Annotated in this window: 52 protein-coding genes, 1 tRNA gene and 1 pseudogene (1 of these 54 running past the window's edge); 23 read left to right on the top strand and 31 right to left on the bottom strand. The window is 40.3% G+C overall.

Annotation, left to right across the window (positions count from 1 at the left end):
* Nucleotides 1-885, top strand: the 3' portion of a protein-coding gene (locus ACFSR3_RS05610; protein ID WP_379820096.1) for a hypothetical protein. Its footprint begins 846 nt before the window's first position; 885 of the gene's 1,731 nt are visible here — the last part of the coding sequence; its start codon lies beyond the left edge, outside the window; it ends in the stop codon at nucleotides 883-885.
* Nucleotides 886-1,419: 534 nt separating this feature from the next.
* Here the strand turns inward: ACFSR3_RS05610 and ACFSR3_RS05605 are convergent.
* The 4 genes from ACFSR3_RS05605 to ACFSR3_RS05590 form a co-directional block, all read right to left on the bottom strand.
* Nucleotides 1,420-2,574 carry a beta-ketoacyl synthase N-terminal-like domain-containing protein gene (locus ACFSR3_RS05605; protein ID WP_379820095.1) on the bottom strand — a complete coding sequence of 385 codons (1,155 nt, stop codon included), beginning with the start codon at nucleotides 2,572-2,574 and terminating at the stop codon, nucleotides 1,420-1,422.
* Between the two features lie 92 nt (nucleotides 2,575-2,666).
* Complete coding sequence (bioA, locus tag ACFSR3_RS05600) at nucleotides 2,667-3,974, bottom strand: adenosylmethionine--8-amino-7-oxononanoate transaminase (RefSeq protein ID WP_379820094.1); 1,308 nt, start codon at nucleotides 3,972-3,974, stop codon at nucleotides 2,667-2,669.
* Nucleotides 3,975-3,976: 2 nt separating this feature from the next.
* The gene (gene bioD, locus ACFSR3_RS05595) at nucleotides 3,977-4,594 is read right to left on the bottom strand and encodes a dethiobiotin synthase (RefSeq protein WP_379820093.1); all 618 of its coding nucleotides are present in this window, start codon (nucleotides 4,592-4,594) and stop codon (nucleotides 3,977-3,979) included.
* Nucleotides 4,591-5,007 carry a DUF2007 domain-containing protein gene (locus tag ACFSR3_RS05590; RefSeq protein WP_379820092.1) on the bottom strand — a complete coding sequence of 139 codons (417 nt, stop codon included), beginning with the start codon at nucleotides 5,005-5,007 and terminating at the stop codon, nucleotides 4,591-4,593. Before ACFSR3_RS05590 ends, bioD begins: the two co-directional genes overlap by 4 nt.
* Nucleotides 5,008-5,143: 136 nt before the next feature.
* On the opposite strand from ACFSR3_RS05590, the gene ACFSR3_RS05585 reads away from it, so the two are divergent.
* Nucleotides 5,144-6,334, top strand: a complete 1,191-nt coding sequence (locus ACFSR3_RS05585; protein WP_379820090.1) for an AI-2E family transporter — start codon at nucleotides 5,144-5,146, stop codon at nucleotides 6,332-6,334.
* On the opposite strand, the gene ACFSR3_RS05580 is transcribed toward ACFSR3_RS05585, so the two are convergent.
* Complete coding sequence (locus ACFSR3_RS05580; protein WP_379820089.1) at nucleotides 6,312-7,463, bottom strand: aminotransferase class I/II-fold pyridoxal phosphate-dependent enzyme; 1,152 nt, start codon at nucleotides 7,461-7,463, stop codon at nucleotides 6,312-6,314. The two genes, ACFSR3_RS05585 and ACFSR3_RS05580, sit on opposite strands and share 23 nt — an antisense overlap.
* A 41-nt stretch (nucleotides 7,464-7,504) precedes the next feature.
* Here ACFSR3_RS05580 and ACFSR3_RS05575 point away from each other — a divergent pair, with 41 nt between their 5' ends.
* From ACFSR3_RS05575 to ACFSR3_RS05550, 6 genes are all read left to right on the top strand, one after another.
* The gene (locus tag ACFSR3_RS05575) at nucleotides 7,505-8,860 is read left to right on the top strand and encodes a peptidoglycan DD-metalloendopeptidase family protein (protein ID WP_379820088.1); all 1,356 of its coding nucleotides are present in this window, start codon (nucleotides 7,505-7,507) and stop codon (nucleotides 8,858-8,860) included.
* 136 nt (nucleotides 8,861-8,996) lie between these two features.
* A complete protein-coding gene (locus ACFSR3_RS05570) occupies nucleotides 8,997-9,497 on the top strand; it encodes a DUF2975 domain-containing protein (RefSeq protein WP_379820087.1) in 501 nt (166 codons plus the stop codon).
* Nucleotides 9,498-9,499: 2 nt separating this feature from the next.
* Nucleotides 9,500-10,033, top strand: coding sequence for a hypothetical protein (locus ACFSR3_RS05565; RefSeq protein ID WP_379820086.1), 534 nt, complete (start codon nucleotides 9,500-9,502; stop codon nucleotides 10,031-10,033).
* A 2-nt stretch (nucleotides 10,034-10,035) separates the two neighbouring features.
* A complete protein-coding gene (locus ACFSR3_RS05560; protein ID WP_379820085.1) occupies nucleotides 10,036-10,860 on the top strand; it encodes a DUF2975 domain-containing protein in 825 nt (274 codons plus the stop codon).
* A 2-nt stretch (nucleotides 10,861-10,862) separates the two neighbouring features.
* On the top strand, nucleotides 10,863-11,087 hold the full coding sequence (locus ACFSR3_RS05555) for a helix-turn-helix domain-containing protein (RefSeq protein ID WP_379820084.1): 225 nt from the start codon (nucleotides 10,863-10,865) through the stop codon (nucleotides 11,085-11,087).
* Nucleotides 11,084-11,428: a hypothetical protein gene (locus ACFSR3_RS05550; protein WP_379820083.1), complete on the top strand. Its 345-nt coding sequence runs from the start codon at nucleotides 11,084-11,086 to the stop codon at nucleotides 11,426-11,428. Before ACFSR3_RS05555 ends, ACFSR3_RS05550 begins: the two co-directional genes overlap by 4 nt.
* Before the next feature lie 21 nt (nucleotides 11,429-11,449).
* Here ACFSR3_RS05550 and ACFSR3_RS05545 read toward each other — a convergent pair whose 3' ends face one another.
* The 10 genes from ACFSR3_RS05545 to ACFSR3_RS05500 form a co-directional block, all read right to left on the bottom strand.
* The gene (locus ACFSR3_RS05545) at nucleotides 11,450-11,998 is read right to left on the bottom strand and encodes a hypothetical protein (protein WP_379820082.1); all 549 of its coding nucleotides are present in this window, start codon (nucleotides 11,996-11,998) and stop codon (nucleotides 11,450-11,452) included.
* A gap of 72 nt (nucleotides 11,999-12,070) precedes the next feature.
* Nucleotides 12,071-12,481 (bottom strand): hypothetical protein, encoded by a 411-nt coding sequence (locus ACFSR3_RS05540; RefSeq protein WP_379820081.1) that lies wholly within the window; start codon nucleotides 12,479-12,481, stop codon nucleotides 12,071-12,073.
* Between the two features lie 109 nt (nucleotides 12,482-12,590).
* Complete coding sequence (locus tag ACFSR3_RS05535; RefSeq protein WP_114758502.1) at nucleotides 12,591-12,878, bottom strand: F0F1 ATP synthase subunit epsilon; 288 nt, start codon at nucleotides 12,876-12,878, stop codon at nucleotides 12,591-12,593.
* A gap of 90 nt (nucleotides 12,879-12,968) precedes the next feature.
* Nucleotides 12,969-14,480: a F0F1 ATP synthase subunit beta gene (atpD, locus tag ACFSR3_RS05530; protein ID WP_114758501.1), complete on the bottom strand. Its 1,512-nt coding sequence runs from the start codon at nucleotides 14,478-14,480 to the stop codon at nucleotides 12,969-12,971.
* A gap of 350 nt (nucleotides 14,481-14,830) precedes the next feature.
* Nucleotides 14,831-15,685, bottom strand: a complete 855-nt coding sequence (locus ACFSR3_RS05525; RefSeq protein WP_379820080.1) for a T9SS type B sorting domain-containing protein — start codon at nucleotides 15,683-15,685, stop codon at nucleotides 14,831-14,833.
* A 203-nt stretch (nucleotides 15,686-15,888) separates the two neighbouring features.
* Nucleotides 15,889-17,781 (bottom strand): choice-of-anchor J domain-containing protein, encoded by a 1,893-nt coding sequence (locus ACFSR3_RS05520; RefSeq protein WP_379820079.1) that lies wholly within the window; start codon nucleotides 17,779-17,781, stop codon nucleotides 15,889-15,891.
* 258 nt (nucleotides 17,782-18,039) lie between these two features.
* Nucleotides 18,040-18,807, bottom strand: coding sequence for a M90 family metallopeptidase (locus ACFSR3_RS05515; RefSeq protein WP_379820078.1), 768 nt, complete (start codon nucleotides 18,805-18,807; stop codon nucleotides 18,040-18,042).
* Nucleotides 18,808-18,904: 97 nt separating this feature from the next.
* On the bottom strand, nucleotides 18,905-20,752 hold the full coding sequence (gene glmS, locus ACFSR3_RS05510; RefSeq protein WP_379820077.1) for a glutamine--fructose-6-phosphate transaminase (isomerizing): 1,848 nt from the start codon (nucleotides 20,750-20,752) through the stop codon (nucleotides 18,905-18,907).
* Between the two features lie 5 nt (nucleotides 20,753-20,757).
* The gene (locus tag ACFSR3_RS05505; RefSeq protein ID WP_379820076.1) at nucleotides 20,758-22,419 is read right to left on the bottom strand and encodes a DUF4270 domain-containing protein; all 1,662 of its coding nucleotides are present in this window, start codon (nucleotides 22,417-22,419) and stop codon (nucleotides 20,758-20,760) included.
* A gap of 19 nt (nucleotides 22,420-22,438) precedes the next feature.
* The gene (locus ACFSR3_RS05500; protein WP_114758495.1) at nucleotides 22,439-23,245 is read right to left on the bottom strand and encodes a glycogen/starch synthase; all 807 of its coding nucleotides are present in this window, start codon (nucleotides 23,243-23,245) and stop codon (nucleotides 22,439-22,441) included.
* A gap of 107 nt (nucleotides 23,246-23,352) precedes the next feature.
* Between ACFSR3_RS05500 and panC the strand changes: the two genes are divergently transcribed.
* The 8 genes from panC (at nucleotide 23,353) to ACFSR3_RS05460 (ending at nucleotide 33,516) form a co-directional block, all read left to right on the top strand.
* Nucleotides 23,353-24,198, top strand: a complete 846-nt coding sequence (panC, locus tag ACFSR3_RS05495) for a pantoate--beta-alanine ligase (RefSeq protein ID WP_379820075.1) — start codon at nucleotides 23,353-23,355, stop codon at nucleotides 24,196-24,198.
* Nucleotides 24,199-24,211: 13 nt separating this feature from the next.
* Nucleotides 24,212-24,562 (top strand): aspartate 1-decarboxylase, encoded by a 351-nt coding sequence (gene panD / locus ACFSR3_RS05490; protein ID WP_114758493.1) that lies wholly within the window; start codon nucleotides 24,212-24,214, stop codon nucleotides 24,560-24,562.
* 2 nt (nucleotides 24,563-24,564) lie between these two features.
* Nucleotides 24,565-25,527 carry a lysylphosphatidylglycerol synthase transmembrane domain-containing protein gene (locus ACFSR3_RS05485; protein WP_379820074.1) on the top strand — a complete coding sequence of 321 codons (963 nt, stop codon included), beginning with the start codon at nucleotides 24,565-24,567 and terminating at the stop codon, nucleotides 25,525-25,527.
* Between the two features lie 43 nt (nucleotides 25,528-25,570).
* Nucleotides 25,571-26,716, top strand: a complete 1,146-nt coding sequence (locus ACFSR3_RS05480; protein WP_379820073.1) for an alpha/beta hydrolase — start codon at nucleotides 25,571-25,573, stop codon at nucleotides 26,714-26,716.
* A gap of 206 nt (nucleotides 26,717-26,922) precedes the next feature.
* Nucleotides 26,923-28,284: a DNA repair protein RadA gene (gene radA / locus ACFSR3_RS05475; RefSeq protein ID WP_114758490.1), complete on the top strand. Its 1,362-nt coding sequence runs from the start codon at nucleotides 26,923-26,925 to the stop codon at nucleotides 28,282-28,284.
* Between the two features lie 13 nt (nucleotides 28,285-28,297).
* Nucleotides 28,298-30,289 (top strand): transglycosylase domain-containing protein, encoded by a 1,992-nt coding sequence (locus ACFSR3_RS05470; protein WP_379820072.1) that lies wholly within the window; start codon nucleotides 28,298-28,300, stop codon nucleotides 30,287-30,289.
* Nucleotides 30,290-30,476: 187 nt separating this feature from the next.
* The gene (locus ACFSR3_RS05465; RefSeq protein ID WP_379820071.1) at nucleotides 30,477-32,099 is read left to right on the top strand and encodes a DUF4139 domain-containing protein; all 1,623 of its coding nucleotides are present in this window, start codon (nucleotides 30,477-30,479) and stop codon (nucleotides 32,097-32,099) included.
* Between the two features lie 73 nt (nucleotides 32,100-32,172).
* A complete protein-coding gene (locus tag ACFSR3_RS05460) occupies nucleotides 32,173-33,516 on the top strand; it encodes a PQQ-dependent sugar dehydrogenase (RefSeq protein WP_379820070.1) in 1,344 nt (447 codons plus the stop codon).
* A 68-nt stretch (nucleotides 33,517-33,584) separates the two neighbouring features.
* On the opposite strand, the gene ACFSR3_RS05455 is transcribed toward ACFSR3_RS05460, so the two are convergent.
* Both ACFSR3_RS05455 and ACFSR3_RS05450 read right to left on the bottom strand, forming a co-directional pair.
* Complete coding sequence (locus ACFSR3_RS05455) at nucleotides 33,585-34,541, bottom strand: OmpA family protein (RefSeq protein ID WP_379820069.1); 957 nt, start codon at nucleotides 34,539-34,541, stop codon at nucleotides 33,585-33,587.
* Nucleotides 34,542-34,572: 31 nt separating this feature from the next.
* On the bottom strand, nucleotides 34,573-35,334 hold the full coding sequence (locus ACFSR3_RS05450) for an exodeoxyribonuclease III (RefSeq protein ID WP_379820068.1): 762 nt from the start codon (nucleotides 35,332-35,334) through the stop codon (nucleotides 34,573-34,575).
* Between the two features lie 190 nt (nucleotides 35,335-35,524).
* Here ACFSR3_RS05450 and ACFSR3_RS05445 point away from each other — a divergent pair, with 190 nt between their 5' ends.
* Both ACFSR3_RS05445 and ACFSR3_RS05440 read left to right on the top strand, forming a co-directional pair.
* Complete coding sequence (locus ACFSR3_RS05445; RefSeq protein ID WP_114758484.1) at nucleotides 35,525-37,348, top strand: GNAT family N-acyltransferase; 1,824 nt, start codon at nucleotides 35,525-35,527, stop codon at nucleotides 37,346-37,348.
* Between the two features lie 183 nt (nucleotides 37,349-37,531).
* Nucleotides 37,532-38,419, top strand: coding sequence for a Fic family protein (locus tag ACFSR3_RS05440; protein ID WP_379820067.1), 888 nt, complete (start codon nucleotides 37,532-37,534; stop codon nucleotides 38,417-38,419).
* Between the two features lie 8 nt (nucleotides 38,420-38,427).
* On the opposite strand, the gene ACFSR3_RS05435 is transcribed toward ACFSR3_RS05440, so the two are convergent.
* The gene (locus ACFSR3_RS05435; protein ID WP_379820496.1) at nucleotides 38,428-38,811 is read right to left on the bottom strand and encodes a VOC family protein; all 384 of its coding nucleotides are present in this window, start codon (nucleotides 38,809-38,811) and stop codon (nucleotides 38,428-38,430) included.
* A gap of 27 nt (nucleotides 38,812-38,838) precedes the next feature.
* A pseudogene (locus ACFSR3_RS05430) lies at nucleotides 38,839-39,798 on the bottom strand (2-hydroxyacid dehydrogenase); the annotation flags it as partial.
* Nucleotides 39,799-39,994: 196 nt separating this feature from the next.
* Between ACFSR3_RS05430 and ACFSR3_RS05425 the strand changes: the two are divergent.
* Entirely contained in the window at nucleotides 39,995-40,996 is a 1,002-nt protein-coding gene (locus tag ACFSR3_RS05425; protein ID WP_379820066.1) for a hypothetical protein, read from the top strand.
* A gap of 3 nt (nucleotides 40,997-40,999) precedes the next feature.
* Here the strand turns inward: ACFSR3_RS05425 and mgtE are convergent, their stop codons facing one another.
* The 6 genes from mgtE to serS all read right to left on the bottom strand — a co-directional run bounded on the left by mgtE (nucleotide 41,000) and on the right by serS (nucleotide 47,436).
* Nucleotides 41,000-42,352, bottom strand: coding sequence for a magnesium transporter (mgtE, locus tag ACFSR3_RS05420; RefSeq protein ID WP_379820065.1), 1,353 nt, complete (start codon nucleotides 42,350-42,352; stop codon nucleotides 41,000-41,002).
* On the bottom strand, nucleotides 42,342-43,121 hold the full coding sequence (gene rsmA, locus ACFSR3_RS05415) for a 16S rRNA (adenine(1518)-N(6)/adenine(1519)-N(6))-dimethyltransferase RsmA (protein WP_169520862.1): 780 nt from the start codon (nucleotides 43,119-43,121) through the stop codon (nucleotides 42,342-42,344). The genes mgtE and rsmA overlap by 11 nt, the downstream gene beginning before the upstream one ends.
* A 34-nt stretch (nucleotides 43,122-43,155) precedes the next feature.
* Complete coding sequence (locus ACFSR3_RS05410; RefSeq protein WP_379820064.1) at nucleotides 43,156-43,473, bottom strand: DUF4286 family protein; 318 nt, start codon at nucleotides 43,471-43,473, stop codon at nucleotides 43,156-43,158.
* Between the two features lie 64 nt (nucleotides 43,474-43,537).
* Nucleotides 43,538-45,316, bottom strand: a complete 1,779-nt coding sequence (locus ACFSR3_RS05405; RefSeq protein WP_379820063.1) for a tetratricopeptide repeat protein — start codon at nucleotides 45,314-45,316, stop codon at nucleotides 43,538-43,540.
* Nucleotides 45,313-46,029, bottom strand: coding sequence for a hypothetical protein (locus ACFSR3_RS05400; RefSeq protein ID WP_379820062.1), 717 nt, complete (start codon nucleotides 46,027-46,029; stop codon nucleotides 45,313-45,315). Before ACFSR3_RS05400 ends, ACFSR3_RS05405 begins: the two co-directional genes overlap by 4 nt.
* 135 nt (nucleotides 46,030-46,164) lie before the next feature.
* Nucleotides 46,165-47,436, bottom strand: a complete 1,272-nt coding sequence (gene serS / locus ACFSR3_RS05395; protein WP_114758476.1) for a serine--tRNA ligase — start codon at nucleotides 47,434-47,436, stop codon at nucleotides 46,165-46,167.
* Nucleotides 47,437-47,617: 181 nt separating this feature from the next.
* Here serS and ACFSR3_RS05390 point away from each other — a divergent pair, with 181 nt between their 5' ends.
* The gene (locus ACFSR3_RS05390) at nucleotides 47,618-49,519 is read left to right on the top strand and encodes a M1 family aminopeptidase (protein ID WP_379820061.1); all 1,902 of its coding nucleotides are present in this window, start codon (nucleotides 47,618-47,620) and stop codon (nucleotides 49,517-49,519) included.
* On the opposite strand, the gene ACFSR3_RS05385 is transcribed toward ACFSR3_RS05390, so the two are convergent.
* Together ACFSR3_RS05385 and ACFSR3_RS05380 are read right to left on the bottom strand one after the other, a co-directional pair.
* Nucleotides 49,516-50,346, bottom strand: coding sequence for an HAEPLYID family protein (locus ACFSR3_RS05385; protein ID WP_379820060.1), 831 nt, complete (start codon nucleotides 50,344-50,346; stop codon nucleotides 49,516-49,518). The genes ACFSR3_RS05390 and ACFSR3_RS05385 overlap by 4 nt on opposite strands.
* A gap of 80 nt (nucleotides 50,347-50,426) precedes the next feature.
* Complete coding sequence (locus ACFSR3_RS05380) at nucleotides 50,427-51,656, bottom strand: MFS transporter (protein WP_379820059.1); 1,230 nt, start codon at nucleotides 51,654-51,656, stop codon at nucleotides 50,427-50,429.
* A 174-nt stretch (nucleotides 51,657-51,830) separates the two neighbouring features.
* Here ACFSR3_RS05380 and ACFSR3_RS05375 point away from each other — a divergent pair, with 174 nt between their 5' ends.
* Nucleotides 51,831-52,379, top strand: a complete 549-nt coding sequence (locus tag ACFSR3_RS05375) for a hypothetical protein (protein WP_379820058.1) — start codon at nucleotides 51,831-51,833, stop codon at nucleotides 52,377-52,379.
* 52 nt (nucleotides 52,380-52,431) lie between these two features.
* On the opposite strand, the gene ACFSR3_RS05370 is transcribed toward ACFSR3_RS05375, so the two are convergent.
* The 4 genes from ACFSR3_RS05370 to ACFSR3_RS05355 are packed head-to-tail and all read right to left on the bottom strand — an operon-like array spanning nucleotide 52,432 to nucleotide 55,873.
* Nucleotides 52,432-52,866, bottom strand: a complete 435-nt coding sequence (locus ACFSR3_RS05370) for a DUF1801 domain-containing protein (protein WP_379820057.1) — start codon at nucleotides 52,864-52,866, stop codon at nucleotides 52,432-52,434.
* A gap of 8 nt (nucleotides 52,867-52,874) precedes the next feature.
* The gene (locus tag ACFSR3_RS05365) at nucleotides 52,875-53,858 is read right to left on the bottom strand and encodes a 2-hydroxyacid dehydrogenase (RefSeq protein ID WP_379820056.1); all 984 of its coding nucleotides are present in this window, start codon (nucleotides 53,856-53,858) and stop codon (nucleotides 52,875-52,877) included.
* Between the two features lie 17 nt (nucleotides 53,859-53,875).
* Complete coding sequence (locus ACFSR3_RS05360) at nucleotides 53,876-54,826, bottom strand: aldo/keto reductase (protein ID WP_379820055.1); 951 nt, start codon at nucleotides 54,824-54,826, stop codon at nucleotides 53,876-53,878.
* Nucleotides 54,827-54,832: 6 nt separating this feature from the next.
* Nucleotides 54,833-55,873: a Gfo/Idh/MocA family oxidoreductase gene (locus tag ACFSR3_RS05355; protein WP_379820054.1), complete on the bottom strand. Its 1,041-nt coding sequence runs from the start codon at nucleotides 55,871-55,873 to the stop codon at nucleotides 54,833-54,835.
* Nucleotides 55,874-56,051: 178 nt separating this feature from the next.
* On the opposite strand from ACFSR3_RS05355, the gene rseP reads away from it, so the two are divergent.
* Together rseP and ACFSR3_RS05345 are read left to right on the top strand one after the other, a co-directional pair.
* On the top strand, nucleotides 56,052-57,389 hold the full coding sequence (gene rseP, locus ACFSR3_RS05350) for an RIP metalloprotease RseP (RefSeq protein WP_379820053.1): 1,338 nt from the start codon (nucleotides 56,052-56,054) through the stop codon (nucleotides 57,387-57,389).
* A gap of 150 nt (nucleotides 57,390-57,539) precedes the next feature.
* A tRNA-Asn gene (locus tag ACFSR3_RS05345) sits at nucleotides 57,540-57,613 on the top strand.
* Nucleotides 57,614-57,671: the final 58 nt, after the last annotated feature.

Genomic DNA, 57,671 nt, shown 5'->3' with positions numbered 1-57,671 from the left:
ACTAAGCTTGGCTACCAGTCTAATTCTGCGTATGACCCTGACAACAATACTATCCAGGATCCTTACAGCCTGCATGAAGAAGGCGTACTGAATACTGCACAGGGTTTTATGGTAAAGGCTTCGGCTGCATCGCAAAACATTGTATTCAACAATGCAATGAGATTACCATTATGCTCTACGGTATTTTTCCGTACACCAGCACCAAAAGACAATGGTCAGGATGAAATCAGCCGTTTATGGCTTAATGTAACCGCACAAAACATCTTTTCGCAGGTTTTGATAGGCTATACCGCAGAAACATCTGAGGGATACGATTCAGGTTATGACGGTGAAGCAATTATGGATGGCAAAACAACGCTTTATAGCATTGCAGATAACAAAAAGCTTTCTATCCAGGCACGCTCACAATTTAATGACAATGACATTGTAACTCTTGGCTTTAAAACTGAAACAGCAGGAACATTTACCTTTGCACTTGACCATGTTGATGGATTATTTATGCAAGGCCAACACATATATCTGGTTGACAAGAATAATAACACTGTAAACGATATTACCGGTCAGGGATATACATTTACATCGGAAGCAGGAACTTTTGAAGACCGCTTTACAGTAGTGTTCACAGAAACTTCCCTGGGTATTGAAACTCCTCAGCAAACCCAAACCACAGCAATCATTTACAGTAATAACCATAGCGTTCATGTACAATCTACAGAAGAGATATCATCAGTAGTTATATATGATCTTTTGGGTAGAATAATTTTTACTACGGATGTAAACAATACTTCTTTCAGCACCGATTACATCAATACCACAGCACCGGTAATTGTGAAGATAACAATGAATGATGGAGCTGTTTTGACAAAAAAAATACTGGTTCAGTAACCACAATAATATTGCCTATAGGCAAACCCGCTTCAAACGGGTTTTAAGAGAATTATAATTGAGTAAGGTCTTTTATAATTATTTAGTAAATTTTTTAGTTGGATAAGCCCCGTTAGTTTTTACTAACGGGGTTTGGTTTTTTTAATGAGATAAGATTTAAATCTTCAGCAGGTTAGACAAATTCTTGCTAATTTTTTTTTAGCTCACTGAAATATTAACCTCTAATCGTTTTGAAAAATGAAAATTATCCCTATATTTGAATCAATTGATATCTAATATTTAATTATTCAGAGAGAGACATGAAAAATTGATAAAAAAAATTTTAAAGCTCTTTAAATACTTATATATCAATATATTTGCAAAAAATAAACAAGACAGTTCTTTATTTTTAAGATATTTATAAAATAAATAAAATATTTACCTCAGGGTATAACAGTAATTATGGGCTTGTCTCATAATGTTTTAGTAATTTTTTAGTTGGATGCGGAATCCCGGGGTAGTAGCCGGGATTCTATTTTTTACACAACTACCAAATTACTTTGATATCAACACACTAACGGCATTTCCTCCAAAACCTACGGCATTTACCAGTATTTTTTTCAGTGGCCTGTCCTGTATTTGCGGATTTGCATAAGGAACTCCTATAAATCTATTGTTTTGCAGCATCTGAACAGCAAATTCAAGGCTAAGCAGTCCCGATGCCCCAAAAGTGTGCCCTATCTTCCATTTATTAGTAGTAAGCAGCGGAAGTTTATCTCCAAAAAGCTGTTGTATAGCCGCATATTCAGAAGTATCACCTTTAATAGTTCCCGGAGCATGCATTACAATAGCGTCAATTTCTTCAAGAGGCGTATCTTTCAATGCCATTAGCATCGATTTTTGCATACACTCAGCATCATCCGATATAGAAACACTATGTTTTAGCACCTCGGTAGCATAACCGATACCTTCTATAACAGCGATGGCGTTAGCTGCTTTACCTGCAACAAGACAAGCCGATGCAGCACCTTCACCCAATACCATTGTATTTTGCTTCTTATTAAAATCAAAAGCCCTGCACGGATATTCTCCGCCGGCAGTACTGTATATTTTCATGGCCTGCATCTGGGCAATGGTAAATGGCGTTAACGGCGCTTCACTGCCTCCCACCAGAAATTTATCGGCCATTCCGGCACGAAGCCATGCCACACCATTTAAAAGCGCATGCAAAGCCGTAGAACAGGTAATAGAATGTGAAATTTCAGGCCCGGTACTCTTAAGATCCTGTGCTACCCAACTGGAAATATTACCTAACGTCGTGGCTGGTGATGCCTGTACATTTGTTTTCCCATTTTTAAGAAAATCGCCATGATGTTTTTCAAACAAGTCGGTAGCGCCTCGTGAAGAACCAACGTTTATCCCAAAAACATCCCCCTCTGTCCAGCCAGCCTGGGCAACAGCCATCCTTGAAGCAAGCATAGAATATAAAACCGAATTATCAAGAGAAGCATATTTAGCATCTTCTGTCTTAAGGTCTTCAACAAGCTTAGCCTGTAATGCCGTTAAGGCAACCGCAGGAACTGTTTTATCGGCTGATTTAAAATCCCGGATTAAGGTATTGGTATTGCAATAATTTTCCCAAACAACTTCGGAAGATGTCCCAAGCGGAGAAAAAGAAGCAATGGATAGTATGGAAACAGGTGTAGACAAGGTATTCTAATATTTTTGCAAAAATACTGTAAAACGCAGAATAAGCCACGAATTACACTAATTAAACAAATTCTATGATTATTGTAGTAAAACTATAAAATCGTCTCTAAGGCCTCTTCAACAATGCCATAAACTGTATCTAGCTGCTCATCATTTATGATGTAAGGCGGCAGTATGTAAACCACTTTATCTACCGGTCGCAGGATAACACCCTTACTAATAAAGAAATCATACAACCTGTTTCTGAAGCTACCGTAGTATGACTCACTTTCACGCTCAATTTCAAGCGCAAAAATAACGCCCAGCACCCTTGCTGTTTTTACCCTTGGATGCTTTTCCATCTTATCCTTAAAATCAAGATGTTTTTTATTGATGCGCAACAAATTTTGCTGCATTTTATCCTGCTGAAGCAGGTCCAGGCTCGCTAAAGCTGCTGCACAACCTGTTGGGTTAGCAGTAAAGGTATGACCATGAAATAATGCCTTATTTACATCATCGTTGTAAAAACCATCATACAACTCTTGTGAAAAGGAAGTGATCGCCATAGGTATGGTTCCTCCCGTTAATGCCTTAGAAAGGCACATCATGTCAGGCTGGGCAGTAAGATAATCACAGGCAAAGTTTTTTCCGGTTTTTCCAAAGCCCGTCATTACTTCATCGGCAATGGTAAAAATGCCTCCCGTTTTAGAAATCGCAACAAGATTATCTAATGCTTCCGGCGCATACATTACCATGCCCGCTGCACCCTGAACCAAAGGTTCAAAAATAAAACCAGCGTACTCGTTGGTCGCTGCAAGTGCTTTCAGTGCCGAATAGCTCTCCTCTTCCCTGCCCTTTACCGGCACAGGAATGCGAACTACCTCTATTAGCGAACCACGGAAAGCTTCGGTAAAGAAAGAGATACCGCTGGCAGCCATAGCAGCAAAAGTATCTCCGTGAAAGGCATCTTCAAACGCTATGATTTTAGTACGCTTCTCTCCCTTATTATAATAATACTGCAAAGCAACCTTAATGGCAATCTCAACGGCAGTCGATCCATTATCTGAAAAGAAAAGCTTCTTTTGGTTAGATGGTAATATCTCCATCAGCCTTTCTGAAAGCAATACGGCAGGCTCGTGAGTAAATCCACCAAAAAGCACATGCTCCAATGAGGTAAGCTGTTTGTAAATAGCATCGGCAATATAACGGTTGCTGTGCCCATAAGGATTTACCCACCATGAAGCAATAGCATCAATGTATTCTTTACCATTTTCATCCCAAAGCAAGACCCCTTCGCCTTTTGTTATGCCAATAGGTTTCGCAGCTGTTTTATGTTGTGTATACGGATGCCATAAGTACTGGCTGTCGCGTTCTGTTAGCCCCCTAACCCCCAAAGGGGGAATTTGCTCATTACTTCCCATAATTATAATTTCAATAAGGTATCACGGAATGCATCAGCATAATCCGCAATTACATTTTGGTCAAAATAAGGTTCGTTCTCAATACGCCCTATCATTTTCAACCCCGTTTTTTTAAGTATTATATCTTCAGTAGACGGCATTGCATCACCATTAAAAACAATCCCTGCAATAGCAATATTGCGCTGTTTCAAAGCTTCAATTGTCAGCAGTGTATGGTTGATGCTGCCAAGATAATGTCGGGAAACCACAACCACTTTATAATCCGGTTGAATAAGATCGGCAATCGTATCCGTATCATTCAACGGAACAAACAGCCCTCCTGCCCCTTCAATGACCAGATGGTTTTTGGTTTTCGGTTCTTTTATTTCTGTAAGATCAATAGTTACTCCATCAATCGCTGCCGCAAGGTGCGGACTGGCAGGTGTATTAAGCAGATAGCTGTTAGGGAAGAACTGTGTCTTTTCGTTAGATATGTAGCGTTTTACTTTATGTGTATCAGAATTATCGGCATCTCCGGCCTGTACGGGTTTCCAGTAATCAGCCTCTAAAGCTTCGGTTATTATGGCAGAGGCAATAGTCTTACCTACATCGGTACCTATACCTGTTATAAATAGTTTCATTTAATTTCAAATTCGTTATTGCAATTGCTGCATCGGTAAGTATATTTTGTATATACTGGCATTCCTCCAGCTATGAGGAATCCAAAAAGGAATGCAAACAAAGACTTCTTCTCTTTTACAGTAGTACCTACATCTACTTTATCGCTATTGCATTTAGGACAAACTATAGCCTGTCCTTTATCATCTACTGAATAGCGGCTAATCTCAGAAAGTACAGCCGTAGCTTTATTTAAGTCTTCACTCCTAACATAAAGCTTTACTCCACCTATGGCGTTACTCACCAAAGGATCGGTGTCTATTGTAAAATTGTCGGTCATAAAAACCTCAATCCCTTCCGATTCAAGTTTTCCCTTTATGATGATAGCTTCAGAAGTATACTGGTAGCTACCAATTTTCGCAAACTCTTTTTCCATTTTACAAACTTACTAAATGATTCTACTCTATTTTAAGCTAATTATCAACCGAGTAATTTTACCAAAACATCAACACAATTTTAATATAATATTATCAGTCAAGGGTTTAATAATTTCTAATTTTGATAGGAAAAGTTTGAAAATTAACACATTTTCTCAGGATATGGAAACCTTACGCGTACCCAACTACATAAAAACTGTTTACATAGCACTGCTTATCATTATTATTATCTTTTTTATGATAATGGCTAAAAAACTGTTAGTACCCCTTCTTGTTTCGGGTTATATTGCCATGCTGCTAACCTCGTCATGCAATGCGCTCGAACGCCGCAAGATTCCACGTTCCATAAGTGCTGCCATTTGCCTTTTAACCTTTATTGCCGTTATAGGAGGCATTGTATTTTTCATCTACATGCAGGTTCGTGGTTTTATGGACGACCTTGGTGGCGGACTTAATGAAAAAATCAACCATTTTGTAATAACTGCCAACAAATGGAGTACAGATCATTTTGGTTTTGACCTTGGAATGCCAAATGGCTTTGAGATGAAGAAGGCGGTAGAGATCGTTCAGCCGGAAAACACTAAGCCAACCCAAATGATCATTAAAACCCTGGGAACTCTTTCTGATATACTTTTACTGCCGGTATTTATCTTTTTCCTGCTCATTTACCGCGACCACCTCGCTGTTTTTGTCACTAAAGTATTCAGTAAACAGGACAACAATTTCCTGTTGGAAAAGCTCACTTCTATCCGCAAGATAGTGCATGCCTATATAGCAGGAGCCGGAAAAGTAATGCTGATATTAGCGGTGGTAAATACCGGAGTGCTGTTTGCCCTTGGCATTAAGCACGCTATCTTTTTTGGAGTGCTTGCAGGTATGCTCAATATAGTACCTTATCTGGGACCTTCACTAGGGGTTATATTGCCTTTTACCTTCGCCCTGATGACTAAAGACAGCCTGTTTTACCCTGTGGCAGTTGCAGTATCATTTATTTTCATTCAATTGCTGGAAGGTGCTTTCCTGACTCCAAAAATTACAGGAAGTAATGTAAACCTCAATGCGCTTATTACTTTTATCGGATTATTAGTTGGTGGTGCTATTTGGGGAGTTACAGGTATGATACTTATTATCCCTACCATAGCCATACTAAAAAAACTGTTTGAGTTAAGCCCCGACACTCAGCCGTATGCTTATCTGTTTGGCGAGGAAGATAGTGACTGGTTTAAAAAACGCGAGCGAAGAACAGCTAAAGCCCAGGTCGAAAAAGCCAAAAGCAAGGCAACTGACGCTAAAGTAAAAAAAATCATGAAGAAAGGTGAGCAGTAAGAAGCTCTAAAACCTGAATTACCTGTTCTCTAGTAGTATAACTATGCAGGCAAAAACGCAGTCGCTCCTGCCCTTCGGGTACTGTAGGCGAAAGTATAGGCTTAACACCAAAGCCTTCCTGCTGTAAGACTAACGCTACATTCTTTACCTTTTCATTACCGGGCACTACTACACAATGTATGGCAGAGTCACTGTAGATAAAGCTTTTCAGCTTTAGGCGTTCTACTTCCGACCTGAAAAAACTGACGCTATTTTTTAGCGATTTTTGTCTTTCAGGGTTATTTGCCATAAAATCGTAGGCAGTAATAATTGTTGCCAGCGAATGCGGCGGTAAAGCGGTGGTATAGATAAAACTTCGGGCAAAATTCAGCAGGTACTCCCTTAGCTGCGAACAACCTAATATTGCTGCTCCGTGACAACCTAACCCCTTACCAAAAGTCATTACCCGTGCAAAAACCTTATCCTTCAAACCTAGCGACTGTATCAGGCCCTCACCTTTTGCGCCAAAAACTCCAAGCGCATGGGCTTCATCCACAATAAGGTTAGCCTTGTACTTTTCGGACATCGCTATCATTGCCGTTAAATCGGGGCTATCACCATCCATCGAGAAAACCGACTCGGTTACTATGTACAATTCACCCATATTCCCTTCACCTGTAAACTTCTCAAGCAGCCTCTCCAGATCAGAGAGGTCATTGTGTGCAAACTTGTAAGCTTTTGCTAATGACAATCGCATACCATCACGAATAGAGGCATGGATGTACTCATCATACAGGACAATATCGCCCTTTTGCGGTACAGACGAAAATAGTCCCACATTAGCGTCATAACCCGAATTGAAAATAAGTGCACTTTCGGCTTTATGATAATTGCAAATCGTTTCTTCAGCCTTAGCATACAGACTGTGATTACCCGATATAAGCCGTGAGCCGGTAGCCCCGTTTACAGCAATGCGATTATCCAGAAGGTAATGGTGTGCTGCGTTAAATATCTCAGACGATCCGGCAAACCCGAGGTAATCATTCGACGAAAAGTCGACACTGTTATCAGTCTCGGTAAGTTTTCGCAGTGCATTGCCTGCTTTACGCTGCAACAACTTTTCGGATAATGATGTAGGTAATTGTTTCATCTGCTTTTATTATATTTATACCGCAACCAATTAATCATTTTATGAAAAAAACTTTACTCACAATGCTATGCGGCATTGCTTTACTCAATGGTTATGCTCAGGAAACATTTCCGCGACCTAATGGAGGCGAATATGTATTTAATCCCAACAAAGTTAGTTGTGTTACCGAAAGTGAGCGTATAAGCATTCAGGAAATTTTAGAAAAAAAGAAAGATTTACTGAAAAAGACTTTAAAAAACATCAAAAAAGACAACCCTTTGCCTCCTTCATTTATCTGGCCGGTAAGACAGACCGAAGGTTTTGGCTACAACTCGGTATGGGGGATATCCAATTATGTAGACCACAGCAGCTCTTCTGACCTTATTGATTTTAACTGCGGTAACAGGACGTATGACGGGCACATGGGAACCGACATCTATCTTTGGCCTTTTTCATGGAAGATGATGGATGAAGAACAGGCAGAAGTAATTGCAGCCGAAGACGGAATCATAATCTTCAAGGACGATGGGCATTTTGACCAAAGCTGTGTTATGGGCGGAGGAAGCTGGAATGCAATCTATTTACTTCATGAAGACGGAAGCATTTCGTGGTACGGACACATGAAAAGTGCTACGCTAACCTCTAAAGATGTTGGGGACAGCGTTGAAAAAGGAGAGTTTTTAGGCAAAGTGGGAAGCTCCGGAAACTCTACCGGGCCACACCTGCACTTTGAGGTTTATGATGCCGAAGGAGCACTGATAGATCCTTTTACAGGCAATTGTAACAGCCTGAATACATCTTCATGGTGGGAAACCCAACAGGGCTATACAGAACCCAATGTTAACGCAGTGCTTACCCATACTGCACCTCCTGCTTTTAATGATTGTCCTGAAATTGAATCGGCAAATATCAGTACTACTTTTGCATCAGGCGATACCGTTTATGCTGCCATATATATGAGAGATCAGGAGCCGGACACAACCATAAACCTGAGAATACGAAGACCAAATGGAACACTGGCCGGCAATTGGGCTTTCACTTTTGATACGTATTATTCTTCATCTTACTGGTACTGGCTTATTAGCCCTAATATGGATGGTGTTTGGACATGGGAAGCCGAATACAACGGAGAAACCGTTGCGCAAACCTTTACCGTAGGTACACTTGGCACTAATGAGAATAGCCTTTCAGCACTTTCAGTTTATCCTAACCCCACAACAGGACTTGTTGCACTGGAAGGCAGCACTAATGTATCTGAAGTGACCATTACCGATGCCCTGGGGAAAATTATAGCAATAGAAAAAAATCCTGATGGCATAAAACAGGCCGATCTTAGCGCACTTGCTCAGGGAGTGTACTTCCTGACCATGACTGCCGAAAACAATAAGTCGAGAACCGTAAAGATAGTACGCCAATAACATACTATACACCGAATAAAAAATCCTTTTGGGCATACTGCTTAAAAGGATTTTTTTTATGTTTTTCAGATATTAATTATTGTTTATCGATAATTTATTTATATTTGCATTGATTAAGCAATAAACCAAATAATCCATGACACAATTACGCACTTTAAAATTCCTTGTCCAAATACTATTTGCACTTTCACTTATTGTGATGTTCTTTTTAATACCCTTTATGGTATTATCCATTGTGATGCCGGAGAGCATTCCTTTTAAGATTGATGGCGAAATGGCAAAAGACATTTCTGTAGCCTCTAAGTTGACTCTGTTCATAGTCATCGCAGGTTTTGCCTGCTTTTTATATGCGCTTTATATTTTCAAACAGATCCTGATCCTGTTCGAAAAAAAGAAAGTATTTGACACTTCCGTAATAACCTACTTTAAAAAAATAGGCCGTATCATATATGGGGGTGGTTTGTTACTAATCATTGGCTCAGTTTCATTCAGACTAACACAAGGAGAAGCAGCAATTGACTTAGATTTTATAATAGATTTAATCTTCATATTCGCCTTGGGATTGTTCTTCGAGGTTTTATCAGGCGTATTCCAATGGGCAAAGAATCTCAAAGAAGAAAACGACTTAACCGTATAATCATGAAACATCACCTAAACATCATTATCCTTGCCCTGCGCGCCGTTATAACTTTTGCTGCAGGCATGATTCTTTATTACATTGGGTATGCTTACCTGTTTATTTCAAATGATGAGACTGCCCTGATAAAAGATTTCTTTTACGATTATTTCACTCCCATAACCTCTGCCGTGCCTGACGTTAACAACAAATGGTTTGCGATTGCATTTTGCGTTGTCTATTCTGCACTGCTGGTTTATGCTATTGTGGGCGTAACCCGCTTATGCAATTGCCTTATAAGCATTAGAAAAGGAAAAATGTTTTACCATACCCAGGGGAATGAATTTCGCAGAGCAGGGAGTACATTTATCATTTTTGCAAAGTCAAGATACATTTTATTCTGCACTACGGCAGTATTGTATTTTGATGTTACTATATTCTTCCGACAGTTGCCCTCATTCCTGCTATTATACCTTTTAGGGAAACTGATATTACTGCTGGCCCACATAACCGAAAAAGGCGAATTTATTCAGGAAGAAAACGAACTAACGATATAACCATGAAACAGAAAAACAGACTGGCTTCAAGGCTTTATATTATAACAACCGCTATATTTATAATTGCTGTACTATTTAGTATCCATATTATAATGTGTGATATTTTTGTCAAACCACCTTCCTCATTAGTCTCTTTCCCTAATCATAATTATGGCTATTCAGTCCCTGTAAAAATCCAACTGAACCAGCCCGGTGACAGCACAATTACGTATCATAATGCTGACAGAAGTAAAAGTGGGCAGATTGGTGTGACAAAACATTCCGACACCGAAACACGCCAAATGTTTAACAATATCCTTAAAGACACAACATATAGCAAAACCCTAACGATAGATTCGTTAACCATGCATGATGGAAATAAATTCATCAATAAAGAATTCGACAATATTGCCTTTCTGAAAGCAGAAGGATATATTATACTAAAACCAAAGGATCTTAAGCTTACGCTTTTGCTTGCTACAAAAAACTATCTATTACTTTTTACCATCCTTTTTGTATTATGGTCGTCCAGTATGTTCTTCAGGGCTTTAACGAAAGATTTCTCATTCAGCTATGCTGTATCTCGTCGTCTATGGATTGTTGGCAATGCCATATTGTGTTATCAGGTAATCAACTGGATATTGTGCCTTATAATACAAAACTATTATGAATACATAAAAGTAGAATCACTACAGCCCGGAATAAGAAATCCTATTGAAATGTATAAGCTATATCCTGATACCGAATTCAACATTGGCCTTATCATCCTTTCGCTGGCGCTCATCGTTATCAGCAGACTTTTAGACTACGGAAACGATTTACAGGAAGAAAACGAACTAACGATATAACCATGCCTATTATCATTAACCTTGACGTAATGCTCGCTAAACGGAAAATGCGTTCTAACGAGCTGGCCGATAAAGTAGGCATAACTACAGCCAACCTCTCCATCCTTAAAACCGGTAAGGCGAAAGCCATCCGGTTTTCGACGTTAGAAGCCATTTGTGAAGTGCTGCAATGCCAGCCCGGCGATATTATGGAGTATATTGCGGAAAACGAACCTAATAAACTATGATCTTCGTAATCATCTTAACTTTTTGCGTTTTAGGATTTGGGGCTTTATACTCCATAGCAGAAAAGAAATTCAAACTACAACTGGTTATAGTTACATTTATGTATCTCTTTTATATTTACCTATGGTATGACAGATATTATATGATTACCAATGTAAAAGCAGCATGGATAGGTTATGACCTATTCATATACACTATACTTACCACACCTCTTTACCTTATATTTCATAGTATTGCATTGTTTAACGCAAAAGGCATTGAAAACCGAAAAATAGCATATCTGAATATTACAGGAATAGTTTTATGTATTGCACATGTAATTTTAGTAGCTGCAAATATTTAAAATCAATAACATCTTTCAGCATTACAACTCCACCCATTTTTTATCACCAGGCACACTGGAATCAAGGAAATCGGCATTTAATTTTACAGCGATGTGCTTTGCCATTTCATAGGCCGGAGCAAGTTCCTGATTACTATAAATAGTAAAGTGCTTAGAGGTATTATACCATACATTCACATCATAGGTAATACCTGATGAATCAGTTTGTCCGTCTCCATCACCGTCTTTACTCCATGATTGTCTGAAAACACACACATATTCTACATTAGGCAGGCTTTCCCATTTACCAAAGCGAAACATCCCTACCGACATTTCTTTCTTGAACCTGCTGTTAATCAAATCAAGGCATACATTATTAACCACTGAGAACCGGACTCCTGCAAGAAATAAAAAAAGAGATAGTTTTAGTGTGGAAACAGACCCTTTAACATCATCACCGTGGGTATAGAACAACCCTAAAATAAAGAAACCTATAGCCACTATTGCTCCCGTAAAACATAATCCAGCTATAGCAACTTGCCAGAAAGGTCTCCTGCCCTCGCTAATAATAATGTCCGAATTGTTTTCCATACCACAATATTAACAAAAAAAGCCCCACACAATGCATAGGGCTTCTAATTTATATTTCTTGGAGATGAACAACTACTGCTCTTCTTTTTTCTCTAGTAACATTAAACGCATCATTTTCTGTTTACTTTTACATAATGTCTCCTCAGTAATATTATAAAGCTTATTATTCCGTATTTTAAGCTGAAGATCTTCCCTCGAAGCGTCAGTATAGTTCAAAATAAGAGTTTTACCTTTAACCTTCCATCTTCCAGGATAATCTTTCTTTTTTATACTATAAACAAAAGTACTGTCGTTGTCGATTTTTAGCTTTATATAATCGTCAAAATCATACAAAAATTCAAAATATCCTTTCGAATACATTAAACTTAATGTTTCCATACTTGATGGTCCCCTGCTCGTATAAATACCCACAACTGTTTTAGAGGTTGAGCATCCTGTTGCAACTATAAGCAGTGTGAAAAATAAAAGTATACGGTTTGTCATGCCTCAAACCTACAAAATAAACTCATCATCCCATTAAGTATTTTTACCTGTTATAACAAAAAAAGCCCTACACAAAGTATAGGGCTTCTAATTTATATTTCATGGAGGATTAACCTACCAGGATAATAATTTTGTTGTCTTTAAGTTCCAGCGTTCCTGAAGTTATTGGCAAAAGGAATTTCTGGTCTTTTTCTGACTTGATGAACTTCTCTGAAAAATCAGTAGTCGTTTTAAAGTCAGCAACTGCGATCTTGATGTTACCTTCAGCCAGTATCGAAACGATATTAGCGTGGTGGTTTAACATCTGGAATTCACCATCTACACCCGGAACAGTTACCGAAGTAACGTTTCCTTTAAATAAATGTCCTTCCGGAGATACTATTTCTAATGATAACATAGTTTTAGTTTTGAGTTGCGGGTTGCGGGTTTCGAGTTATAGGTGACGTTAAGCCAACCCGGAACACTGAACCCGGAACACTGAACTAGTTTATGCTTCAGCTAACATTTTCTGACCTGCCTCGATAACGTCCTCGATAGTACCTTTAAGGTTGAAGGCCGCCTCAGGAAGGTGGTCAAGCTCACCGTCAATGATCATGTTGAATCCTTTGATAGTGTCTTTAATATCTACAAGAACACCAGGGATACCTGTAAACTGCTCAGCAACGTGGAACGGCTGAGAAAGGAAACGCTGAACACGACGAGCGCGTGATACTGCTAATTTATCCTCTTCTGAAAGCTCTTCCATACCAAGGATGGCGATGATATCCTGAAGTTGTTTGTATTTCTGAAGTATTTCTTTTACTCTTTGTGTACAGTTGTAGTGCTCATCACCAAGGATTTGCGGAGTAAGGATTCTTGAAGTTGAATCAAGAGGGTCAACCGCAGGGTAGATACCAAGCTCAGCAATTTTACGAGAAAGTACCGTTGTAGCATCAAGGTGGGCAAAGGTTGTAGCCGGTGCCGGGTCAGTTAAGTCATCCGCAGGTACATATACCGCCTGAACTGAAGTAATTGAACCTTTTTTAGTTGAAGTAATACGCTCCTGCATCGCACCCATCTCAGTTGCAAGTGTAGGCTGGTAACCTACCGCAGATGGCATACGGCCAAGTAGTGCAGATACCTCAGAACCTGCCTGTGTAAAACGGAAGATGTTGTCTACGAAGAAAAGTACGTCTTTTCCTTGTGCCTCACCAGCTCCGTCACGGAAGTACTCAGCGATTGTAAGACCTGAAAGTGCAACACGTGCACGAGCTCCAGGTGGCTCATTCATCTGACCGAATACGAATGTAGCTTTAGACTGGCGCATACCAGGCTTGTCTACTTTTGTAAGGTCCCAACCACCATTCTCCATAGAGTGCATAAAGTCATCACCATATTTGATGATACCAGACTCAAGCATCTCACGAAGAAGGTCATTTCCTTCACGTGTTCTTTCACCTACTCCTGCGAATACAGAAAGACCACCGTGACCTTTTGCGATATTGTTGATCAACTCCTGGATAAGTACTGTTTTACCAACACCCGCACCACCGAAAAGACCAATTTTACCACCTTTTGCATAAGGCTCGATAAGGTCGATTACTTTGATACCTGTGAAAAGTACTTCTGATGAAGTTGATAGATCTTCGAATTTTGGAGCCGAACGGTGAATTGGTAAACCGTTAGCGCCGTCTTTTGGTAAATCACCAAGACCGTCAATAGCGTCTCCAATAACATTAAACAAACGTCCGTAGATGTCTCCTCCGATTGGCATTTGGATAGGAGCTCCTGTACCGGTAACTTCCTGACCTCTGCTTAAACCGTCAGTAGAGTCCATCGAGATAGTACGAACAGTATCTTCACCAATGTGAGACTGTACTTCAAGTACTAATTTTGAACCATCTTTTTTAGTGATCTCTAATGAATCATAGATCTTAGGAAGCTCAGCATTTTGGGTGTTAAACACCACGTCTACTACCGGCCCGATGATCTGTGCAACTTTTCCTATTACTTTAGACATTGCTTATGTATTTATTAAACAGCTATTTACGTTTTACGAAAAAACCTAATTTTTCGAGTGCAAAGATAGTTTTTTCTACTTGAATTATGCAACCCTAGAAATGCATTTTTTTCAATAAAAAAGCGGATTTTTAAAAATCCGCTTCTAAATGTGCGTTAAGCACTTAACCGTATTGATGAATTCATACACCTAAGCGAAAGCTTCTCTTAAAACGAACTGCAGTATTATCATAAATAGCACACCTTAATATATAACAAATAAAAGAAGGCTGTCTTTTCAGACAAGCCCTCTTCAACTCTCGAATATATTTCCTGAATATTTAAGGGGAAATCTCTTCTAAATCAGCAATATTATTTATTGATGTAAATCCATCCTGTTTTGTTGCTTCCGTCGCCATTCTCGATACTGTAGAAGTATGTACCGTCAGGTAACTCATTACCGCTGTTGTCCTGGCCATGCCACTGGGGGGTATAGCCCAACCCATGCTCAAATACTTTTTTACCATAACGGTTAAAGATCACAACACTCTTAACTCCTGTACCTGTAAGGTCAAGGTTATCATTCATGCCATCTCCGTTCGGTGAGATACCGCGCTGAACATCACACATGATATTGTATATCTCATACATGATTTCAGATGAGCAGTCGCCCGATGTAATCGTTACCGTAAAGGTTAACGGAAGTTCTTCCGAAGCATTTGCAACTGCATAGGCTGTAAGGTTAAGTCCTGCGTCGGTGCCTACCGTAGCTCCCGATTCGTCTTTCCATACATAGCTTGCTGCTTCAGCATCAAACGAGCCGTTTACAGCGGTAACAAACACCCAGCTGTTATTGTCCCTGCATTCCTGAGACACTTCTGCCTCAAGGCCTCCTGCGATGGTAAGCGTAAAGCTGTGTGAGCCTCCTGCATTACATGTGTCAGCATCTGCCTCAATAGTATAAACAACTGTATAGGTACCCGGTGTGCTATTAGCTACATTAATCTCTCCTGTTGTGGCATTTATAACCAAACCTGTAGTAGAGGTAAATGTGCCTCCTGCGGTAAAGTCTGCTACTGTATCAGGGAACGCATTGGCACTGCCATTGCAATAACTCTCTTCATAACTGAATGTAGTCACCGGCGTTACTCCTGCTACAAGCTCTATCGTAGCCGTAAAGGTTCCGCCATCAATACACTGCGTAGCATCAGCTGTTATGGTGTACACGATATCGTGGGTGCCCTCTGTTGCCGTTGTAAGATCTATAGCTCCTGTTGCAGCATCAACTGTCAGGGTTGATGAACTGAACGATCCGCCTCTTGTAAACAGAGCATCCAGTGTTGGTTCCAGTGTAGCAGCTGAGTTGATACAGCTTGGTGTCGGGTAACTAAATGCTGTTACCGGTGCTGCAAGCGCATTGACAACTACACTTACCGTTGTGCTGCCTGCCTCAAGGCAACCTGTGGACTTACAAAATAATCATTGTTATTATTCTGGAATGTACTTGTTAGTATCGTTGCCGATTGTGTTAAATACGACCAGGTAACCGCATCATTATTAGCATCTATGGCAGTCCAGCAGGGAGCCGGAGCAGATGCCGTAGCCGTTGCAAAATCCTGAGAATATGGCGTATTAAAAGTAGTACACTGTGTAGTAAATTTATAGGCTGTGCTCCAGTTACCCGGAACACCTCCGCATACCGTACGAACATAAAGATCATATGCTGTACCTGCAGCAAGACCTGTATTGATAAAGTTATCTATGTTAGTAGTAGTTTGGGTTCCGGTAGAAGAAGCTGTTGGCGCTGCCGATCCCGAAGTCTGAACCCTGTACTCCCATGTATTGTAAAGATTCCCCGGATTATCCCACGAAAATCTAACACTATTTTGCAATAAGTTTTTATACTTAAAAACTGCCGGTGGAGCACAAGCTTCTGTCTTAACCGTCAGCGTAAATATAATACCTGCGTTAGCAACTAACGATGAAGAAACAACTATAATATAGGTTTGCCCCGCCTGTACATAAAGGTTAGGAATAGACTTAGGAGTTGCCGCTGCAGAGGTATTATTACCTCCTAAACATTGTACACCTACATTAGAACATCCTTCATAAACAAACACCCCGGTTATATGGTTAAAACCGTTTTGCCCACTATTGGCAGTAGTCATGTTTGTAACAGTAATTACACCATTCTGGGTTGGTGTGTATGAAAAGAAAGCTTTAGCACCATTAAGGTAATTTGCCGTTAGTGATGGAGAAAGACAACTTGAGCCCTGATTCGCATAAGTTACAGATGCATTCTGGAAGTTACTTAGGTTGTTCGTGTAAGTGTATGTTGTTCCGTTTGCAGGAATAATGATAGGATTTGAACAAGCCGACCCCAATAGTGCCGTTGTAAATGTAGTGCCCGAGGTCGTTATCCAGGCACTGCTGGATTGTGAACAAATGGCTTTCACATAAGCCTTATAAGCGGTACCACCTGTCAAACCCGTAGCAGGATAGGAAAATGAAGTGCCTGCACCTGTTACAACAGAACCTACTGCCGAAGCTCCCGGAGCAGCTAAAGAGGCATCCTGAACAATAACCTGAAACTGGGTAGCCGTTGGATGAGTCCAGTTTATTGTTGCTCCTGTTATAGAAATTGCAGAAGCTGTAATTGTAGTTGCCACAACAGGATTACAAACCTGTGCCGTTTGGAGGTTAACATTGTCTATAAACCAGGTATCAGCATTAGGCGTTGCCGCATTTTGGTTATTAACCAATACAAATGCAACATAAATATTAAGTCCCTGAATGGTGGGCGGAATAGGAATTACCTTTTCTTCATAAACATTACCATTACTTAGCTGTGCTTCTGTATATGATGCAAGTGTAGTAGTATAACTTGTTATATCGGTAGGGAGTGCGGTAGAAACACGAACCTCATAAACATTACCATAATCAGTAGTACTTGATTGCTTTGTAAAAAAACGAAGCTCACTGTTAGTAGGCACATTTATTTGTGGCGTGATTAGAAAATATCTTGCAGTGTTTCCGTTTCCGATATTTTCCGCTGAGGGGTCAATAAAGGCCGCCCCGGCACTTCCCAGATAACCATCCGGAGAGGTAGTGTAAGCTGTTGTCCCAACACCATTGTTTGCCTGAGCCCATGTGACTGGTATACCGGTATCAAAGTTTTGAGTAGCCAACTGCCCGTAGCCAACCGTTGAAATGAAACTTAAAAGCAACAACAGGCAAAGTCGTCCTATAGTGCCTTTAAGATTCAAAAAACGACCGACACCAAAGCCAAAGCCGGGCGAAATGTCTAATAATTTTTGATTCATAGTTTAATAGTTTAATTTAGTTAACTATCAAACATACGAATAATTCGACAGAATAATTCTACCCATATATAATAAGCCTTTCCAAAAAGGCGAATTTTAAAAGACAAAAATTAAAATTAAACCCCTAATTACAAACATATTAACCTTTAAGGAACCTGTTTTTAAAAGACAAGCATCTATAATAACCATCAGAAGCAGGCAAATGAGCTGATTTTAAGATTTTTTTTAATAAAATTCTCATTGTCAGAGTCATGATTTTTATCTCTTAGGATAAAAACAAGACTCCAGCATTGTATAGATTTCAGGGTGTTTAGTCTGCAATAAGTCGGGACGCTCAAAAAAATATTCGGATACCACAGCAAAGAATTCAGCCTGTTTTGTTCCTGCATATTTTCGTATATCCGATTCATCATCGTTAATTTCTTCCATGGTTTTGTGCATTAAATCTACCCATGGAATTACATACTGATGCCCTAAAAGTAACTCAGGAATGCCATCGGTAGCGCCATCCATTTTATCGATCAGATGTACAAATTCATGAATACCTGTGTTATTTTTATCGCTAGTATTATCAAAACCGGCATAGAGCGCCTTTCTGCTCAGTATCATTTTCTTTTCAAACCTTCCGCTGCCTACCAGCCCTCCTATATTGCGGTCTTTATCAGAATTGGCAAACTGCATATCTTCATCAAAATAATCCGGGTACAGTAAAACACCTGTAAGGTTAAAATAGTGCCATTCGGCAAAGCCAAAGACAGGTATTACTGCACTTGAAGCAATTAATAGCTTATCCAGATCGTTAATTTCAAGACCAACCCCATCGATATAAGTTTCACCTAAAAACTGAAGGATACGCTCGCGGAATTCAGGCTGTTTTTCTTCAGGCAGGTCATGGTAAAAGCGCACATGCTCCTGCAACAGGGTTTCCCACTCCGTCGGAAACGTTTTTACCGTTTTGGGTTTAGATGTATAATAAAAGTAAAAGCCGACAATTACAGCAATTACAAGGAAAATGGCAAAAAACATAAGTTTTGATTTAAAATTAAAGATAAGAAGGAAATTGAATAAATAAAAAAGCGGCTAAGTTACCTTAACCGCTTTTTCAATTTTATATTTTCAATGATTATTCTACCGTAACCGACTTCGCCAGGTTTCTTGGCTGGTCTACGTTACACTCTCTCATTACCGCAATATGGTAAGAAAGTAATTGTAGTGGTATTGTAGTCAATAGTGGCGATAAAGCATCAGAAGTTGCCGGAATCTCGATTACGTGATCCGCTAGGGCTTTTACCTGAGTATCGCCTTTAGTTACCACAGCAATAATTTTTCCGCTTCTCGATTTTATCTCCTGTATGTTACTTACAATCTTATCGTAGTGCTCCTGTTGCGGTGCGATAATGAATACCGGCATATGCTCATCAATAAGTGCGATAGGTCCGTGTTTCATCTCAGCCGCAGGATAACCTTCCGCATGAATGTATGATATTTCTTTTAGTTTAAGAGCTCCCTCAAGTGCTACCGGGAAGTTATAACCTCTACCCAGATAAAGTGCGTTAGGCGCATCCTTATACACGGCTGCAATAGTCTGTGCTACAAGGTTAGTCTCTAAAGCTTCGGCGACTTTTTCAGGGATAAGTTCCAGTTCCTGCAGGTATCTGTGGAAGTCTGAATTATTCATGGTTCCCTTAGCCTGTGCTAAACGGAGTGCAATAAGCGTAAGCACTGTAATTTGTGTAGTAAATGCTTTGGTAGAAGCCACACCAATTTCAGGACCTGCGTGAGTATAAGCACCTGCATGTGTTTCACGAGAGATTGAAGAACCTACCACATTACACACACCAAATACAAATGCTCCCTGCTCTTTAGCCAGTTTTATAGCCGCAAGGGTATCAGCTGTCTCGCCTGACTGCGAAATTGCGATAACTACATCCGTTGGCCTGATGATAGGGTTTCTGTATCGGAATTCCGATGCATACTCAACTTCTACAGGAATACGTGCAAATTCTTCAAAAATATACTCAGCTACAAGACCCGCGTGCCATGAAGTACCACAGGCAATGATAAGTATCCTGTCAGCATTAAGGAACTTCTGAAGGTTATCTTCAATACCTGCCATTTTAATAAGTCCTTCATTGGCATGAAGCCTTCCGCGATATGTATCTTTAATAACACTTGGCTGCTCATAGATCTCTTTAAGCATAAAGTGGTCATAACCTCCTTTTTCAATCTGCTCAAGGTTCATTTGAAGCTCCTGAATATAAGGATCAACTAAAGTATCGTCTTTAATCTTCCTTATCTTAAGAGGTTTATGCAGTCTTATAATTGCCATTTCCTCATCTTCAAGGTAAATAGCATTTGAAGTATACTCAATAAATGGTGAAGCATCAGATGCTACAAAGAACTCGTCTTTACCAACACCAATTGCCAATGGGCTACCCAAACGGGCAGCAACAATCTCATTTGGTCTTTCTTTGTCGAATACAGCAATAGCATAAGCACCTACCACCTGGTTAAGCGCCACCTGAACGGCTTTACCAAGCTTAAGATTATCCTGCTTCTTAACTTCTTCAATAAGGTTTACCAATACTTCGGTATCTGTATCCGAATGGAATACGTATCCTCTGTTGATAAGCTCTTTTTTAAGTGGCTCATAATTCTCGATAATACCATTGTGAACAATCACAAGGTTACCAGAATTAGAAACATGCGGATGTGAATTCACATCATTAGGCACACCATGTGTAGCCCAACGTGTATGCCCTATACCAATAGAACCATTTAATGATATTTCTTTCTCTGCCCTTGCTTCAAGGTCAGATACTTTTCCTTTCGTTTTTGAAAGTTTAAGGTCGGTACCGTCATAAAGAACAACACCGGCACTGTCATACCCTCTGTACTCAAGTCTTTTAAGACCTTTTATGATTACAGGATAGGCCTCTCTATGACCTATGTAGCCTACAATTCCACACATAACGTTTATTCTTTAGGTTTGCTATAATAAATTTCAAGCTTAACACCATTTTTTTCACTTCCGTTACCATCCGCAGGAACATTGCTTCCATATAGTTTAGTTCCCAACAAATTTTGCACAGAAGAATAAGGAACATCTTTAACCTGGATATCTCCCTCAGTAAAAGGTGTTTTAAGCTTATAATTGGTTATAATATTAATGTTATCAGTAACGACAAGACCTAGCTTAACATTGGTCGAATCGCCTTTAATAATGTTTTTGATATGATTGGTAAGTCTTATTTTATAAGCTATCCTTCCATCGCTAAGGGTATCGATGATACCTCCAAAATTATATTTATCCAATTTAGGGTTACTCTGATAAGTAGTCGCATCCATCGAATAGTCAATTATAGGTTTCCTGTTTTTAAGGTCATACAAGTATAAACGCCATGGAGCAACAACGTTTCTACTAGCATTTCCACCCATTCCGTTCTCAGCATTATTATCCACATAAAAAACAAGATTAGCCTCGTTTATAAGAACATTGTTACCCGCACCCTTTCCAATAGTTTGTATAAGCTCATTGATTTTAGCATCATTTAAGCTAACAACAGCCATTGATCCGGCACCACCTTTTAAATACAATCTGTCATCTCCTAATGTAACATCGGAGTTAGATACAGCAGTATTAAAATCAGTATTATATGTATTATCAAAAAAGTTTATAGTATTCCCTTTAAGGTTAAAGGTAACTGTTTTTCTGATAAGCCCTTTTTCAAGATCAGGTCCGGCAGTTGTACCTGAAGTCAGCGCTTCATAATCACGCATTTTAACCGTAATGGTTCCCGAAGCAAAATCAGGGATATTCATTACAGCCTTATCAAGTTGTTCAACTTTAAAGTAAAGCCCCCTGAAATAATTTTTAAAGACAGTATTATTAATAAGGTTTCCTCTGTTAGCCTGGCTAAAGAACAATTCATTAAACCTCGCTGGGTCAAACTGAATATATAACCCCGGTTTTTTTCTTTCAACCACCTTATCAGTAACATTTCCGTCATCACCGGTTACTTTAGCGTCAATTCGCACTTCTTTTAGGCTAAATGTAGTATCTCCTTCGAACAATGGCTGACCTACAACCATGTTCTCTACCATAGCTTTGTCATCAGAGAAGTAACGCTGCGTATTATCAGTCGCTCCCGGATCAGTATCTCTTAAGTAATAACCATTTTGATATATCTTAAGATTGAACTTAGCTTCAGGATCGCCAAAAATATAAGTATTCAGACTATTCCCCCATTCATAAATCGTCTCCCCGTCTTCGCCCGCTTCCTTTGCAGTCGTATAATAAGGAATATATAAATATACTGAATCTACAACCGGTTCATAAAGTGTTGGGTTTTCAGAAGCCATTACCACCTGGGTAACAAAATTTGAAACGGTTTTACCAAAAACAGGATTATCATAAACCCCAAGCTGGTTCTGTGTCATGTTATTTGCCTGAACTGCACCTGTTGGTCTGTCATAAGCAACAACACTTACCTCTTCTCTTTCCATATCACTATGGATGTCGCCATCGATAACATCTGCCCCTAAAAGATTAAAGTCGTCGTCACACGACACAAAAAGCACAACACTAAACGCCGTTAAAGCAAATACGAGTTTCTTTAGAAATGAACTATTCGTCATTATATTTTTTTTAGATTTACTATAAAACCTGATTTCTATAGAAATTAGTATACGCCTCTGCAAATTTATCTTTGCCTACATACGGAAGGAATGGTTTTCCTGAAGCTTCAACAAACTTCACTAATTCATCAGAAAGGTTTTCAGACGCTATGATAACACCATCAGAATGTGCTATCGAAGCCTTCATAACATTATTATAATCAGGAACTTCAAGCATCTTCACATCGCTTTCAGGCACATTGTCAAACAATACTTTTTTAAGCATATCGTTATCCAGAGTACCGTCAAAAGATTGTCCGTATACCGATGTTACAATTTTTGTATCAGCAAAAAGTGCTTCGTTCTTATAATAATGCTTCATGTATACCGGAAGCATACCTGCAAGCCATCCATGTACGTGGATGATATCCGGCACCCAATTCAGTTTTTTTACTGTTTCGACTACCCCTTTTGCAAAAAAGATAGCTCTTTCATCATTATCCGGGTATAATACTCCGTCTTCATCGCTGAAAGTCGCTTTCCTCTTAAAGTATTCGTCGTTATCTATAAAATAAACCTGTATTCTCTCTTTAGGGATTGAAGCCACTTTTATTATCAGGGGCATATCCATATCGTTTACCACCAAATTCATCCCTGATAATCGGATTACCTCATGCAATTGATGCCTTCTCTCATTAATATTACCATACCTCGGCATGAATATTCTTATCTGTCCGCCTTGATCATTGATCATTTTCGGTACATCATATGACATTAAAGAAACTTCATTCTCAGCCAAATAAGGCACTACTTCAGATGATACATACAATATCCTCTTATCCTCCATGTTAAAACTTATATAATTTCTAAAGGTGTTAAAACACGCAAAATTAAACAATTTTGCGCATTTTATAACTATTATATTAATTTTGCTTCGAATATAATATACTACTAATGCTCATTTTCAACAAAAAAGCTGATTTAACTACATTTTTATCAGACTACAAAAACAAAAGATCGACCATAGGTTTTGTACCTACAATGGGTGCCTTGCATAAAGGGCATCTCTCGTTATTAGAGAAGTCGGTAAGCGAAAACGACATTACCGTAATCAGCATTTTTGTAAACCCTACCCAGTTCAACAACCCCGAAGATCTGGAAAAATACCCAAGGACACTGGAAGCTGATGCCGAAAAAGTAAAAACGGTAAGTGACAAGATTCTGATTTTCGCCCCATCGGTAGATGAAATGTATGAAGGCAATATTGTTTCAGGTCATTTTTCGTTTGATGGACTTGAAAATCAAATGGAAGGCGCACACCGCCCAGGGCATTTTGATGGCGTAGGCACTATTGTAAAAAAACTTTTTGAGATTGTAACTCCTGATAATGCCTACTTTGGCGAGAAAGATTTTCAGCAATTACAAATTGTAAAAAAGATGGTTGAAAAAGAAGCAATGCCAATAAATATTATTGGTTGCCCCATCAGCCGCGAACCGAATGGTCTTGCCATGAGTTCAAGAAACCAAAGGTTATCTGACGAGGATAAAGAGAAAGCTGCATTTATATACAAAATACTTCAGGAAGCAAAGCAACTATTTGGCAACAATAGCATTGAAGATGTAAAAAAACATATTTACGATGCTTTTGAAGCACGTCCTGAATTTAAAATGGACTATTTTGAGATTACTGCTGAAGACGATCTTATCCCTGCCAACATTAAAGAAAACAAGGCTTACAGGGGTTTTATTGCAGTTTTTTTAAGCAATGTTAGGTTAATTGACAATATATCATTAAATTGATTACCTTTGCGCCATGCAAATTCAAGTTGTAAAGTCCAAGCTTCACCGTGTTACGGTGACTGGAGCTGATTTAAATTACATAGGCAGTATTACCATAGACGAAGCGTTAATGGAAGCAGCCAATATTATTGAAGGTGAAAAAGTTTCTATCGTAAACATCAACAATGGTGAGCGTCTCGAAACTTATGCGATTAAAGGTAACAGGAACAGTGGCGACATAACGTTAAATGGTCCTGCGGCAAGAAAAGTACAGCGTGGTGATATTATTATCATCATATCTTACGGTATCATGGATTTTGAAGAAGCCAAGAGCTTTAAGCCTACATTGGTTTTCCCTAACGAAAAAGACAATTCCCTTACCTAGGTTTGAACAAGAAATTAAGCAAAATTTTAAGTATACTACTCCCACTTTCAGTGGGAGTTTTTTTAGTTATATATACTTATAACCAGTTTACACCTGCTCAGTTTGAGGAGATAAAAGGGTATTTTAAAAATGCCGACTATACCTACATCTATCTTTCCATGCTGATTGGCCTTTCGGGTCATATTGCCCGTGCTTACCGCTGGAAATATACGCTTAACCATATAGGATACACCAGCCCATTCATGGTGCGTTTCAGTGCAGTATGTGTTACCTATCTGATGAACATGACCGTTCCGCGAAGTGGCGAAGTAAGCCGTGCATTGGTACTAAAACGCTACAGCGATGTACCCTTCGATAAAGGCCTTGGCACTATTATTAGCGAACGCGTGGTAGACTTGTTCCTGTTATTGTTTTGCGTAGCCGGAACTGTTATACTTCAGTTTGGCACACTTAAAGAATACCTTACCCAAACCATTCCTTATCAAAATCTAATTGTATACGGCATTTGTTGTGTTGCCCTTATGGGAGGAGCTATCCTTTTTTATATGTACAGCAAAAACAAATGGCTGCTGAAACTTAAGGAAAAGATATCCGGACTTATGGAAGGTGTTTTGAGCGTAGCCAAAATGCCTAATAAATGGCCTTTTATGTTCCTTTCGGTTTATATATGGTTTAGCTATGTGTTAATGTTCTACATTACCATTTTTGCCATACCTGAAACGGCACAACTTAGTTTTGGCGTAGTATGTGTGGGCTTCGTTATAGGCAGTCTTGCCGTAACCTTTAGTAACGGCGGATTTGGAGTTTACCCGGCAGCCCTTGCAGGAGTACTCGGACTGTATGCCATACCTAAAGAAGCAGGAACTGCATTCGGATGGCTTACCTGGGCTTCACAAACCGGGCTGATAGTTTGTCTTGGAGCACTCGCATTTTTAGTGTTGCCTTTACTTTATAAACGCAAATAATTGTTACCTTGCTTGGCGTTTCTACTAAAAAACACGTAAAGCAATGAAAAACAAAACCTTACTCTTTTTCTTACTTTTTACAACTGCCTTATTTGCACAAAAAAAGGTTAATGAAGACATCCCTTCGGAAAAACTTAAAGTAAACAGACAAATTACCGTGGTTACTCCGGCATCGTATGATTCTCCGGCTAACAAGAATAAAAAATATCCACTTTTGGTACTGCTTGATGGTGATTACCTTGTAGACCCATTTTCCGGTATGCTGTCGTATACCGAGTACTGGAATGACCTTCCGGAAGTTATCATAGTAGGTATTAACCAAAACAGAAACAACGAGCGCAAGACCGACTGCCATGTTGAAAAAGAAACGGGACTTCCAGATGAATTCAGCGAAAAATTCTTCGACTTCATTGTTACAGAAATGATGCCGTATGTTGAGAAAAAATACCGCATCTCTCCGTTCAAGATTATTGCAGGCCATGACCTTACTGCCGGCTATATTAACTTCTTCCTGTATAAGGAAAATCCATTATTTAACGCCTATATTGCCCTAAGCCCTGAGCTTCCTAAAGAAATGGAAGAAGATCTTGCAGGAAGGCTTGCCGACATTAAAACACCTATATATTATTATCTGGCAACTGCGGATGGCGATGTGGCAAAAATGCAAAAGAAAATCAAAACGCTTGACGAGAATATTAAAAAAGCACCAAGCCCTACGCTTAAGTATTATTTTGATGATATAAAGAATGCCTCGCATTACTCACTGGTTCCTTTTGCAATTCCTGAAGCTATGTATCATATCTTCTCTATATACCAGCCTATCACTTCTACCGAATATCAGGAAAAGATAGTTACACTTAAATCCGGTTATGTTGATTACCTGACTAAAAAATATGATGTAATCCAGAAAGACCTTGGTGTAAAAATTCCGGTACGTCTTAACGACTTTAGAGCCATTGAGGCTGCTATCCTTAAAAATGGCGCGTATGAGGAACTGAAATTACTATCCGATGTTGCTTCTAAAAACTATCCTAAAACAACCTTTGCCGAATACTACACAGGTTTGTATTATGAGAAAATGGGAGAAAACAAAAAAGCTGTTAATGCTTATATGAAAGGTTATGGCTATAGCGAAGTAGGCGAATATACCAAAGACATGATGCTTGAAAAAGCGGATAATCTTAAATAAAAGTTGCTGAGTGACTAAGTTACAAAGTAGCTAAGTTTAAAAAACTTTATCCTTTATAGATATCATTGAAAGTTAAAATTTCACTGTAGAGACGTTGCAATGCAACGTCTCTCTCTTTTAACCAAATAAACAAACCACATAATTTTAACTTTAAAACTTCTGTCTTTTCATTATTTTTGAGAACCAAAAAAACATAAGATCATTTCATGGCCAAACTAAAAACGACCTTCTTCTGCCAAAACTGCGGCACACAGTATGCCAAATGGCAGGGACAATGTAATTCCTGCAAGCAATGGAACACCATTGTAGAGGAAATTATCCAGAAGGAAGAAAAACAGGCATGGAAGCCAAGCACAGGTGAAGTAAAAAGAGCTGCAAAACCACTACGCATAAACGAAATTGATTCGGCTGCTGAGATCAGGCTTGATACCGGTGATGCCGAACTGAACCGTGTATTAGGCGGCGGACTGGTACCGGGATCGCTTACCCTTTTAGGTGGTGAACCCGGCATTGGTAAAAGTACGCTCCTGTTGCAAATTTCGTTAAAGCTGCCCTTCCGAACGCTTTATGTATCGGGTGAAGAAAGCCAGAAACAGATAAAGATGCGTGCCGAAAGGATTACGCCTGCTGCCGACAACTGCTACATACTTACCGAAACCAAAACCCAGAATATATTTAAGCAGATAGAGGCTATTGACCCCGAAGTGCTTATTATTGACTCTATACAAACCCTGCATACCGATTTTATAGAATCATCGGCGGGGAGCATTTCGCAAATACGCGAAACAACAGCCGAGCTTATCAAGTTTGCTAAAGAGACCAATGTTCCGGTAATACTGATAGGCCACATAACCAAAGATGGCAGCATTGCAGGGCCTAAGATACTGGAACACATGGTAGACACTGTACTTCAGTTTGAAGGTGACAGAAACCATGTATACCGCATACTACGCTCACTAAAAAACCGTTTTGGGTCTACCGCCGAATTAGGCATTTATGAAATGTTGGGTACAGGATTAAGGGAAGTGTCAAACCCATCAGAGATATTGATTTCCCACAAAGAGGAAGAGCTAAGCGGAACCGCCATTGCAACCACTATGGAGGGTATGCGACCACTTATGGTTGAGATACAGGCACTGGTAAGCACCGCAGTATATGGTACACCCCAGCGTTCTACTACCGGATACAATGCAAAAAGGCTGAACATGATACTGGCGGTTCTTGAAAAAAGAGCCGGTTTCAGGCTGGGTGCCAAAGACGTTTTCCTGAACATAACAGGAGGCATAAATGTAGACGACCCCGCTATAGACCTTGCTGTTGTAGCGGCAATACTGTCTTCTAACGAAGATATTCCGGTAAATAAAGATTTTTGTTTTGCCGGCGAGATTGGCTTATCAGGCGAGATACGTCCGGTAAACAGGGTAGAACAGCGCATACTGGAAGCCGAAAAGTTAGGATTTTCAACTATTTTTGTTTCCAAATACAATAAGATATCATTAAAAAATACACTGATCGAAGTGAAACTCGTAGCCAAGATAGAAGATGTGGCAGGCTATCTGTTCGGTTAAGTAATTATACAGAATGCGAAAAAACAGAATTAAAAAAATAGCCCTTTGGGCAATCGGAATAATTGTAGTACTCATCATCGTTTCAGGAGTGCTTTTCTTTGCTTTCAGGAACTCTATCCTGCAAAAAGCAATAACAAAAGTTTCCGGCAAAATGAATACTGAGTACAATAGTACCTTTACCGTAAAAGAGGCTTCTTTTCATGGACTTTCGGGTATTGAGATGAAGGAGATAGTACTCGCTCCAAAAAATGCCGATACTCTTTTAAGTGTAAAAGAACTTAAAACAAGCATTAACCTGATGCACCTTCTTACGGGTGATATACAACTGGGAATCCTGGAGATGAAAAACGGCTTTATTCAGCTTGTAAAGAACGAAAACGGTAAGAACTTTGACGCTTTCCTGAAGAAAAAAAACAAAGACGAAGAAGAGGATAATACTGACGGTCCCGACTATGCATCACGTGCCTACAGGCTACTGAACAAAGCGCTAAACCTTGTCCCTACTGATATGGTGCTCACTAACCTGAACCTTCGTCTTGACGACATGGGCAGAAAGGTTACGCTCCATCTTAAAGAACTTAAACTTGCCGACAAACAACTGGAATCTACCATTGGAGTTACCGCAAAAGACATTGCCCAAAACTGGAAAGTAAAAGGTTTTGCTGACCCAAGGAACAAACAGGCCGATCTGGACTTCTTTAATACCGATGGTACACAAATACAGATCCCTTACCTTAACGAACGTTACGGACTAACATCGGGCTTTGATGCCATCCACCTCAATTTGGATGATATAGATATGAGCCTTGGGAAACTACACATAGACGGTTATGCTTCCATTAAGAATTTCATGATCAACCACAAGCGAATCGCTAATCAGGATGTGATAATAGACAATGCCCGTTTTGACTACCGCTTCCTTTTAGGATCTGATTTTATTGCCCTGGACAGCACCTCAACGATGCAGCTGAACAAAATAAAAGTACACCCTTTCCTGAAATACAGCGTAGAGGAAGATACCATTTATGAAATGAAGGCCCGAATTCCAAAAATGGCTGCTCAGGATTTTATAGTATCATTACCTAAGGGACTTTTTACCAACTTTGAAGGTATGGAGGCCGAAGGCAGTTTTAGCTACAACCTTGACTTTTTGTACAATAAGAACAAACCCAAAGAACTGGTATTTGACAGCAGCCTGAAAAAAGATGGATTTAAGATCATTAAATATGGTGCTGCCGACCTCGCCAAACTTAATACTGCATTTACCTACAGGGCTATTGACAATGGCAGGATACAACGTGCCATTCCTTTGACAGTTGATAATCCATATTATACTCCAATGGAACAGATATCGCCTTTCCTTCGCAAAGCGGTACTTACCTGTGAAGACCCTTCTTTCTTCAGCCATAGCGGCTTTATCAACGAAGCGTTCAAGCAGTCTATCATCAAGAACATAAAAACAAGGAAATTCTCTCGCGGAGCGAGTACCATAAGTATGCAGCTTGTTAAGAATGTATTCCTTACCCGTGAAAAAACACTTTCGCGAAAACTGGAAGAGATCCTTTTGGTTTATATACTGGAAAACAACCGTATTGCCAGCAAAGAGCGTATGCTTGAGGTATATTTCAACATTATCGAATGGGGTCCTGATGTATATGGCATAGGCGAAGCATCATCTTATTATTTCCAAAAAAGCCCAAGCCAGCTTACACTTGATGAGTGTATTTATCTGGCAAGCATTATCCCGAGGCCAAAAGGATTTATGTGGCAGTTTAACGACGAAGGCAAACTGAAGCCTTTTGCCGTGAAGCATAACGACTACATAAAGAAACTGATGTTGCGACGTGGCCTTGTAACCGCTGAAGACACCATTGCCCAAACCGGGCAGATAGACGTTACCGGACGCGCCCGTTCACGCATAAAAATTAAAGAAGCCAATCCGTTTGAGAATGACACCACCGGAGTAAAGGACTTTTTTATGAATCTTTCTAAGGAGATTTTTTAAGAAAAAGAGACGTATAATTTAACCACAAGGATCACTAAATAAACCACAAAGAACACAAAGCTTTGTGCCCCGGCATCGGGGTTTGTGAAACCCTTGTGCCCTTTGTGGTTAAAATTATCCGAAAATTTACGCACCTGTCCCAACCTTTTAAGCAAAAAAATAATCTATAGTAGTAAAGACAAACTTTATGAAAAAGATATTCCTTCTGCTTTTTTTGGCAACAGCCACTGCATTTGCCCAAAAACCAATATTTACTTCTGCAAAAGTAAAAGCCGCCACTGTTTATTTTAATTCGGCTGAAATTTCGCAATCTGCAGCCGTAACGCTTCCCGCAGGTACATCGGAAGTAGTAATTAAGAACGTAGCCAACTATCTGTTGGAAAACACGCTTCAGGTGGGTGTTCCTTCTAATGTTACGATACTATCGTCACAATTCACCAATAATTATATCTCAGAATTTGAACCCGATGAGAACTCCCCTGCCCTTAAAAAAGTGCGCGACAGTATAAAACTGGTTGAAGAGCAAATTGCACTTGTGTACAACCAGAAAACATCGGAACAAAAAACACTCGAACTGCTCGATAAGAACAACCAGGTATACGGGCAGCAGTCAGGTCTTAGCGTTACCGAACTGATGAAAATGGTAGATTACTATAAAACCAAACGTACCGAAACGGCCAACACCATTAATACTCTCACTGCGAAAGAACAGAAGCTTAACGAAAAACTGACTGATCTAAAAAGCAAACTGGAGGTAAACATAAGTAAAGAAGAAAAAATATCTACCGGGAAACTGGTATTGCAGATAATGAGTGAAACCCCACTCAGCACCCAATTAGATATCAGTTACCTTACACAGGGCGCTTCGTGGCAGCCATTCTACGATTTAAGAGCTAACGACATCACCTCACCTATCAATATGTTGTATAAAGCTCAGGTAGTGCAACAAACAGGTATAGACTGGAAAAAAGTAAAGCTTACCCTGTCTAGCGGCATGCCCAACCAGAGCAGCTTTGCACCCGAGCTAAGCCCATGGTTTTTGAGGTTTGAAAACCGTCAATATGATTCCTTAGCTTATGGTAACACAAATAATGTAGCTATAAGAGGTGCTGCCAGTCAGGAATTATCCGATGTTGTTGTTGAAGCCTACAGAACAACTACAAAAGCAAAATCTAACGTCGCAGCAACTATAACTGAACATCAAATGAACGTATCATTTGATATAGATTTGCCCTATGATATTGCCTCCAACGGCAAACAGCACAGTGTAACCCTGAAAGAGATAAAGCTACCTGCTACCTACAGGCATTTTTCAGTTCCGAAGCTTGAGCAGGAAGCTTTCCTGTTGGCTGAGATAAGCGACTATGCCAAATACAATATGCTAAGAGGCGAAGCCAACATCATTTTTGAAGGCATGTACATCGGTAAAACGCAGATCAATCCATCTCAGACTGCCGATACGCTGAACCTGAGTATGGGCAGGGATAAAAAGATCTCTGTAAAACGTGAAACCGTTGCCGAGAAATCGAGCACCAAATTCCTTTCTTCAGGAAAAGAACAGGTTTTCACCTATGATATCATCATCAGAAATAACAAGAAGGAAGCTGCAAAACTTACCCTCAAAGACCAATATCCTGTAAGCACCGATAAAGAAATCGAGGTAGAGCTACTACAAAGTGACAGCGCTAAAGTGGACAAAGAAACCGGCATACTTACATGGGAAATGAGCCTTAAACCCACTGAAACTAAAAAAGTGAGGATAAGCTATAAAGTAAAATCTCCAAAGAGCAAAACATTAGCTAACTTATAATATTTTGTTAACCAATGGATTAATTGCATATTTTGTAGTAAATTTAGTATATAAAACCAATTAATTCACTGCTATGAAAACAAAATTATTCTTGCTGTCCCTGTTTATAACGGGACTAGCTCAGGCTCAGGTGATAGAACTTGAGCTTTTTGCCAGCGGTCTTGACAGGCCTGCCGAAATTGTAAATGCCGGTGATTCACGCCTTTTTGTGGTAGAGCAAACCGGGAGAATTCAGATACTGAATGCTAATGGTTCAGTAAATACTACTCCTTTCCTAAACCTGAGTACTATGGTGAGCGGAGGAGGTGAGCAGGGATTACTCGGCCTCGCCTTTCACCCCGATTATGAAACCAACGGCTACTTTTTTGTAAATTATACCGACCTGAATGGCGATACGGTTGTAGCTCGTTACACCCGTAGCAGCACCGATGAAAACGTGGCTGATGCAACTTCAGCAATAGTATTGCTTACCATCGACCAGCCGTATGACAATCATAATGGAGGCTGTTTGCGATTTGGACCCGACGGTTATCTGTACATTGCTACAGGTGATGGTGGTAACGGCGGCGATCCCGGCAACAGGGCTCAGAATAAAGATGAGCTGTTGGGTAAAATCCTGCGCCTTAATGTAGATGCGGCATCACCTTATATTCCTGAAACAAACCCTTATGTAGGCATTGAAGGCGCTGACGAAGTTTGGGCACTCGGATTACGCAACCCATGGAAATTTTCGTTTAATGACGGTAATATCTGGATTGCCGATGTGGGACAGGAAAATATTGAAGAAATTGACAAAGTTGTTGCTACAGCCGCCGGCGTAAACTATGGCTGGAAATGTTTTGAAGGTACTGCCGTATATAGTACTGACAATTGCTCATTAGTAGAAATGTATACACAACCTGTTGCGGAATATGTACACGAAGGAAGCTCGCGATGCTCTATAACCGGGGGTTATGTTTATACCGGAACCATGTATCCTAACTTGCAGGGTAAATACTTTTTTGCAGATTACTGTACCGGTGAAATAGGAATGGTAGATGGAAGTACACTAAGCTGGTTAGGTGACTTTAGCCCAAACATTACCACCTTTGGTGAAGATATGAATGGCGAATTGTATGTAGGTGGAAGCGGTAGCGTATATAAGATAAAAGATACCACTGTAGGACTGAATGAATTTGCTGACAGTGCTTTTTCACTTTACCCTAACCCGGCTAAAAATGATGTTACCATCACACTTAAAGATGGTTCAGATTCAGGACTTGCTTCTGTATTTAATGTTAGCGGACAACTGGTACTGCAAGAACATCTTAACAGTGGTGACACAAAAATTAATACATCGCAATTACAGGCAGGCGTATATATGCTGAAACTACAGGTTGCCGGAAACGGTTATAATACAAAACTGGTGATTAACTAAATAATGGTAATCCAATTAAAAAGGCCGTATACAGATAGTATACGGCCTTTTGTTGTTTTATAAAAATCTTAAATCTCGTTAAGCATTTTGTTTAGCTCATCCAATTTTGGCGTAAGGATGATCTCAATCCTTCTGTTTTTCGATTTACCTTCAGTAGTATCATTGCCTGCTATTGGAGCATATTCGCTACGTCCTGCGGCTGTAAGATTTCTGGGATTTACCTCTTTGTTCTCTTTCAGGATGTGAACAATGGCTGTAGCACGTTTGGTAGAAAGATCCCAGTTATCAGCAATATCACCTCCGCCCTTGTAGGCAACATTATCCGTATGTCCTTCAATAAGTACTGTGATATCAGGATTTGCTGCCAATACCTTACCTACTTCAGTTACCGCTTTTTTACCTTCAGAACCTACTGTCCAGCTACCTGAACCAAACAATAGCTTGTTCTCCATAGAAACGTATACTTTTCCGTTTTTCTGCTCTACGGTAAGACCTTTACCTTCAAATCCGTTAAGCGCTTTGGAAAGGGTTTCTTTCAGTTTTTTTAGCCCTGCCTCCTGAGCAGCGATCATACCTTCAAGCTCGTCTACACGCTGTGAACGTTCGTCAAGTTCAGACTTCAGCATATTTAACCTGGCCTGTTCTGCAGCAAGTGCTTTTTGTTTTGCTTCAAGTTCAGCTAGAAGCTCACGGTTTTTCTTGCTCATATTGGCATTAGCCTCTCCGCTCGATTTTTCAAGATCGTTGTATGAGGATTGCATTTTGTCAAGCCCCGACTTGGTAGATGCATAATCTTTAGAAAGTCTATCCCTTTCGGCAATTAGCTTATCCAGTTGTGCCTGCAGGTCTTTTGACTTGTTATCAAGCTCATTCCTATCTTTAGTCAGTGTAGCATTTTCATCTGACAGTGTACGGTTTTCCTTTTTAAGGTCGGCATATTTGGTTTCCAGGTCGGTATACACCTTTTTAGAAACACAGCTCGTCATCAGTGCGAGTGCCAGCACTGCTGCCGAAATAGTTTTCATCTTCATCTTTTATATATGTTTTATTGGTAATCTAATCAAACTCCACCACTATCGGGCAGTGATCGCTATGTTTGGCTTCAGGCAAGATAACCGCACGGGTAAGGCGTTCACGCATAGGCTCGGTAGCAAGCGCATAATCAATACGCCAACCTTTGTTATTGCCACGGGCACCAGCGCGGTAGCTCCACCAGCTGTAGTTATGCGGTTCTTTATTAAAATGACGGAACGTATCAACAAATCCGCTCTTCATAAAGGCATCAAGCCACGCTCTTTCTTCCGGAAGGAAACCTGAGACCTTTGCATTACGAATGGGATCATGAATGTCTATGGCCTCATGACAAATGTTGTAATCGCCACAGATGATAAGATTCGGAATCTCTTTTCTCAGGTTATCTACATATACCCTGAAATCATCCATGTATTTGAATTTATGATCCAATCGGTCTATATTTGTTCCCGACGGCAGGTAAAGGCTCATTACCGAGAAAGTATCAAAATCAAGCCTTAGGTTACGGCCTTCAAAGTCCATGTGTTCTATTCCGGTACCATATACCACATTGTTCGGCTTATGCTTAGAAAATATGGCTACACCGCTATATCCCTTTTTTTGTGCCGAAAACCAGTAGTGGTATGGATATCCTGCTTCTTCAATTTCATGTATTGCCACCTGATCGTGGGTTGCTTTGATTTCCTGTAGACAGATGATATCCGGGTCGGCCTGTTTTAACCAGTCCATAAACCCTTTAGTAAAAGCGGCGCGGATGCCGTTTACATTGTAAGAAATAATTCTCATTGCAAATAGTTTGGTTCCCAAAAATAACCAAAAAACCAAACAAATAGAATAAGCTTCCGTTAATAACACATAACTAGCTATATACTAACAAAATACACTTGATTTTTAATATAATCATTAAAAAAGACAATCATCCTTAACGTTTCGCTATAATTATTATCTTTGTTTTTCGTCCGAAACACAAATGTAGATGAGTTTAGTTACAGCTAAAGAAGTTGCAAAAGCAATAAAGACTGACAAATACGGGTTTTTAGGAACTTTTTCAGGCTGGCTTCTGATGAAGATCTTAAAGATCTCAACCCTTAATAAAATATACGACAGGAACAAGCATCTTAGCGATCTTGAATTCCTGAATGCCATACTTGATGAATTCCAGATAAAATTTGAAATTCCGGAAGAAGACCTTAAGCGATTGCCCAAGACCGGACCTTACATTACTGTTTCCAACCATCCACTGGGTGGAATTGACGGGATACTACTACTAAAGTTAATGGTTGAAAAAGACCCTGACTTTAAGATAATCGCAAACTTTTTATTACACCGAATAGAGCCCCTTAAACCTTATGTAATGCCGGTTAATCCTTTTGAAAACCACAAGGATGCCAAATCAAGTGTTACGGGGATTAAGGATGCGCTTCGCCACCTTAGCGATGGCAAGCCTTTAGGAATTTTCCCTGCAGGTGAGGTTTCTACCTACAAAGACGACAAGCTTGTTGTAGATAAACCGTGGGAAGAAGGTGCTATGCGACTTATCAAAAAGGCAAAAGTACCTGTAGTTCCTATCTACTTTCATGCTAAGAACAGCAGACTGTTCTATTTTCTTTCTAAACTGAGTGATACATTGCGCACTGCTAAGCTGCCATCAGAGCTTCTTACACAAAAAGACCGTGTCATTAAAGTAAGGATAGGCAAACCTATTTCGGTAGCTGAACAGGAAGAACACGAAACACTTGAGGCTTACACAGAATTCATCAGGATAAAAACCTATATGCTTGCCAATCCTTTTGAAAAGGAAACCAAGCTTATAGATACTGCAAACCTGAATCTTACCAAGATTACTTCAAGAGGACCAAAAGATATTGCTACACCTGCGCATCTGGATAAGATTATGGGTGAAGTAGCCGCGCTTAGAAAAGGCGATTACCGACTGCTGCAAAGTAAAAACTATGAGGTTTTCTTTGTATCTGCCGATAAGATCCCAAACATACTGCACGAGATAGGGCGCCTTCGCGAAATTACATTCCGTGAAGTGGGAGAAGGGACAAACGAATCACTTGACCTTGACCAGTACGACAAGTACTATCATCATATGTTCCTTTGGGACGAAGACACTAAACAAATTGCCGGAGCCTACCGCATGGGACTTGGGTCGGAGATATATAAAAAATATGGTATTGACGGATTCTATCTGCATGACCTGTTTCGCTTTGAACCGGAACTGTATGACATGATGAGTAAGTCTATCGAGATGGGTCGCGCCTTTATCGTAAAAGAATACCAGCAAAAACCGATGCCACTATTCCTGTTATGGAAAGGCATCGTACACACTACCCTTCGTTACCCGGAACATAAATTCCTTATTGGTGGGGTGAGTATCAGTAACCAGTTCTCTGACTTCTCTAAATCGCTGATGATTGAGTTTATGAAGTCGCATTATTACGACCCATACATCGCTCAGTACATACACCCTAAAAAAGAATACAAGGTAAAACTGAAAGATGCCGATAAAGACTTTGTATTTAACGAAGCTGAAGCCGACCTGAACAAATTCGACAAGTTCATTGAAGAGGTAGAACCGGGTAACCTGCGCCTGCCGGTACTTATTAAAAAATACATTAAGCAAAACGCAAGAGTTATTGCATTCAATGTCGACCCGCTATTCAACAACGCTATTGATGGGTTGATGTATATTCGTATAGCCGACCTGCCGGAAAGTACCGTAAGACCTGTTATGGAAGAATTTCAGGCCGAACTGGAACGCAAGCTTGCCGAAAAAGGCGAAGAACATTTGTAAGATTAACATACTTAACAATACTAAAAATCTCCTCACATCAATAAGGGGATTTCTTTTTACATCTATCGGCAAGAAATGATATTTTAAATCCTATATGTTATTTTCTTTGCCGATATCGGCAAAAAATGCTATTATTAAATCCATTTATAGCTATATTTGCCGATAACGGCATATTTATAAACAATGGGATATATTTCTGTAAGTGAGTTCGCAGGAAAACACAACAAATCCGAGAGAACCATCCGCAACTATTGCGCAACCGGAAAGATTAAAGGTGCATTCCTTACCGGAAAAACCTGGAATATTCCGGAAGATGCCGCATTGCCTGAAAAGAACACTAAAAAATCCGCTGGTAATGTCTTACTCAATCAGCTTAAAGAGCAAAAGGATATGAAACTTAAAGGAGGAATCTATCACCGTACTCAAATAGATCTTACTTACAATTCAAATCGTATTGAAGGTAGCAAACTGACCCAGGACCAAACGCGCTATATATTTGAGACCAATACTATAGGAGCCTCAAAAGAAATTCTTAATGTTGACGACATTATTGAAACCAGCAACCACTTTCGTTGTATTGATATTATCATTGAAAATGCTACAAAGAAACTTACGCAATCATTCATAAAAGAATTGCATTTGATGCTTAAATCGGGAACATCTGACAGCCGAAAAGACTGGTTTAATATAGGCGATTATAAAAAATTGCCTAATGAGGTTGGAGGAAATCAAACCTGCCCTCCGGAAATGGTTCCTGATAAAATGAAAGAGCTATTAGACGAATACAATCGTATTGAAAAAAAAACCTTTGAAGATATTGTTTCTTTTCATTATCAATTTGAGATTATACATCCATTTCAGGATGGTAACGGGCGTGTAGGACGTCTGATAATGTTTAAGGAATGCCTTGCCAACAATACTGTTCCATTCATTATAGATGAAGACCTAAAGCTTTATTATTACAGGGGCCTACAGGAATGGAACAATATAAGAGAATACTTATTAGACACCTGCTTAACAGCCCAGGATAATTATAAACTAGTCCTCGACTATTTTAAGATTAACTATTAGACACCTCTCTATAAAAACACCCTATCATTAGGCTCCCATAATTCTATCTTGTTGCCTTCAGGATCTATTATCCATCCGAACTTGCCATAGTCGTATGCCTGAGGCTCATCAACAATAGTAACGCCTTCTTTTTTTAACTTTGATAAAAGACCATCAAGGTCATGTACCCTGAAATTTTGCATAAATTGTTTTTCAGATGGCGCAAAATAGGTTGTATCAGCAGCAAAAGGCGACCATTGTGTTGAGGCATCGTTACCATTTTTATCTTTCCACCAAAAGGTACAGCCATAATCATCGGTATTTAGTCCCAGGTGTTTTTTATACCAGTCCTTCAATTCGGCAGGATTATCCGACTTAAAGAAAAGCCCACCTACCCCTGTTACACCCGGCAGTTGTTTTTCGCTTTCGGCAGTGCCAAAATAAATCGCCTTTATCTTGTCAACAATCACCTGTGCCAGCCTTTCGTGGCTTTCAAATGTCCAGCCCGCAATATGTGGTGACAGCAATACATTATCAGAATCTAACAGGTATTGAAATGCTTCCGGAATACCACCGTCGGTAAACAGGTGTTCAAACGACAGTTTCTCATATTCTAACACATCCAGTGCAGCCCCTAATACTTTCCCCGACTTAAGTGCATCGGCAAGGTCCTGTGTTACTACACTTTTTCCACGGGCTGTGTTTACCAGCCAAAAGGGTTTTGCAAAAGCATTTATAAAATCAGCATTTACCATTTTGTTGGTTTCCGGCGTCCACGGTGTATGCAGGCTCAGTACATCAGCTTTTTGCTGTAGTTCTTCCAGAGAAACCTGTTTCGCATTTGCGTCACCTACCATTGGCTGAATATCATAACACAGCACTTCCACATCAAAACCTCTTAATTTTTTGGCAAAGGATTTTCCCATATTACCATAGCCAATAATACCTACTGTTTTTCCGTCCAGCTCATGGCCTCTGTTCCCCTCACGAATCCAGTGTCCGTCGCGTATCTGCCTGTCGGCCCTGTTCAGGTTATTGAATAATGATAATAACATACCCAATGCCTGCTCACCTACGGCGTTACGGTTTCCCTCGGGTGCAGCAATAAGGTGGATACCTTTACTTTCGGCATAATCACAGTCAATACTTTCCAATCCTGCCCCTACACGAGCAATAAATTGCAAATTGGTAGCAGCATCCAAAAACTTTTTGTCAATATCAAAACGGCTACGGATAATAATACCGTTGTATCCTGCAATCTTTGCTTCAATCTCTTCTTTAGACGATTTATAGTCGGCATGGTTTTCAAAACCGGCGGCTTCCAGCTGATTCCAAAGTATAGGATTATTGCTGTCGATGTGAAGGATTTTTACGTTTTGGGTCTCTGGTTTCGGATTCATTGTTCAGGGTGTATAGTCTCCCACAAAGTTACGTAAAGGATATTGATATCCTGCAAGGTCTTTGAGACCTTGTAGGTATACTCAGACTTACCATTAAACCTACAAGGTTTTGGAAACCTTGCAGGTTAACATACTCTACAACAAAATATTTCGTTGTAAGATAAATCACTACTTTATTAAACCAAACCAACTAACAATGAAATATTTACTCTGCTTACTCCTATTCAGTAGTCTGTGTTGTGCCCAGGATTTTCAGAATTACACCAAAGTCACCGTATGCCGACTGGTAAATTCTGATGCCACTGGTCCATGCAGCATTGAATATTATGCAAAGAAACTAAAACGCACCGGACACTACATTCAGGCGATGGAATCGTATAACGACACCTTGGTCTACAATTTGCTTAAACTAAAAGCAGATGCTAAAACATGGCCTACCGAAACCTGCAACTGCGGACAGGAACCCGACCCAGGTGAAAAACCTTTGGTAACCGGTATGTTCATTGTGGAAGTAAACAGTTTTAAGGACACGATATTTACCACTGTGAATCAAAAAGGAATATTTTTCCCTGACGAGAAACTACAATATGTGGCTCCCGAAAATAATATTCGTTTGGCTTTTACAAAAGATGTGGATGATTTCTTTAAAAGGGATTTTGCTACCGAGATTGAAGCCTGGAAAATGGATATTATTTCTGCCAAAGACATTACTTACATGAAGAAAAACATGTACGGACTAACACGTCGGGAATTCGAAAAGAACATTTCTTATTTCAACATGGTATCTACCGACAGTACTTATTTTAATGGAAAATTCATGAAGGTGGAAAAAATCTATCGCATAGGTGATATGGAATTTTATTTTGAAGGTAAGGAGCAAAAGCTAAATAAGATCAACATCTTCAACACAACAAAAAAACAATATTACAGTCCCACTACGGTCATTGTTATTGATGGTGTAAAGATTGGGGATAGCGAAGAGGTACTCTGCAATAAATATGACAATTCTACCCTACTGAAACATTGGGATGCGCCACTGGTAGCCATCAATAACTATTACACCTATGAGATAAAACTCAATAACGAGGAGGGCGTGGTACGCTATGCCATTCGTAATGGCAATATTTATGAAATATCCATTGGTTTTTGGTATCCCGCAATAAAGGATAAAAAGGACGTTGTTAAAAAGGCGAGATAATATTTAAAACCCAAGTATCGCTTTAGCAATAGAAAAGTAAATAAGGATACCGCAAATATCATTACTTGTAGTAATGAATGGCCCTGTAGCCAAAGCAGGATCGACACCTACTTTATTAAGCAAAATAGGCACAAAGGTTCCTATAAGTGACGCAATAACGATTACAGAAACCAATGATACACTAACGGTAAGACCAACCTCATAGCTTACATCAAGCAGGAAATGGCTCCCTAAGATAAGTATCAATGCCAGGATGGATCCGTTTAAAAGCGTAAGCAATACCTCTTTTACAAGTCGGCTAAAAAGTGATCCGCTAATGCTGTTGTTGGCAAGACCCTGCACAATGATCGCAGATGACTGTACGCCCACATTGCCTGCCATTGCAGCAATAAGCGGGGTAAAGAAAAATAACTCTCCATGGTTTTTCATTGCAGGTTCAAAAATACCCATCACTTTTACGGTTACAAAACCACCAAGCAATGCCAGTATCAGCCAAGGCAAACGCGCTCTTGTAAGTTCAAGGATGCTATCATCCGCCTCAACGTCCTGAGAGATACCCGCCGCTAACTGGTAATCCTTATCGGCCTCTTCCTTAATAACGTCTACGATGTCGTCAATGGTAATACGCCCTACAAGTCGGCCCAGTTCATCAACAACCGGTATGGCCTCAAGGTCATACTTCTGCATGATACGGGCTACCTCAACATCGGGGGTAGTAACTTTTACATAATCAACTTTAGGGATGTACACCTCACTGATAGGTGTCTTGGTAGAGGTAACCAAAAGGTCTTTTAGCGAAAGCCTGCCTTTCAGCCTGCCTTCATCGTCTACCACATAAATGGAGTGCACACGCTGAACGTTCTCTGCCTGAACACGCATTTCACGTACGCAGGTAAGCACGTTCCAGTTCTCGTTTACCTTTACAAGCTCTTTACCCATAAGACCCCCTGCGGTATCTTCGTCATAACGAAGAAGTTCCACAATATCTTTGGCGTGCTCGGCATCAACAAGTTCCTGGATTACTTCGCCTTTCTTATCCTCCGGAAGTTCGGCGATAATGTCGGCAGCATCATCCGTACTAAGCTCATCAAGCTCTTCGGCAATTTCCTTAGGCGAAAGGTCTTTTAATATTTTTTCACGGACTTCCTCATCCAGCTCAAGCAGTATCTCTGCTGTTTTTTCACTGTCAAGGATATGGAAAAGGTAGCTGGCTTCACTGCTGTCCAGCTCGCCCATAATTTCGGCTATATCAGCAAAGTGAATATCCTCGAGTAATGCAACTAATTGCTCTTCACGGTTTTCACTTATATACTGCTCTATCTGAGCAATAAAATCCTTGCTGATTTTAAACTCCATTCGCCGCTATTTTTTGGGTAAGTTCTATGAATTGCTCCACCGAAAGCTGTTCCGGACGGAGGTCAAAGATACTATCTTCCTTTAAACTTTCGGTTAAGATATATGTTTTTAGACTGTTTCTAAGTGTTTTTCTGCGTTGGTTAAAAGCGGCTTTTACAACAGAGAAGAATAGCTTCTCATCTACAGGCAGATGGAAGTTTTCCTTACGGATTAACCTCAACACTCCCGACTTAACTTTTGGTGGTGGATTAAATACATGCTCTGATACGGTAAACAGGTATTCGGCATCATAAAATGCCTGCACCAGTACCGACAGGATACCGTAAGTTTTGCTGCCTTTCTTTTCGCAAATGCGTTCTGCCACTTCCTTTTGGAACATACCTGAGAATTCAGGAATCCTCTCACGAAGTTCCAGTGCACGAAAAACGATTTGCGATGAAATATTATACGGGAAATTACCAATGATAGCCAAAGGCTCATTGCCAAAATCTTTAGTGATATTGTATCTCAGGAAATCTTCAGAGATAATATGCCCGTGCAGTTTTGGGTAATGCGCATTAAGATATTCTACCGATTCGGTATCGATCTCAATCACATAGGTTTCTATGTCCTTATCCAAAAGGTATTTGGTAAGCACCCCCATACCGGGGCCTATTTCAAGTACTTTTTTGTAACCGTTAAGGGTTAGCGTATCGGCTATATCCTTTGCTATGCTCTCATCTTTAAGGAAATGCTGCCCAAGATGTTTTTTGGCTTTTACTTTATCCATATCATTATAGCCTTTGCGGCAGCTTAATTCTGTTCTAAACCGTAAATTCTTTCAGCACTTCAAGCTCTGTCCTAAAAGCAAGCATCTTGTCGCCAAAAAGAGAAATCCCTTCCTGTCTTAACTTTGGAGCATCCTCAGTCAGGTAAGATTCCAGTTTTTTGGCATCCTCCGCAAAGTATTGTGTTGAATAAGTGCTTCCGCCCATTTCCTCAACAATAAGTACTCTTACAAAAGTCGCTTTTACAAATTTACCTGTTGCCAATACTTCAGGAATATGCCTTTCAGTCATCCACAACAACCATTTGTCGTGAACGCTGTCGTCTATATTTATAGTTACGTTGTATATAATCATCGTGATGCGGTTATTCGGTGATTTGGTTATTTGAACAAATAACCTGTTGCAAAGGTACGATTAATTAACTATTCGTGTCGCCTCTAAGCTGCCTGAATTGTTTTCGGGCCTCTACAAAGTAGATACTGTCCTGATGTTCAAAGATGATCTTCTCATACAGCGGCTTTGCTTTTTCAGGATCGTTTAGTTTTTTATTGTAGATCTCGGCCGAGAAGAACAGCGCCTCATCCACATAAATACCTTCTTTGTATTTATCGATCACCTGCTGGTAGTTTTGCAATGCAAGGTCATACTGTCCTTTGCTTTCGTATATTTCGCCAAGGCGGATGTGGGTTACATCTTTTATACTCTCTGTATTATCCTTTTCAATAAGATCTTTAAATACGGCAAGTGCCTCATCTTTTTTGTTTTGGTATAGCTTAAAGTCGGCTTTAGCAAATTTCTTAAGTGCAGTCTGTGTACTGTCTTCAACAGTATTATCAAGGATTAGCAGGAACAGCTCCAGCGCGTCATTGGCAATAAGCTGTGACGATGACGACTTAAGTACCGTAAGCTGTTTTTGCGCCCATTCAAAATCGCCTTTAAAATAACTTGTACGTGCTACCTTAAAACTTGCTTCGTGACCAACAGCATCATTTTTAAGATCTTCTTCTATCTGGGCATAATAAATGATCGCCTGATTGAATTTTTCATCAAGCAAAAGAATATCCGACAACTTCATTTTTACCTCAGCGGTCTGGTAACGGTTTAACTGAAGGCCTAATGCTGTATTCAGCGTCTGTGTAGCCGCTTTGGTATCCTTCAGGTAAAAACCCTCAAAATCGGCTTTTTGCAATTGCAGCTTAAGCGAATAAGGCGTAGTTCCATATTGCACCAAAAGAGAATCGATGCGCTGTTTGATCGATGGATAATCCTTAGGTTGTGCAATGGCAATATCCATTTCCAGCAAATCAAATTCGGCACTCATCTTTATCGATGGCTCGTCTGTGTTTTCCATAACAAATGCCAGTATCTCGCGGGCAGCTGCATCTTCGTGCTCATCTTTGGCAAGACGCCCAAGATTTACAATATTCAGAAACATATCCGGATTACGTTTAAAGATGGCTTTTTCCTGAATAAAGGCTTTGCCATATTCTTTTTGCTGCACAAAATACCAGCTCAAAAACTGGTTCCAAAAAATATCCTGTGTCTTTTGGGTGTTCAACAATAAAGCTTTGCGGAGCGATGCATTAAAAGTATCGCTGCCCTCTTCGTTCATAAAACGCGACAACTGGTTTTGCACCACTACCAGGCTCTGCTGATTGTTATAGGCATACGAAAGCAATTTATCGATCATCTGCTCGGTATTACCTAGCTGACCCTGTATAAGTGCCAGCTGGTAATCAAAATTCATGCTCTTGTTTATGGAAGTCGCCGTATCATAGGCTTTTATAGCATATTCCAGTAATACCTTTTGTTCGAAGGCATTGGCTACAGAATAGGCATACGATGGATTATCGGCTACAGCTTTAATGGCAAGATTATAATTCTTCTCTGCCTTGCCCATATCCTTTTGTAGCTGGTAGTTATAACCCAACTCTACATATAGCTGTGGCTGATTGGTACGCTCAATCTTTTCCTTAAGATACTTTTCGGCCTCCTGATATTTTTGAAGCTGCTGCTGGCAGGCTACGATCTTCTGAATGAAAAACGTATTCCCCGGCTGTTTCTTTTCAAGGTCCTGATAGGTAGCAAGCGCTTTTTCAAATTCTCCTTTTTCAAAGTAATTAAAAGCCAGCTGCTCGTTTTGCGCAAATACCGCAACCGAACAGAACAAGGCTATTATGGCAACTATTTTTTTCATAAATTAAAGAAATCAATCTGCCCGGATTTGTCAAGATCCTGCAGCGTGATAAATTTATCGATTTTAATCTTTTTCCAAACTGTTTTGGGGTTGTTTTCCCCGTCAGCAAACATATTTCCCCAGTTTGTCTCCGATTTTTTCTTGGTCAGGAAGTTAATGCTGGTCAGGCTCTCCTCTCCTGAACTCCTGCTGAATTCAGAATGATCATATCCTATAAGCACAAACTCACCATCCTGCCATCGCAGCTTAAAACATTCGTTTGTAACTCCATAACTACCGCAACTTAACCAGTAATGAAAGCTGACTGAAAGCACTCCGTTTTTTATTTCCATCCCACCCGATTTCATAAACGGGTCTTCAAGACAGGACGATTCAGCATCATTTTGCGAAGGGATAAAGTTCCTGTTAAGCCCTGCAAGTTGGTATCCTTTTTCTTCTTTAAAAAGAATCAGCAAATACCTTGGATTAATATTTAATATAGGCGCGCCCAGAAATTCATTCTCTATAAAATTCTCTTTATTGGTATCCTCGATAACTATTGCAATATCGTCAGCCTTATCCTTATTAAGGTCACCTGTTTTACTGGTAATAATCTTCCATCCATCCGGTACAAAAGCAAGCATATCTTTACCATAATCGGTTATTTGTACCTCCTCCTGGGAAAAAAGCAGAGAAGAGCCCAACAATAACAGTATGCTAAATAGCTTTTTCATTTATGGAAACCTTTTAAATACAAAACGCGGATAACACCTTTTTAGCATTACCCGCATTCGGTATAAACAAATATATTAATTTATTACTTGAGTCCGCAAAACTTTGTCACTTTGCGACTCAGTAACTAAAAGTAACTAATCAATAATATCAAATCCTGTATACTTTCTTAACACTTCCGGTATTACGATACCTTCAGGCGTCTGGTAGTTTTCAAGGATTCCTGCAAGTACTCTTGGCAATGCCAGTGAGCTTCCGTTAAGCGTGTGTGCCAGTTGATTTTTACCCTCTTTGTCACGGAAACGAAGCTTAAGTCTGTTCGACTGGAACGTTTCGAAGTTAGACACCGAACTGATCTCTAACCAACGGTCCTGAGCTGTAGAGAACACCTCAAAGTCATATGTAAGCGCCGAAGCAAAGCCCATATCACCACCACAAAGGCGAAGTACCCTGTATGGCAATCCAAGCTCGTCAAGTATTGTTTTTACGTGATCTACCATCCCGTCAAGGGCAGCATAAGAGTTCTCCGGTTTTTCAACGCGAACAATCTCTACTTTGTCAAACTGGTGCAGGCGGTTCAGTCCGCGTACGTGCGCACCATACGAACCTGCTTCCCTACGGAAACATGGTGTGTAACCTGTACATAATACAGGAAGGTCTTTTTCCTCGATGATAACATCACGGAAAAGGTTGGTTACCGGCACCTCAGCTGTTGGGATAAGGTAAAGGTCATCTAGACCTACGTGGTACATCTGTCCTTCTTTATCAGGAAGCTGTCCTGTCCCATAACCTGAAGCCTCATTTACAAGGTGTGGCACCTGGTATTCTTTATAACCTGCATCGGTATTCTTGTCTAAGAAATACGTAATAAGCGCACGCTGCAATCTTGCTCCTTTTCCTTTGTAAACCGGGAAACCTGCTCCTGTAATTTTTACACCCAACTCAAAGTCGATGATGTCATATTTTTTTGCCAGTTCCCAGTGTGGCAAAGCACCTTCAAACAATGTTGGGATATCACCCTGACGGTATACCTCAAGATTTTCTTCAGGGGTTTTTCCTTCCGGAACGATATCGGCAGGAGTGTTTGGCAGTTTGTAAAGTGCCTGAGTAAGCTCTTCACTCACTGTAGCAAGCGTTTCGCTTAGTTCTTTACTCTTATCTTTGTATTGTGTAGTCTTTTCTTTAAGCAGGGTAGCTTTAGCCTTTTCACCTGCTTTCATCAGTTCGCCAATGTCTTTGGACAGTTTGTTGGATTCAGATAAAATGGTGTCAAGTTCCACCTGAGTGTGCCTTCTTTTCTCGTCAAGTGCAATCACTTCGTCAACAAGTGCTGTGGCATCAAAATTTCTTTTGCCAAGCGCCTGTATCACTTTTTCTCTGTTTTCCCTAATAAATACTGTCTGTAACATGATACTGTTTTTTAATAAAGTGGAGCAAATTTAATGAATTGTTTTAACCAACCCATTAAACTTTTTAATTGAGGCGAAAATAGGAATTTTTATTTCAAATTTTGGCTTAAATCCTGCATATTTCAACCATTAAGCCATACCTAAAAACAGTTTTCTCATTACATTTGAAAAAAACTTTGCTATGAGCCGAATTTTTACCCCCATACTTCTCAGTCTTTTAGGCTTTGCTTCCGTATTTGCGCAAAGTACAGAGGACATTGCTGAAGCCGAAAGGAAATCGGGGCACAACCTGATGACATTTTCAGCCAATGCCCATACCGGAAATTATGATGTGGTATATCATAAGCTCGATCTGGCTGCCGACCCAACCGTGCATTTCATCAGCGGCACCGTAACTACCGATTTCATAGCTAAAGAAGACATGACCGAAGTAGTATTCGACCTGGCTTTTGAACTTGTTGTTTCTCAGGTTCAGCAAAATGGCAACAATCTGGCTTTTGCCCAAAATGAAAATGACGAACTGGTTATAACACTCCCTGCAACGCTGGCTGCAGGCAATCAGGCAAGGGTTGAAATAACCTATTCGGGAGCACCTCCTACCGAAAACGAAGCATTTGTAATAGGAACACATTCCGGAGCGCCTGTACTATGGACATTATCCGAACCCTATGGTGCCAAAGACTGGTGGCCCTGCAAACAGGATCTTATTGACAAAATAGACAGCCTTGATGTATATATAACAGCCCCCGCAGAATATGTTGCCGTGTCTAATGGCGTGGAAATTCCCGAAGCCGGAAATGGCACTATCACCAAGACTACCCATTTCAGGCATCAATACCCTATTCCGGCCTATCTTGTAGCGATAGCCATAAGCAATTACGGTATTTTTACCCAGCAGGCTGGAACTGCACCTAACAATTTCCCTATCGTAAATTATCTCTACCCCGAATCTCAGACGCAAAACGAACAAAACCTTGCTGTTACAATACCAATAATGGATTTTTACGAGCAGACATTTGAAACCTATCCTTTTCACAATGAAAAGTACGGCCATGCCCAGTGCGGTTTTGGCGGAGGTATGGAACACACCACAGTATCCTTTATGGGAAGCTTTGGGCGCAACCTTATTGCCCACGAACTGGCACACCAGTGGTTTGGCGACAAGATTACCTGCGGCTCATGGAAAGACATCTGGCTTAACGAAGGATTTGCCACCTACCTTTCGGGTATGGTGATAGAACATCTTGATGGCAATGAAGCCTTTAGAAACTGGAAGCTAAGCAACGTTGCCAATATTACTTCTCTTCCGGATGGAAATGTTTACCTTACCGATAATGATACAATAGATTCTAACAGAATCTTTAGTAGCAGACTTACTTATAACAAAGGGGCAATGGTACTGAATATGCTACGTGTAAAACTGAGTGACCCTGTTTTCTTTCAGGCCTTAAAAGCCTATTTAGCCGATACCGATCTGGCTTATGCCTACGCCAAAACACCCCAGTTGCAGGCACATCTTGAAGCCGCTTCAGGACTTGACCTGACCGAGTTCTTTAACGACTGGATATACAATCAGGGCTATCCTGTTTATACTATAACCGTTGACAATATTGAAAGTGGAAAAGCCCAGGTTACTATCAGCCAACAACAGTCACATGAGTCCGTTTCCTTTTTTGAGATGGGAGTCCCTATAAGACTTTTAGGACCGGAAGGAGAAGTTCAGGATTATGTACTCGAAAACACTGCCAACAATCAGGATTTTATTATTGATGTTCCTTTCACAGCTACCCAGGCAATTTTTGACCCAAAAAGTGATATCATCAGCAGGAATAGTACGATTACAGTAACAGGTGATTACTTTACGCCTTACCTGTATCCCAGCCCTGCAAACACACTGCTTACAGCAGCTTTAGCTGATGGCGTTATCGCAAAAGAGGCTATTATCTACAACACTTTAGGACAAAGAGTACTGGAAACCAACGGTGCTTCATCCTGGGATGTTTCAGGTTTTGCTACCGGTGTTTATTTTATGACATTGCATACTAACACCGGTACTACCGAACTGAAATTTTTAAAGAATTAAGGCACCCATATCAGTCTTGTCATAGCGCTAAGCCCGTGGTTGCTTCGCTCAGTTGCAGGGACTCCAACAGCAAGTCCAAGACTAACCCTGTCAGAGAACTGCACCTTAGCCTGTGGCCTGAATACTATAGATGGTTTTTCTTCTGAAAATTCCATATTGGTTTCTAATCCTACAAAGTTACCATTGGTAAAAACATAGTGCAGGTTAACATTTACTTCGGCAGAAGTATTCCATTCATTAGTTTCAAATTTCTGTTCGATAAGCGGACCCGTATATAAGAGCGTATGAATATGAGGTGTCAGTCTTTTGGCAGCAATAAAAATGGGATTGTACAATGTGCCTTCAAACAATTTGCCTTTATGGCTCAGGTCAGAAAAGCAGGAAAGCTCAAATTCCTGGATGTAGCCTACCGCCATTGATGTTTGGTATTTTTCTGAAACCCAAAATGTATATTGGGTTGCAACCTTCAGTCCTTCCAACCGGTTTTCGGGCATATCAAAACTACCGCTGTCATCGCGTTGCTGACCCTGGCATATCTCAAACGGAACCTCAACTTCCAATCCAAGCCTGTCGGCAACAGCAAACTCATATTCGGCAAAACCGGTGTAAGAAGTATAATTCTTCTCATCGGCCATCCCAAAACCCACATTTATCTCTTTTTCTCCCTTTCGCGCACCCAAATCACGGATAAGGTCAATATACAAAGGTTCGGCGTGGTGCAGTTTTAGTGGTTTCGTGGGGGGCGGAACAGCACTATCTTTAGCTTGTTGTGCATTCGCAGAAAAGAAAACAAAAATCAGTAGTATAATGGCAATGGCGTTCTTCATAATTCAATCCTTTGCTGTCAAAACTATTGGCACAAATAGGAAAGAATTAGGAAAAACAGGGTTTTAAGGAAACTTTAGGATTAGCCCTCGGCAGTAATAGCCTTTACTTTATAGACCAAAAAAGCAATTAGAAACCCGAATGCTCCAATGATGGCAAAAGATATACGCAGGCTGGTGGCATGTGCCACGTGACCTATTACCGGAGGCCCCAGCATAAACCCAAGGAAGCTGACACTCGACACGGTTTGCAGGGCAATACTCGGTTCCATACCCGGCCTGCGGCCTGCAATGCTGTATACACTTGGCACTACGGTACTCACCCCAAGGCCAACCATCATAAAGGCCAACGTTGCCGGAACAATATAAGGCAGCAGTACGGCAGTATACAAACCTATGGATATAAAGCAGCCGCTGATGATAAGCATTTTTTTACGGCCAATTTTACGCACTACAATATCGCCCATAAAACGGCCCGTTGCCATCATGGCCATGAATGAGGCATAACCCAATACGCCAAGAGGCCCGTCGACTTTAATGACATCGGTAAAATATACCCCGCTCCAGTCGAACATAATACCCTCGCTGAGCATACAACAAAAAGACATAGCCCCAAGCCATAACAAAACCGTATCAGGCTTACTGAAACGTTTCTTTTTCTCTTTGGGCGCTGCCATGCGTTTGGCTTTTATAAGGTATTTGTAATTAAAGAAGATCACTCCCCAAAGCATTACCCCTACAATGATGAAATGCAGGTAAGGTTCCACCTTAAAGCCTTTCATCAGGATGCCAATCAGAGCTCCGGTAAATCCGGCAGTGCTCCATGCTCCGTGAAAAGACGACATTACAGGACGGCGGAAAACACCTTCAGTAAGTATTCCCTGTGTATTAACAGAGATATTGGTAAGGTTACTGGATATACCGAAGAAGAATAAAGCAAGTGACAATTGCCACTGATCCTGTGAAAGGCCAAGCAGCATAAGTGCCGCAATGTAAAAGCTAAGTCCGAAAACTGCAGTGCGGTGACTGCCATATTTAACAGCAATCCTGCCGGAGAAGGCCATCATGCACATTTGCCCCACAGGGATGCAGAACAATATGGTACCCAGATCGCCTTCGCTAAGATTTAAGGCTCTCTTTATATCCGGGATGCGGCTCGCCCAGGTAGCAAAATTAAGCCCCATAGAAAAGTAAAACAGTGTAACCGCCCAGCGTATCCTGTTAAGGTACGACGCCTTTACATCCTTATACCCCTTGCGGTAGGCAATTGGGCTATCAGGTTGTGGGGTACTGTTTTTAACTTCTACGTTCATGCTGCAAAATTACACAGCCTGACTGATAATTGGTTAAGAGGAGAATAAATTTGTTTAGATTTGTTTTGTGACTAAAAGCACGAGGAGACGCTTATGCCAGCAAAAGGGGAAGATACGTTTTACTTTATATTTGCTATAAAGTAGATTTTCGAAACATTTATTAGCATTCCAGAAATGAAATTTATACTATTTAATCTATTAGCTATATCAATGCTCTCAATTCCTTTACGTATAAATAAGAATAGTGAAGATGACAAAATCCTTTGGAGTTCGACAAAAAGATTAAAATGGGATGATTTTAAAGGCATGGCAAATGACACTTTAGATACTCATGTAGCACAGACGCAAGGTTCCATAGAAATTGTTAGAACTGAGATATACAAAAATATTCCAAAGATAACTTTACACTGTTATTTCATAAAAAGCCTATCATGGACTAAAGTCGACGATATTGAAACATTAAATCATGAACAATTACATTTTGATATTTACGAACTTTTTACGCGAAAAATCAGGAAGGCTTTTAATGAACTCAATCGAAAAAATATATCTGACATTAATGAGTACCAAAAAGTATATAACCTATATATTGAAAAATGTAATGCCTTTAACGAATTATATGACCATGAGGTCTATTTTAACGAGAAAAAACAATTAATGTGGAATTTAAAAATTGAACAGGAACTTAAAAAACTAAAAGATTTCGAATATATTGATATTTAACCAATCTGACCCCCCTCTGGCGCTAGCGTCACTCTCGTGCCTAATCAAGCTATCAGTTTCCTCCTCCCGAAATCGCAACGCCATCTTTCACCGCAGTTTCTAGAATATCAAAATTAATGTCCTTTAGCTTTTTAAAGTTAATGCAATAGCCCGTTACTTTTGCTTTTCCTAACTTTTCTCCATAGCTATCCGGGAGGTGCTTTTTATCGGGTATACCCATAATGTAAACGGAAATCCCGGTAGTTTTCGCACTGATGCCTACCTGGTAAAATGGCCTGCTTGTACCGTCTTTATAATTTATAGTATATTCCCCATAGCCTATATTTGGGTTCGTAACAACTTTACCATCGTCGTTCGTGCCATCCAGAAACCATAGTTTGGCATCGGGTAATATGCTGAGCATAAACCGATGCAATTCCTGTATCTCGTTTTGTTGCATTTCGGGCAGGGAGGCAATGTAAGCTGATATTTGTTCTTCTGTGGTCATGATGGTAATTACTGTTGTTTGTATGCTTCCGGGTTAACGCATTTTGGCAGTTGCTCTCCTTTCAGTCCGGCAAGCAAGTTAGCAACCACCAGCTCCATCATGGCATCGCGGGTTTCTTTCACAGCCGATCCGATATGCGGCAATACCGAAACATTGGGCATATTGAGCAGAGGGTTGTCTATAGGCATAGGTTCAGGATTGGTAACGTCCAGTCCGGCACCCCAAATGGTTTTGTTATCGAGCGCAGCTTTTAGGTCGGTTTCGTTATGGATTCCGCCACGGGCAACATTTACAAAAATGGCATTAGGTTTCATTTTGGCAAAGGCCGATGCATTGAAAACTTCTTTGGTTTCGGGCGTAAGGTTAGCGTGAACGGAAATAATATCACTTTGACTTAACAGTTCATCAAAAGAAACCTTTTTAGCACCAAGTTCCTTCTCTGCTTTTTCGTTAGTGCTTCGATTATGATAAAGGATATCCATCCCGAAAGCATTTTTGCTTCGTTTAGCCATCTCATAACCGATACTGCCCAAGCCAAAGACGCCAAGTGTTTTTCCTTCAATATCTATCCCTAAAAGCTCGTTTGTATCTCCATACGATTTCCATTCGCCTTTAAGTGCTCTTTTATGATGAAAGAACGCTTTGCGCGATGTGGCAAGCATTAGCAAAAAAGCGGCATCGGCAGTGGCTTTGCTAAGAACATCGGGCGTATGCCCTATGGCAATACCCAATTTTGTAGCAGCGTCAATATCTATATTGTCATACCCTACAGAGTGCAGCGATACCACTTTGAGGTTTTTACATTGCTGTAATATGTCGGCAGTTATTTTCATGCCGGCCATAAGCATTATGCCGTCGGCTTCCTGAGCGTAGGTTATAAACTCATCCGGCGTCAGTTCCCTTTGACCAAGCCATTCGGTTACTATAATGCCATCATCCTGCAGTTTCTGAAAAACCTTTTCCGGCAATGCCCTGTTTGTGAATACTTTCATTTTAGCTATAGTATTAATTACCATGCACTTTCAGACGTAAGGAAATGCAACTGGTCTGCAGTGATTGCCAAATCCGGGGCTTTAATGATACTGTCTAACTGTGTGGTACTTGTAGCGCTTACTATTGGCGCTGTAACTGACGGGCGGTTGATAAGCCATGCCAAAGCCACCGTAGCCGGAGTACTGTTCAGTTCAGCAGCCACTTCATCCAGGGCAGCAAGTATTTTAAAACCGCGTTCGTCAAGGTATTTGGCTACACCTCCGCCGCGCTGGCTTTTGTTCAGGTCGGCTTCAGAACGGTATTTCCCGGTAAGGAATCCGCTTGCAAGCGAATAATAGTTAAGCACTCCAAGGTTGTTGCCAAGACATAAGGGCTCTAAACCATTTTCGAAGACTTCGCGCTCGTACAGGTTATAGTGAGGCTGAAAGGTTTGATAAGCCGGAAGATTATTGGTAACAGCAATATCCAGCGACTGTTTAAGTCTTTCGGGAGTAAGATTAGAAGCACCAATGTGGCGCACTTTACCTTCTTTTATCAGTTGGGCATAAGCTTCAAGTGTTTCCTCTATGGGTGTGGTTTCGTCGTCCCAGTGTGTTTGGTAAAGGTCGATGTAATCGGTTTGTAATCGTTTAAGGGAATCCTCAACCGCTTTGAGAATATATTTTTTTGAAAGATCTCTTTTGCCGCTGCCCATATCACTTCCTACTTTGGTTGCAATAATAAGTTTCTCACGATTACCTTGTTTTTTCATCCAGTTACCAATGATCGTTTCCGACTCACCTCCCTCATTACCCGCAGCCCAACGTGAATAAACATCAGCAGTATCAATAAAGTTAAATCCTGCACCGATAAAGGCATCGAGTATCTCAAAAGATTTCTTTTCATCAATTGTCCACCCAAAAACATTCCCTCCAAATGTTACGGGATATACATAAAGTTCTGTGTTTCCAAGTTGTCTTTTTTCCATAGCTATTTATAGTTGAATGATTTTTTTCTGCTCACTGCTGGCATAGGCAGCATCAATAACTTTCATGGTTTTAATACCATCTTCGGCAGTAACGGGTTCCGTTTTATTTTCGGCAATAGCCTCATATACGCCATCAAACAATGCATAGTAATTACCTTGTAATGTTGGGATATTTTTGCGAACTACCTCTCCGTTTATTTCGGTATGCAGCAAACCTTCTTTTTCGGCAGCTTCAGTACCCCAGTCGGTGCGGTTAGGTTTTGCTCCGGTTTTTAGCACATCTTCCTGAATGTCGCCGCGCTGTTTTAAAAATGTCCCTTTTTTACCATGAACTATGTAGGCAGGAATGGCTTCACGCACAAAAAAGCCTGCTTTAAGCCTCACTCTTTTGTCCGGATAGTACAAGGAAATATCAAACCAGTCATCTACCAGCGAATTTTCACGGGTAATCCTCACATCACCATGAACTGCCTCGGGATAACCGAAAAGGTACAATGCCTGATCTATGATATGCGGCCCTAAATCTTTCAGCACACCTGCACCTGCATTAGCGGTTTCCTTATGTATTTTTGGGCTCAGTAGCGGATTGTATCTGTCAAAATGAAATTCGGCTTCTACAATGTCACCTAATAAGTTTTGGTCAACCACCTGTTTTACGGTCATAAAGTCGCTGTCCCAACGGCGGTTTTGGTACACCGTAAGCTTCAGTCCTTTTTCTTTAGCAATGGCATTAAGTTCTTCGGCTTCGGCAGCTGTTGTGGTAAAGGCTTTCTCTACTAAAGCGTGTTTTCCGGCTAAAAGTGCCTTTTTGGCATATTCATAATGGGTTTCTACCGGTGTGTTTACCACTACCAGTTCTATATCATCTGCTAATAATTCTTCTAAGGAAGCATAGCTTTTTACGTTAGGATAATCGGTTTGTATAAGTTTCTTACTGCGCTCCCACGAGCCGGTAAGTTCAAATCCGTCGTGCAATTCCAGAAATGGCGCATGAAACACCTGTCCTGACATCCCGTAAGAAAGCAATGCTGTTTTTATCTTTTTCATGGTATAAATCGTATTACTAAACAAAAGTAAGGTTAAATTTACCTTTCCGTATTGAAACAGCGGGCATAACTTTTGATTATTAACAGATATTTAAACACAAACCTCTTGATTAAAATAGCGCACGGTAGATAGAAAATGCTATTTTTGTGCGTTTATAAAAGGAAATTAAAACTTTAGAATGGATACACTTGTACAGATTGCCCAGTTGGTTCTCATGTTGTCAATACTTGTAATACTGCATGAATTTGGGCATTACATCACCGCAAAAATGTTTAAGGTAAGGGTAGAGAAATTTTACCTTTTTATGGATGCGGGCTTTGCGCTTTTCAAGAAAAAAATTGGTGAAACAGAATGGGGTATCGGATGGCTGCCTATTGGTGGTTATGTAAAGCTTTCAGGTATGATAGACGAGAGCATGGATACCGAGCAAATGAAAAGCGAGCCAAAACCGTGGGAATTCCGTTCTAAGCCGGCATGGCAGCGCCTTATCATAATGATGGGTGGTATTATAGTAAATATCCTTTTGGCGTGGTTTATCTATACCGTTGTTTACTCTACATACGGAAAAAAATATGTGTCTACCGAAATGGTACAGCGCGACGGACTTGCCTTTGGTGAAACGGGACTTAATGTTGGTTTTAAAAACGGCGACAAGATCGTTAGCGTAGACGGTAAATACCAGGAGCGTTTTGACAGGATGATATTAGACGTGCTTCTGGGCGATGACATCAAAATTCAGCGTGACGGAAAGGTTATGGACCTTAAGCTTACCGACGAAAACAAAAAAGAGATACTTGATAAAGAAGGAAGGGATTTTATGAATCCGATGGTTAATGCTACCGTGGTAGATTCTTTCCCGAAACAATCCTTTGCTGCAGATGCGGGGCTTATGATTGGCGATACTATCGTTGGCGTAAACGGAAAGCCGCTTATGTACAGGGCACAGGTATCAGAGCAGGCGTTTAAAAACAAAGGCGGATCTATTACCCTTGATATAAAAAGAAACGGGGCTCCGTTACAGATAAAAACAAAAGTTGACAAAGAAGAAGGAACCATAGGAGTGTTCCATAATATTGTAGGTAATCCGGAATATACCGTTACGGAGCATTACAATTTCTTTACAGCGATACCTAAGGCTATGGAAGAATCATACTTCCTGCTTGTTTATAATGTAAAACAATTTAAGCTTATCCTTCGTCCTTCAACAGGTGCTTATAAGCACGTAAAAAGTGTTGTGGGTATTGCGAGCAATATGCCGACTACATGGAATTGGGAGTTTTTCTGGAAGTTTACCGCGCTTTTTTCAATCGGACTGGCGTTCATGAACGTGCTTCCGATCCCGGGTCTTGACGGTGGTCATGCCCTGTTTACCATTGCCGAAATGGTTACCGGAAAAAAATTAAGCGATAAAGCGGCAAGTGTAGTGCAAACAGTAGGTATGGTTATTTTACTAAGTCTCATGGTATTAACTTTCGGTAAAGATATTTATGATATTATCGCGAAAAAATTCTTTTAAAATTTTTCTGTTTTTGTTTGCAGAAACTAAAAATGGTTATATATTTGCACCGCAATAAAGGCAATACGCCAGTAAGCACAACGGTCTTTAAAACATCAAGTAATTAAAATCCGAAAGGGTTTAACCAAAATTACGAAACAATATACAGTTTCCTCCTTAGCTCAGTTGGTTAGAGCATCTGACTGTTAATCAGAGGGTCCTTGGTTCGAGCCCAAGAGGGGGAGCTTTCAAAAGCCACGCAATGCGTGGCTTTTTTCATTTATATACTTTATGAATTATACT

It is taken from the genome of Flavobacterium suzhouense, from assembly GCF_042684765.1.
Lineage (GTDB): Bacteria > Bacteroidota > Bacteroidia > Flavobacteriales > Flavobacteriaceae > Flavobacterium > Flavobacterium suzhouense.
Note: the sequence above shows the minus strand (reverse complement) of the source record. Positions and strands in the feature narration are given on the sequence as shown.

Bases quoted from the DNA above. Each gene is read 5' to 3' on its own strand.
- ACFSR3_RS05570 (WP_379820087.1), top strand. From the start codon at position 8,997: ATGACACAATTACGCACTTTAAAATTCCTTGTCCAAATACTATTTGCA.
- bioD (WP_379820093.1), bottom strand. From the start codon at position 4,594: ATGAAACTATTTATAACAGGTATAGGTACCGATGTAGGTAAGACTATT.
- ACFSR3_RS05360 (WP_379820055.1), bottom strand. From the start codon at position 54,826: ATGGAAAAAAGACAACTTGGAAACACAGAACTTTATGTATATCCCGTA.
- ACFSR3_RS05500 (WP_114758495.1), bottom strand. From the start codon at position 23,245: ATGGAGGATAAGAGGATATTGTATGTATCATCTGAAGTAGTGCCTTAT.
- ACFSR3_RS05515 (WP_379820078.1), bottom strand. From the start codon at position 18,807: ATGTTTTTTGCCATTTTCCTTGTAATTGCTGTAATTGTCGGCTTTTAC.
- ACFSR3_RS05400 (WP_379820062.1), bottom strand. From the start codon at position 46,029: ATGAAAAAGCTATTTAGCATACTGTTATTGTTGGGCTCTTCTCTGCTT.
- glmS (WP_379820077.1), bottom strand. From the start codon at position 20,752: ATGTGTGGAATTGTAGGCTACATAGGTCATAGAGAGGCCTATCCTGTA.
- bioA (WP_379820094.1), bottom strand. From the start codon at position 3,974: ATGGGAAGTAATGAGCAAATTCCCCCTTTGGGGGTTAGGGGGCTAACA.
- mgtE (WP_379820065.1), bottom strand. From the start codon at position 42,352: ATGGAGTTTAAAATCAGCAAGGATTTTATTGCTCAGATAGAGCAGTAT.
- ACFSR3_RS05410 (WP_379820064.1), bottom strand. From the start codon at position 43,473: ATGATTATATACAACGTAACTATAAATATAGACGACAGCGTTCACGAC.
- ACFSR3_RS05555 (WP_379820084.1), top strand. From the start codon at position 10,863: ATGCCTATTATCATTAACCTTGACGTAATGCTCGCTAAACGGAAAATG.
- ACFSR3_RS05385 (WP_379820060.1), bottom strand. From the start codon at position 50,346: ATGAAGAACGCCATTGCCATTATACTACTGATTTTTGTTTTCTTTTCT.
- ACFSR3_RS05445 (WP_114758484.1), top strand. From the start codon at position 35,525: ATGAGTTTAGTTACAGCTAAAGAAGTTGCAAAAGCAATAAAGACTGAC.
- ACFSR3_RS05465 (WP_379820071.1), top strand. From the start codon at position 30,477: ATGAAAAAGATATTCCTTCTGCTTTTTTTGGCAACAGCCACTGCATTT.
- ACFSR3_RS05390 (WP_379820061.1), top strand. From the start codon at position 47,618: ATGAGCCGAATTTTTACCCCCATACTTCTCAGTCTTTTAGGCTTTGCT.
- ACFSR3_RS05470 (WP_379820072.1), top strand. From the start codon at position 28,298: ATGCGAAAAAACAGAATTAAAAAAATAGCCCTTTGGGCAATCGGAATA.
- radA (WP_114758490.1), top strand. From the start codon at position 26,923: ATGGCCAAACTAAAAACGACCTTCTTCTGCCAAAACTGCGGCACACAG.
- ACFSR3_RS05575 (WP_379820088.1), top strand. From the start codon at position 7,505: ATGAAAAAAACTTTACTCACAATGCTATGCGGCATTGCTTTACTCAAT.
- ACFSR3_RS05590 (WP_379820092.1), bottom strand. From the start codon at position 5,007: ATGGAAAAAGAGTTTGCGAAAATTGGTAGCTACCAGTATACTTCTGAA.
- ACFSR3_RS05580 (WP_379820089.1), bottom strand. From the start codon at position 7,463: ATGAAACAATTACCTACATCATTATCCGAAAAGTTGTTGCAGCGTAAA.
- ACFSR3_RS05520 (WP_379820079.1), bottom strand. From the start codon at position 17,781: ATGAATCAAAAATTATTAGACATTTCGCCCGGCTTTGGCTTTGGTGTC.
- ACFSR3_RS05425 (WP_379820066.1), top strand. From the start codon at position 39,995: ATGAAATATTTACTCTGCTTACTCCTATTCAGTAGTCTGTGTTGTGCC.
- ACFSR3_RS05565 (WP_379820086.1), top strand. From the start codon at position 9,500: ATGAAACATCACCTAAACATCATTATCCTTGCCCTGCGCGCCGTTATA.
- ACFSR3_RS05560 (WP_379820085.1), top strand. From the start codon at position 10,036: ATGAAACAGAAAAACAGACTGGCTTCAAGGCTTTATATTATAACAACC.
- ACFSR3_RS05545 (WP_379820082.1), bottom strand. From the start codon at position 11,998: ATGGAAAACAATTCGGACATTATTATTAGCGAGGGCAGGAGACCTTTC.
- ACFSR3_RS05460 (WP_379820070.1), top strand. From the start codon at position 32,173: ATGAAAACAAAATTATTCTTGCTGTCCCTGTTTATAACGGGACTAGCT.
- ACFSR3_RS05355 (WP_379820054.1), bottom strand. From the start codon at position 55,873: ATGAAAAAGATAAAAACAGCATTGCTTTCTTACGGGATGTCAGGACAG.
- ACFSR3_RS05450 (WP_379820068.1), bottom strand. From the start codon at position 35,334: ATGAGAATTATTTCTTACAATGTAAACGGCATCCGCGCCGCTTTTACT.
- panD (WP_114758493.1), top strand. From the start codon at position 24,212: ATGCAAATTCAAGTTGTAAAGTCCAAGCTTCACCGTGTTACGGTGACT.
- ACFSR3_RS05365 (WP_379820056.1), bottom strand. From the start codon at position 53,858: ATGAAAGTATTCACAAACAGGGCATTGCCGGAAAAGGTTTTTCAGAAA.
- atpD (WP_114758501.1), bottom strand. From the start codon at position 14,480: ATGTCTAAAGTAATAGGAAAAGTTGCACAGATCATCGGGCCGGTAGTA.
- ACFSR3_RS05505 (WP_379820076.1), bottom strand. From the start codon at position 22,419: ATGACGAATAGTTCATTTCTAAAGAAACTCGTATTTGCTTTAACGGCG.
- serS (WP_114758476.1), bottom strand. From the start codon at position 47,436: ATGTTACAGACAGTATTTATTAGGGAAAACAGAGAAAAAGTGATACAG.
- ACFSR3_RS05455 (WP_379820069.1), bottom strand. From the start codon at position 34,541: ATGAAAACTATTTCGGCAGCAGTGCTGGCACTCGCACTGATGACGAGC.
- ACFSR3_RS05440 (WP_379820067.1), top strand. From the start codon at position 37,532: ATGGGATATATTTCTGTAAGTGAGTTCGCAGGAAAACACAACAAATCC.
- ACFSR3_RS05375 (WP_379820058.1), top strand. From the start codon at position 51,831: ATGAAATTTATACTATTTAATCTATTAGCTATATCAATGCTCTCAATT.
- ACFSR3_RS05370 (WP_379820057.1), bottom strand. From the start codon at position 52,866: ATGACCACAGAAGAACAAATATCAGCTTACATTGCCTCCCTGCCCGAA.
- ACFSR3_RS05535 (WP_114758502.1), bottom strand. From the start codon at position 12,878: ATGTTATCATTAGAAATAGTATCTCCGGAAGGACATTTATTTAAAGGA.
- ACFSR3_RS05380 (WP_379820059.1), bottom strand. From the start codon at position 51,656: ATGAACGTAGAAGTTAAAAACAGTACCCCACAACCTGATAGCCCAATT.
- ACFSR3_RS05480 (WP_379820073.1), top strand. From the start codon at position 25,571: ATGAAAAACAAAACCTTACTCTTTTTCTTACTTTTTACAACTGCCTTA.
- ACFSR3_RS05550 (WP_379820083.1), top strand. From the start codon at position 11,084: ATGATCTTCGTAATCATCTTAACTTTTTGCGTTTTAGGATTTGGGGCT.
- ACFSR3_RS05405 (WP_379820063.1), bottom strand. From the start codon at position 45,316: ATGAAAAAAATAGTTGCCATAATAGCCTTGTTCTGTTCGGTTGCGGTA.
- panC (WP_379820075.1), top strand. From the start codon at position 23,353: ATGCTCATTTTCAACAAAAAAGCTGATTTAACTACATTTTTATCAGAC.
- ACFSR3_RS05540 (WP_379820081.1), bottom strand. From the start codon at position 12,481: ATGACAAACCGTATACTTTTATTTTTCACACTGCTTATAGTTGCAACA.
- rseP (WP_379820053.1), top strand. From the start codon at position 56,052: ATGGATACACTTGTACAGATTGCCCAGTTGGTTCTCATGTTGTCAATA.
- rsmA (WP_169520862.1), bottom strand. From the start codon at position 43,121: ATGGATAAAGTAAAAGCCAAAAAACATCTTGGGCAGCATTTCCTTAAA.